This is a genomic window from Nonomuraea sp. NPDC049607 (genome assembly GCF_040675375.1).
Taxonomy (GTDB): domain Bacteria; phylum Actinomycetota; class Actinomycetes; order Streptosporangiales; family Streptosporangiaceae; genus Nonomuraea.
In genome coordinates, this window is the sequence record NZ_JBFAOV010000008.1 from 280,359 (window position 1) to 336,842 (window position 56,484).

A 56,484-nucleotide genomic window follows, 5' to 3' on the forward strand; every position below is an offset into this window, starting at 1 on the left:
TCCAGCCCGAACACCGCGCCCTCCGGCCCGACCGCCTCGGCCAGCCCGGCCGCGAACAGGCCGACCCCGCAGTAGAGGTCGAGGGCCCACTCCCCCGGCTCGGGCGCGGCGTAGGCGAGCACCGCGTCGAGCAGCGTCTCGGCCGCCCCCGGGTGGATCTGCCAGAAGCCGCTGCCGGCCACCCGGAACTCGCGGTCGCCCACGTGCTCGTGGAGCACGCCGGAGCCGCGGCGCGGCACCGAGCGGCCCTTGCCCTGGTCGAGCAGGATCGAAGCCGGCGCGTCGAGGTCGGGCACGCTCACGCTGCGCCGCGGACGCGGGGAGACCACCACGGCACGGTCGCCGCCGGCGGAGGCGATGACCTCGACGCCCGCCGCGCCGGGCCAGTCGTGGTCTTCGGCCGCGACCGCCTCGACCTCGGGGTGGGCGATCAGGCAGGCGTCGACGACCTCGATCTCGTGCGAGCGGTGCCGGCGGAAGCCCAGCTCGCCCGCGGGGGTGGCGGCGAACTGCACGCGGGTGCGCCAGCCGAGCCCGTCCTTGGCGCCGGGCACCTCCTCCACGACGATCTCACGCTCGATGCCCGCCAGGCGGTGCAGCTGCTCGGCCACGACCTGGGCCTTGAGCCGGCGCTGCGCCTCCAGCGTGGCGTGCTGCCAGTCGCAGCCGCCGCACCGGCCGGGGCCGGCGTACTGGCAGGGCGGGACGACGCGGTCGGGCGAGGGCTCCAGGATCTCCACGGCGTCGGCGCGCAGGAACCGGCTCGTCTCCTCGGTCACGTCGGCGATCACCCGCTCGCCGGGCAACGCGTGCCGGACGAAGACCACCCGCCCTTCATGGCGCGCCACACACCAGCCGCCATGCGCGACCGGACCGACCGTCAACTCCAGAGATGCCTGTTCCACACCCCCACCCTATGGTGAGCCGCCACGGGCGGCGTCCGCGTGCCCCGCCTCGCGCCCCGGACGACCACTTTCCGGACTTGAGTCACTACTGTGGGTGATGATGGACAGGACTCGGGTGGTGCGCCGGCGGCTCGGATTCGGGGGCACGCTGCTGGCCGTGCTGTTCGCCTGCGCCTCGCTGACACCCTCGCTGCTGCCGCGCACGTGGCTGTTCCAGGGCGTGATGGGCGCGGTCACCGGCATCCTCGGCTACGGGGTGGGGGCCGCGGCGGGCGCGCTGGGGCGGGCGGTGATCCCGTACCGGCTGCCGGAGCGGGGGCGGCGGGCCGCCTGGCAGATCATGGTCGGCGGCTGTTGCGGGCTGACGGTCGTGGCGCTGTGGTACAGCATCGACTGGCAGCGCGACGTGCGGGCGCTCATGGGCATGGACACCCGCATCACCTGGTTCCCGCCGGTGATCCTGGCGGTGGCGGTCACGCTGTTCGCCCTGTTCCTGCTGCTGTCCCGTCTCGTACGGCTGGCCGGCCGCAAGCTGATCGACTGGCTCGACCGGTACGTCCCCGCGTACGTGGGCCACGTCGTCGGCGTGCTGATCGTCGCCTCGATGGTCGCGCTGTTCGCCGACGACGTGCTGTTCTCCGGCTTCCTCAGCAAGATGAGCGACGTCTCCTCGGTCGCCAACGAGGGCACCCACCCGGGCGTGCGCAGGCCGGGCTCGGCCAAGGTGTCCGGCGGCCCCGGCTCGCTGGTGACCTGGGACTCCCTGGGCCGCGAGGGCCGCCGCTTCACCGCCACCGCCTCCACGGTCACGGAGCTGGCAGCCTTCTCCGGCCGTCCGGCCGCCGAGCCCATCCGCGTGTACGTCGGGCTCGACGCCACCACCTCGCCCCAGGAGCAGGCCGCGGTGGCCGTACGGGAGCTGGAGCGGACGGGCGGCTTCGGCCGTCCGGTGCTCGCGGTGCTCGGCACGACCGGCACCGGCTGGGTCGACCAGCACATCGCCGACTCGCTGGAGTTCATGTACAACGGCGACACCGCCATGGTCGCGGTGCAGTACTCCTACCTGCCGAGCTGGGTGTCGTTCCTGGCCGACAGGCACAAGGCGGCGGCCGCGGGCCGGGCCCTGTTCGAGGCGGTGCGCGCCAGGTGGGACCGGCTCCCGCCCGCCCACCGGCCCCGGCTGCTGGTCGCCGGCGAGAGCCTGGGCTCCTACGAGCTGGAGAACTCCTTCCGCGACCTGGCCGACCTGGCCACCCGGACCGACGGCGCGCTGTTCGTCGGCCCGCCGAACGCCAACCCCGTCTGGAACCACCTCACCGCCCACCGCGACCCCGGCACCCCCATCTGGCGGCCCGTCTACCAGGACGGCAGGACGGCCCGCTTCGCCCAGCACCCGGCCGACCTGTCACGTCCCAAGGGCCCGTGGCCGCTCCCCCGCGTGGTCTACCTCCAGAACGCCACCGATCCCGTCGTGTGGTGGTCGCCCACGCTCATCTACCACCGTCCCGCCTGGCTGGAGGGCGAGCGCGGGCCCGGGGTGAACCCGCAGATGAACTGGTTCCCGCTGGTGACGTTCTGGCAGGTGCTGGTGGACATGACGGCGGCGATGTCCGTGCCGCCCGGCCACGGCCACCGCTACGGCGCCAACATCGTGGACGGGTGGGCCGCCGTCGCCGCGCCGCGCGGCTGGACGGCGTCCGACACCTGGCGGCTGCGGACGCTGGTCAGCGCGCCTTGATCTCGCCTTCGTCCTTGACGGTCTGGTGCCAGGGACGGCGCACCGCGCCCGGCGCGTACGGCTCGGGGCGGCCCTTGAGCCGGTCGGAGGAGTGGAGCTGCCAGGGCACGCTGGTCACCATGACGCCCGGCTTGAACAGCAGCCTGGCCTTCAGCCGCAACGCGCTCTGGTTGTGCAGCAGGTGCTCCCACCAGCGGCCGACGACGTACTCGGGGATGAAGACGGTGACCACGTCGCGCGGCGAGCGGCGGCGCAGGGTCTTGACGTAGTCGAGGATGGGCTGGGTGATCTCGCGGTAGGGCGAGTCGAGCATCTTGAGCGGCACCGGGATGCCCAGCCGCTCCCACTCCTCCTGGAGCCGGCGCGCCTCGTCGCCCTCGACGCCCACGGTGATCGCCTCCAGCGAGGACGGACGGGTGGCGCGGGCGTAGGCCAGCGCGCGCATGGTCGGCTTGTGGATCTTGGAGACGAGCACGATCGCGTGGTTGCGGGCCGGCAGCATGGCGGGCTCGTAGTCGTCGGTGATCTCCAGCTCGGCCGCGACCTTGTCGTAGTGGCGGCGGATGCCCTTCATCATGAGGAACAGCACCGGCATCGCGATGACCACGATCCACGCCCCGACCAGGAACTTGGTCAGCAGCACGACGATCAGCACCAGGCCGGTCATGATGGCGCCGAAGAAGTTGATCACGCGGGAGCGGTGCATCTGGTGGCGGACCTGGCGGTCGGTCTCGGTCTTCAGATGACGGGTCCAGTGGATGACCATGCCGATCTGGCTGAGCGTGAAGGAGACGAACACGCCGACGATGTAGAGGTTGAGCAGCCGGCTGACATCGGCCTGGAAGCCCCACAGCAGCAGGCAGGCGCCGAGCGCCAGGATGATGATGCCGTTGGAGAAGGCCAGCCGGTCGCCGCGGGTGTGGAGCTGGCGCGGCAGGTAGCGGTCCTGGGCGAGGATCGAGCCGAGCACGGGGAAGCCGTTGAAGGCGGTGTTCGCGGCCAGGAACAGGATGAGCGCGGTCACCGCGGAGATCACCACGAACGGCAGCGAGCCGCCGCCGAACACCGCGTCGGCCACCTGGGAGATGATCGGCTGCTGGTAGTAGCCGTCGCCGACCGGCGTGCCGTCGGGCCTGAGCAGGTCGTGGGCGACGACGCTCGGCTCGGCCACCCGCACGCCGGAGGCCAGCCCGAGCGCGATGATGCCGCCGAACATGGTGATGGCGATCAGGCCCATCATGAGCAGGGTCGTGGCGGCGTTCTTGCTCTTGGGCTTGCGGAAGGCGGGCACGCCGTTGCTGATGGCCTCGACGCCGGTCAGCGCGGCGCAGCCGGAGGAGAAGGCGCGCAGGATCAGGAAGGCCGCGGCGAAGGAGGCCAGGTTCGCCTGCTCGGGCCGGATGGAGAACCCGGCGCTGGGCGCCCGCAGCTCGTCGCCGAACACCAGCAGCCGGATGCCGCCCCACGCGACCAGGCCGATCACCGCGAACATGAACGCGTACGTGGGGACGGCGAAGGCGGCGCCGGACTCGCGGATGCCGCGCAGGTTCACCACGGTGAGCAGGATCACGATGATGATGGCGATCGCGGGCCGGTGGTCGGCCACGAACGGGATGGTCGCGCCGACGTAGTCGACGCCGTTGGCCACCGACACGGCGACGGTCAGCACGTAGTCGACCATGAGGGCGCTGGCGACGGTGAGCCCCGCGTTCTTGCCGAGGTTGGTGGTGGCCACCTCGTAGTCGCCGCCGCCGCTGGGGTAGGCGTGCACGTTCTGCCGGTACGACGCCACGACCGTCAGCATCACCACCACGACGGCGACGGCGATCCAGGGACTGTAGGAATAGAACGAGACGCCCGCCAGCGACAGGATGACCAAAATCTCCTGCGGGGCGTAGGCCACCGAGGACAGAGCGTCACTGGCGAAGACCGGCAGGGCGATGCGTTTGGGCAGGAGTTGCTCGTGGAGCTGCCCGCTTCGCAGGGCGCGCCCCACGAGCACGCGTTTGACAAGATCCGTTACCTTCGCCACGTAACGAGATGCTAGCCGCATGCCGATGCCCTAAACGCGGCGCTCCCCCATCGGGCCATACTGGTGTCGAGCAACCGGCCGACCGCGAAGTGCGGGGGAGTATGCATATAGTGATCATGGGATGCGGCAGGGTCGGTTCGACCCTCGCCCACATCCTCGAGGACAGCGGCCATTCCGTCGCCATCATCGACCGCGACCCACAGGCGTTCCGCCGCCTGCGCGCGGGGTTCCGGGGGCGGCGGGTGACCGGCGTCGGCTTCGATCGCGACGTGCTCACCGAGGCCGGGATCGAGTCGGCGACCGCGTACGTCGCCGTCTCCAGCGGCGACAACTCCAACATCATCTCCGCGCGTGTGGCCCGCGAGACGTTCGGCGTCGACAACGTGGTGGCCCGCATCTACGATCCCCGGCGGGCCGAGGTCTACCAGCGGCTGGGCATCCCCACGGTGGCCACCGTCCGCTGGACGGCCGACCAGATCCTGCGCCGCATCCTGCCCGAGGGCGCCGAGCCGCTGTGGCGCGACCCCACGGGCACGGTCGTTCTCGCCGAGGTCGCCACCAACCCGGCCTGGATCGCCACCCGCGTCGTCGACCTGGAGAGCCGGGCCGGCGCCCGCGTGGCCTTCATCAACCGCATGGGCGAGGCCCTGACCATCACGGACGAGACCGTGGTCCAGGAGGGCGACCTGCTCCACGTCATCGCGGCGGAGAACGACATGGACCGGATCAACAAGGTGCTCGCCGCGGCGCCGGAAGAGGACGACTGATGCGCATCGCCATCGCCGGCGCGGGCGCCGTGGGCCGTTCCATCGCCTCCGAGCTGCTGGAGAACGGCCACGAGGTCCTGCTCATCGACGTCGACCCGCGGGCGATCAAGATCGACAGCGTGCCGCGCGCCGAGTGGCTGCTCGCCGACGCGTGCGAGATCGCCTCGCTCGACGAGGCCGGGCTCAGCAACTGCCACGTCGTGGTGGCCTCCTCCGGCGACGACAAGGTCAATCTTGTGGTCTCGTTGCTGGCCAAGACCGAGTACGGCGTGCCGCGCGTGGTGGCCCGCATCAACCACCCCAACAACGAGTGGCTGTTCAACGAGTCGTGGGGCGTCGACGTCGCCGTCTCGACGCCGCGGCTGCTGAGCGCCCTGGTGGAGGAGGCGGTCAGCGTCGGCGACCTGGTGCGGCTGATGACGTTCCGCCAGGGCCAGGCCAACCTGGTCGAGCTGACCCTCGCCGAGGACGCGCCGGTCGTGGGCCAGCGCGCCGGGTCGGTGCCGTGGCCGGTCGACTCCGCGCTGGTGGCGATCCTGCGCGAGGGCCGGGTGCTGGTGCCGACCGCCGACGACCCCCTGGAGGCCGGCGACGAGCTGCTGTTCGTGGCCAGCCAGGAGGTCGAGGAGGAGCTCGCCCACCTGCTCTCCCAGCGCTGAGCCCGGTCTTGGACGCCGCCCGCGCCCGCTCGCTGTTCGCGGGCGCCCGCGTCGCCCGCCTGGCGACGGCCGACGCGGGTGGGGTGCCGCGTCTGGTGCCCGTCACCTTCGCCGTCCTGGGTGACACCGTGGTGTCCGCCGTCGACCACAAGCCGAAGAGCACGTACGACCTGAGGCGGCTGCGCGACATCCGGGCGAACCCGCGGGTCAGCCTGCTCGCCGACCACTACGAGGACGACTGGACCAGGCTGTGGTGGGCCCGCGCCGACGGCACGGCGACCGTGCACGAGGACGGCTTGTGGGCCTTGGAGTCCCTGGCCGACAAGTACCACCAGTACCGCGACCGGCCGCCCGAGGGGCCCGTGATCGTGGTCGCGGTCAGTCGGTGGTCGGGGTGGGCGTACTCGGGATGAGCAGGTCGCGGTGGGCGGCCTGCAGGCCCTCGGGCAGGTCGTCGGGGGCGACCCAGCGGGCTTCGAGGATCTCCAGCGGGTCGATCCTGAGCGTGCCGCCGACGAGCACGGCCTCGTAGGCCACCTCGGCCCGCAGCCCGAACCCGCTCCGCACGCGCAACAACCGGCCCGTGCGCACACTCAGGCCGGTCTCCTCGAACACCTCGCGCTCCACCGTGCCCTCGAAGGTCTCGCCCCTCTTGGCGAACCCCGTGGGGAAGCCCCATTGCCGCCCTTCCTGCCACAGGCGGTGGCGCAGCACGAGCACGCGTCCGTCGGCGTCGCGTACGAGGCCGGTGACGCCGACCATGAAGGTGGCATGGGTCAGCCACAACACCCGCCAGCGAACGCGCCCGCCCAGCGCCTTCCACACCCACGCCACCACCCGACCCACCCAGTTCCCCCTCACCCCACCCAGGCTCCCACGCCCCCGAACCCCCCGAACCCTCCTGCCGCCCACAACCCCCACGACCTGGCCCCTGCCCGGCCGGCCCGCGGTGTTGATGGTGGCCACCAGCCCCAGCTCGGTCGCGGTGAGAACGAACGTGGCCGCCCCGCCCTTTTCGCCCACCCCCTGCGGCGACCTTCAGCGGGGCTTCGGATGGGTTGGAGGTCCGCACGGCCCCTCGCCCCAGCAGCACGCAGGGGCCCTTGCCCATGGAGCTGCGAGCATCACGGCGGGTCAAGAGGTCAGAGGCGGTGGATCCCGCTCAGGTCGACGTCCAGGTCGAAGGGGACGGTCAGCTTGAGCCTGTCGTGGTGGATGCCGGTGAGCGCGTAGGCGCGGGTGGCGGGATCGCGCTCGTAGACGTAGACCACGGGCTCACCCGCCTCACCCTCGACCCGCCAGAAGTGCGGGATCCCGGCCGCGGCGTAGAGAGCCGGTTTACGCTCCCGGTCCCGGCTTCGGGACTCAGGTGAAACCACCTCGACAGCCAGGACCACGTCCTTCGCCTCGTAGAAGGTCTCACGACCGTCACCCAGGGCCTCGGCCTTCAGCACGACGAGATCGGGCTCAGGACGTTGATCACGCCCAAGAACCACGCTCATCTCACGGCGCACTCTGAGCTCATCGGGAGCGGCTCCGCGGAGGCCGGCAGCGAGAAGGTCGACGATCATCGCGTGAAAGGACGCTTGAGCACGGGCGAAGACCAGGCTTCCGTCGATCAACTCGGTGTGCGCAGGCAGATTCGGAAGGTCATCGAGGTCTTCTGCGACGAAGCCTCCCGGCGGCGGGAAGACCCAGTCGGGCAGCGAGGACGTGGTCATCTCCAGGCTCACCGCTTCGGCTGTCGTGCTCGAACGCTCGTAAGGTGCCAGGTGGGCGGACCCACCTGGTTCGGTGACCGGGAGCAAGCCCCGGCGGGTCAGGCCGGGGCGACCGGGGGCTTGATGGGGGTGCGGCCGCGGCCGAGGAGCCAGAGCATCGCGGCCAGGGCCGCCACCTGCAGGGGCCAGCCCATCACGATCTTGGCGAAGCCGAGCGCGGCCACCGCCTCGTCGCCGCCGCCGAACAGGTAGACCGGGCCCTGCACCGCCACCCGCACCACGCACGGCAGCATGAGCAGCCAGGTCAGCCGCGTGCAGAGACGGACGATGCCCGCGTCTTTGTGCCAGCCCACCGGGTCGTTGGTGACCGAGCCGATGAGGAAGCCCACGACCGGCCAGCGGGTGACGATGGACAGCAGCATGCCCACCGAGTACGCGCCGTTCCACAGGATGCCGGGCAGGAAGTAGTCTTTCGCGTCGCCGGAGCGGCTGGCGAAGAACGCGCCGATCGCGATGCCGATCAGGCTGTTGATCACGAACTGCGGCGTGGACCGCTGGATCACCCGGGCCAGCAGGAGCAGCACCGACAGCGAGATGCTGATGATGAGCGACTTCTTCAGGTCTTCGGTGAAGATCCACGACAATGTGAAGGCGATCGTCGGCACCGCGGCCTCGATGATGCCGCGGACGCCACCGAAAGCCTTGGCGAGCTGGGCTCGCACCGCCGCCTCGACGGTCTCGTGCGCGACCTCTTCCGCCTCAGCACTCACCTGATCAACTCCCTGGGCGCAGTTCGTATCGCGGATTGAACATCACTTTGCGCCCGTCCTGCATGCTGACCAGGCCCTCGGCCTTGACCGTGCGGCCCGGCTCGATGCCGGCGATCTTGCGGCGGCCGAGCCACACCAGGTCGATCACGTCGGACCCGTCGTACAGCTCGGCCTCCAGGGCGGGAGCGCCGCCCCTCGGACGCAGTGTCACCGTACGTAGCGTACCCGCTACACAGAATCTGCGGCGCCCGCCACACGACACGATGGGCGTCGCACCGACCTCGTCGGCGTCTTCCCGCAGTTCCTGGGCCTCGATCTCGGACTGGGTCGTGGCCAGCCGACTGAAGAAGCCCCGCAATCCCCCGCGTTTCGGAGGCTCTGCCGTACTCATGATGGTTCAGCCTATGTGATGGTAAGCCGTCAGCGAATAGCCGATGGGGGGTCTTGGGAATGTCGCCGGACGGGCCCGGGCGAGTGCCCGCAAATGTAACACTCAGCGGGTCTCGCTGATTTCCGGACCGCGCTTGAAGGGGCTGAACGCCGGCCGTTCCTCCTGCTCCCCGGCCTGCCGCTCCTGCGGACGGCTCAGCGTGATGGGCTCCTCGCGGGTCATCGGCTCGTTGCCGCGCACGACCACGACGTCCTTGACGAAGTCGATGAACGCCCCGGAGACCCGTTCGTCGAAGGCTCCCGGGCCGGTGATGGCCGCCAGGAGGAACCAGCGCGGGCCGTCGACGCCGATGTAGCGGGCCGCCCTGGTGCCGCCTTCCATGGCGACCTCCCCGGCCAGCTCGACGCCGAACGGGCCCTCCCGCTCCTCCAGGGTCTGGGCCTGGGCCATGATCTTGGTCCTGACCTCGTCCCACAGGCCGGCCGAGCGTGGCGCGGCCAGGGCCTGGAGCTGCAGCGAGCTGTCCTCGTACAGGACGACGACGCCGACGTGCTGGTCGCCGAGCGAGGCCAGGCGCACGTCGAAGTCGGGGTTGTGCGGCAGCCGCAGGCCGCCGAGGTCGATCCTGTCGGTGTCGGGGTGGGGCTCGTCGGCGTCCCACGGGCCGGACTCACGGGTGGGGGCCGCTGACTCCTGCTCGGCCACCGCTTCCGGCTGCTCACGACGACGACGTCGGAACACGTTCCTCACTCTCCCTGTTCGCGGGGCCGTGGCCCCAGGCTTCTTCCCGGACCGCCGCTTCAGCGGCCCGTCGATCCGAATCCGTTGGCGCCGCGCACCGAGCCGGGCAGGCGTTCGACCTCGTAGAAGGCCGCGCGCTCGACCCGCTGGACCACGAGCTGGGCCACCCGGTCACCTCGCCGCAGGCGGAACGGCTCCTTGGCGTCGGTGTTGATCAGCGTCACCTTGATCTCGCCCCGGTAGCCGGCGTCGACCGTGCCGGGGGCGTTGACGAGCGTGACGCCGTGGCGGGCCGCCAGGCCGGAGCGCGGGTGCACGAACGCGGCGTAGCCGTCGGGCAGCGCGATCGCGACGCCGGTGCCGACCACGGCCCGCTCGCCCGGCAGCAGCTCGACGTCCTCGGCCGCGTAGAGGTCGGCGCCGGCGTCGCCCGGGTGGGCGTAGGACGGCACCGGCAGCCCGGTGTCGAGCCGGTGGATGAGGACCTCCACGTCGCTCACGGGTTCACCTCGAAGTCCTGGTGTTCGGCGGCGATGGCCGCGAGATCGCCGTGCTCGGCGAAGTGTTCCATGCTCACCTCGATGAACAGCGCTGCCGCGCGGACGGCGACCGGTCCGTCGGGAGCGCCGATGCGCCCCTCAGCCTCAAGGTACGCCTTCCTGCCCGTGATCCCGTTGCACCAGGCGCGCAGGTGGAGTGTCGTGCCCACGGGAACGGGGAGAAGGTAGTCGGTCTCCAGCCGTGCCGTCACATAGGGCTTGTGGAACAGGTAGACGGACATTCCGATGACCTCGTCCATCGCCGCGGCCAGCACGCCGCCGTGGGCGAGCATCGGCGCGCCCTGGTGGGCCTCCCCCACGGTGAACTCGGCCTCGACCGTGACGCCGTCGGGCGTGGCCGCCTTCAGGTGCAGGCCGGTCGGGTGGCCGTGGCCGCAGCCGAAGCAGCGGCTGTAGTGGGAGCCGAGGGAGCTGCCCGGCGCCGGGGCGCCGGGATGGGCCGCGGGCGCCGAGGCGTCCGGCGGCGGGGTGGTGAGGGAGGAACGCGTCACGGGTGACGAGGTTACTCGCTGCGGCCCCCGGACTCGCCCTCGACACCGGATCGGGACCGCCCGGCCTGCCCCACGTCATCACCCTCCGACGGCCCGCCGGGCGCGGACGGCGGCTCCTCGGCGGGACGCCCGCCCGCCGGCGCGTCGCCGGACGGCGGCTCCCCTGCCGGGGGCCCGTGCTCGGGCGGCGGCGGCAGGGCGGGCGGTTTGTGGCGCAGCTCCGGCAGCGCCCGGTAGATCACCGCCGCGACCGGCACGGCCACGGCCGCTCCGGCGATGCCCGCCAGGATGCCGCCCACGGACAGCACCAGGATGATCGCCAGCGGGTGGAAGTTGAGCGCCCGGCCCACGATCAGCGGCTGGAGCACGTGGTTCTCCAGCTGCTGCTCGACGATGAGGATGCCCAGGAAGATCAGCGCGTAGACCAGGCCCTTGGCGCCGAGGGTGACGAGGGTGGCGACGGTGCCGGCGAAGAAGATGCCGACGATCGGGATGAAGCTGGCGAAGAAGATCAGCACGGCCAGCGGCGCCCACAGCGGCACCCCCATGCCGGCCAGCACGATGCCCATGATCAGGCCGTGCACGGCGGCCACGGCCACGGTGCCCTGGACGTAGTGGGAGAGCGTGGTCCAGGCCGCCCGGCCCGCCCGGTCGACCCGCGGCGACATCGAGCCGAAGGCGCGCAGGAACCACGACCAGATGCGGTCGCCGTCCTTGAGCAGGAAGAACGTGACGAAGAGCAGCAGCACGATGGACGCGAGCACCTCGATCGCGACGGCGCTGGCCGAGAGCACGGTGCCGGTGATGGCGGTGCGCTGGGCGTTGACCATCGTGGCGATCTCGTCGACGTACCCGGTGATCTGGGCCTGCTTCAGGTGCAGCGGGCCGGTGATCAGCCACTCCTGGACCGAGCGCGCGGTGGCCTGCACCTGCGTGACCAGGTTGGGGAACTCTTCGCTGGCCCGCGCCCCGACCAGCCAGCCGGTGCCGGCCAGGACGGCCAGCGCGACCAGCATGGTCAGCCAGGTGGCGTAGATGGGCCGCAGGCCCGCCCGTCGCAGGCTCTTGGTCAGCGGGAACAGCAGCGCGGTCAGCAGCAGCGCGATCGCCACGGGCAGCGCCACGAACGTGAGCCGGGCGATCGCCTGGACGAAGAAGTAGACGACCACGCCGACGAGGATCAGGCACCCGCACCATGCGGCCATCTTGGCCAGCACGGGCGGTACGAGTGTGGTGGGGCGGTCGATCTGCACGTGTTCAAGACTGGCACGTCCGCGCCGAGGATGCGCACCGATAAAACGCCCGGGTACCGAAGTGGCCCGCCCAGGCGGCGACACACCGGGCCCGGCGACGCCCGCCGGGACGGTGAGGGACCTGGCCCCTCACCGTCCGAGGCGGACGCCGCCGCGGTTCAGCCCAGGTGCACCTCGACCGTCAGCTCGTCGCCGCCGGTCAGGACGAACTCCTCGACGTTGCCCGCCGCGCACAGGTCGTCCTGGGCCTGCCGGACGAGGTCGGCCTCGGGACCGGAGACGGTCAGCCTGGACACCTCGGCCCGCATCGACGACTTGGCCTCCGACTTGGCCTTGCGCATCCGCCGCAGCACCTCCGAGGCCACGGTCAGCACCGCCGGATCGCCCGTGCCGCGCTCGGGGGCCGGCCAGGCGGCGCGGTGCACCGAGCCCTCGCGCCACCACGACCAGACCTCCTCGGTCACGAACGGCAGCACCGGCGCGAACAGCCGCAGCAGCGTGTCGAGGGCCTGCCGCAGCGCCGCGTGCGCCGAGGCGGCGGCCGGCCCGGACTCGTAGGCCCGCGCCTTGACCAGCTCCAGGTAGTCGTCGCAGAAGGACCAGAAGAACCGCTCGACGGCCTCCAGGGCGCGGGTGTGGTCGTAGGACTCGAACGCCTGCGTGGCCTCGCGGGCCATGTCGGACAGGGCGGCCAGCATCGACAGGTCGATCGGCTCGGTGACCTCGCCCTCGCTGCCGGCCAGGCCGAGCACGAACTTCGAGGCGTTGAGGATCTTGATCGCCAGCCGCCGGCCGATCTTGAGCTGGCCCACGTCGAACGTGGTGTCCACGCCGTAGCGGCCGTTCGCGGCCCAGTAGCGGACCGCGTCGGAGCCGTGCTGCTCCAGCAGGTCGAGCGGGGTGACCACGTTGCCCTTGGACTTGGACATCTTCTTGCGGTCGGGGTCGAGGATCCAGCCGGAGATCGCCACGTCGCTCCACGGCAGCGCGTCGAACTCCAGGTGGGAGCGGACCACCGTCGAGAACAGCCAGGTGCGGATGATCTCGTGCGCCTGCGGCCGCAGGTCGTAGGGGGACACACGCCGGTAGAGGTCGTCGTCGGTCGCCCAGCGGCCGGCGATCTGCGGCGTCAGGGACGAGGTCGCCCAGGTGTCCATGACGTCGGGGTCGGCCATGAAGCCGCCCGGCACCCCCCGCTGCTCCTCGGTGTAGCCGGGCGGCACGTCGGAGGACGGGTCGACCGGCAGCGACTCCTCGGCCGGCAGGATCGGCGCGTCGTGGACCGGGTTGCCGGACTCGTCCAGCGGATACCACACCGGGAACGGCACGCCGAAGAACCGCTGGCGGGAGATCAGCCAGTCGCTGGTCAGGCCCTCGACCCAGTTGTCGTAGCGCACCCGCATGTGCGGCGGGTGCCAGGCCAGCTCGCTGCCGCGCTCCAGCAGCCGGGCGCGCAGCGCCTGCTCGCGCCCGCCGTTGCGGATGTACCACTGGCGGGTGGTGACGATCTCCAGCGGCTTGTCGCCGCGTTCGTAGAACTTCACCGCGCGCTGCACCGGGCGCGGGTCGCCGTCGAGGTCGCCGGACTCGCGCAGCAGCTCCACGATGCGCTCGCGGGCGCTGTGGACGGTCTTGCCGGCCAGCTCCTTGTACGGCTCGGCGTCCACGCCGTCGGGCGGCTCGGGCAGCAGCCGGCCGTCCCAGCCGATGACGGGCCGGGTGGGCAGGTGCAGCTCACGCCACCAGGTGACGTCGGTGATGTCGCCGAACGTGCAGATCATCGCGATGCCGGACCCCTTGTCGGGCTCGGCCAGGTGGTGGGCCAGGATCGGCACCTCGACGCCGAACAGCGGCGTGAGCGCGGACGTGCCGAACAGCGGCTTGTAGCGCTCGTCGTCGGGGTGGGCGACCAGCGCGACGCAGGCCGGGATCAGCTCGGGCCGGGTCGTCTCGATCCAGACGGGCCCGCGCTCGCCGTAGAAGGAGACGCGGTGGAAGGAGCCGGGCCACTCGCGGTCCTCCAGCTCGGCCTGGGCCACCGCGGTGCGGTAGGTGACGTCCCACAGCGTGGGCGCCTCGGCGAGGTAGGCCTCGCCGCGGCCGAGGTTGCGCAGGAACGCCCGCTGGGACACCGCGCGCGACTCGTCGCTGATCGTGGTGTAGAGCAGGTCCCAGTCGACCGACAGGCCGACCCGCCGCCAGACCTCCTCGAACGCCTTCTCGTCGATGGCGGTGAGCTGGTGACACAGCTCCACGAAGTTGCGCCGCGAAATGGAGATCTCACGTTTGCCGGGCTTGTCCGGTGGAACGAAGTCGGGGTCGTACGGCAGCGACGGATCGCAGCGCACCCCGTAGACGTTCTGCACCCGCCGTTCGGTGGGCAGGCCGTTGTCGTCCCAGCCGATGGGGTAGAACACCGACTTGCCGATCATCCGCTGGTAGCGGGCCATGATGTCGGTGTGGGTGAAGGAGAAGACATGACCGACGTGGAGGGAGCCGGACACCGTGGGCGGCGGCGTGTCGATGGAGTAGACCTGCTCGCGCGGCCGGGTGCGGTCGAAGCGGTAGGTGCCCTCCTCCTGCCAGCGAGCTACCCATACCTGCTCCAAGCCGTCGAGGGTCGGCTTTTCCGGCATGGATGCATGGCGTAGTCGCTGTTGAGTCATGCCTCCTTATGGTACGGCTTCGGGGGGACGGCAAGCGTTAGAGACTAGTGTTCGTTACATAGGGGAAGGGAGTTGGCATGGCGGAGGACAAACCCGACATCGCCTGGCGTGTCATCGGTGGTCTGGTGGGCATGGCGACCGCTTGGGGGATGAGAAAGCTGCTCGGGTTCGTCTGGGTCAAGGCGACCGGCAAGGAGCCGCCACTCGACGACGACTCGCCCGAGGTCAGCATGGGTGAGGCGATCGGTTACGCGATCCTCACCGGCGTCGGGATGTCCGTGGCGCAGATCGTGGTCAACCGGACCGCCAAGAAGCGTTACGACGCGTGGAAGTCTGTGAAGCAGGTGTCTCAAGGGCACTGAGGAACTCGCTCGCCCAGCGGTCCACGTCGTAGGTGGCCACCCGGCGGCGCATCGTGCGCATCCGGCGGGCCAGCTCGTGCGGCGTGGCCCGCATGGCGGCGATCATCTGGCGCTTGACGTCCTCGATGTCGTACGGGTTGACCAGGTACGCCTGCCGCAGCTCGTCGGCCGCCCCGGTGAACTCGCTGAGCACCAGGGCGCCCTGGAGGTCGTGGTGGCACGAGACGTACTCCTTGGCCACCAGGTTCATCCCGTCGCGCAGGGGCGTGACCACCATGACGTCGGCCGCCAGGTAGAGCGCGGCCAGCTCGTCGTGGCCGTAGGACTGGTGGAAGTACTGGATCGGCTGCACCCCGATCTGGGCGTGCTCGCCGTTGATCCGGCCCACCTGCAGCTCGATGTCGTCGCGCAGTTTGCGGTACTCGTCCACGCGCTCGCGGCTCGGGGTGGCGATCTGCACGAAGACCGCCTCGTTCGGGCGCAGGCTGCCGTCCTTGAGCAGCTCGCCGAACGCCTCCAGGCGCTGGCCGATGCCCTTGGTGTAGTCGAGCCGGTCCACGCCGAGCAGCACGTGCTCCGGATCGCCCAGCTCGCCCCTGATCTCCTTGGCCCGCGCCACCACCTGTGGCTCGCGCACCAGCGAGTCGAGCTGCCCGAAGTCCACCGAGATCGGGAACGCCTGCGTGGTCACCACCCGGTCGTCGAGGAAGATCTCGTTCCCCTTGTACGGCAGCCCGAGCAGCCGCCGGCACAGCCTGCGGAAGTTCGAGGCCCCGCCGGGAAGCTGGAAGCCGACGAGGTCCGCGCCGAGCAGCCCCTCGACCAGTTCCTTGCGCCAGGGCAGCCGCCAGAACAGCTCGACCGGCGGGAACGGGATGTGCAGGAAGAAGCCGATCCGCAGGTCGGGCCGGAGCCGTCGGAGCATCGCGGGCACGAGCTGGAGCTGGTAGTCCTGCACCCAGACGACGGCCCCCTCCTCGGCTGCCTCGGCGGCGGCCGCGGCGAAGCGTTCGTTGACCGAGCGGTAGGTCTCCCACATCTCCCGCTCGAACACCGGCGGCGCCACCACGTCGTGGTAGAGCGGCCAGAGCGTGGCGTTGGAGAAACCCTCGTAGTAGAGCTCGACCTCGCGGGCCGACAACGGGATCGGGATGAGGCTCATGCCGTCCTGCTCGAACGGTTCGAGCTGCTCGTCCGGCGCGCCGTGCCAACCGGCCCAGGCGCCGTGGCGGCGCTTCATCACGGGCGCTATGGCCGTCACGAGCCCCCCCGGGCTCCTGCGCCACGAGGCCGTTCCGTCTGGCTCGATCGTGCGATCGACCGGCAAGCGGTTCGCGACGATAAGAAACGAGCTACGGCCGGTCACGCAGTCCTCCTAGGGCTCAGGTAGAGGAGAGCCGCAGGCGCGGCTCACGGCGGCCGCGACCTCGTCCGGCCCCCCGCGGGGAATGATCGCGGCGATGTGGGCATCTGGCCTGATCACCCATGCTTCGTCCGGCCGCGCGCCCAGTCTTTCGGCGAGCGAGCCGGACGCATCCATCTCCGTGAGCTCGCGGACGGCGAGCGGTGCCGTAATGACCTTGCCCAAGACCTGCACAAACAAACGCGAATCACACATATCGCCCAACAGAACGAGGAAACCGTCCCGGCAGAACTCGCGCAGTCTGCCCTTCGCCAGCGGCACGTCCGGCAGGATCACCCCGGGGGCCGGCTCGCACAGCGCGCCCTTAGGCGGACGGCCCCGGAACGGCCGTTCCGGCTCGGGCGTGGTGAGCGGCGAGTCGACGTACCAGTAGGGCTCGGCGAAGCGTCCGGAGTCGACCTCGGCGACCAGGCCGCCCTCCAGCACCTCCCGCCGTCTGGCCCGGTCCCGGGCCGTCCGCGGCGCGAGGAAGCGCATGGTGGCGGCGGTGACCTCCAGGTTCTCCAGCGCCGCCGCGTGCCGCTCGACGTGGTACGACTCCAGCAGCTCGGGCCCGGCCCAGCCGTTGAGCGCGAAGGCCAGCTTCCAGGCCGCGTTCTCGGCGTCGGGCACGCCGGAGTTGAGCCCGCGGGCCCCGAAGGGCGCCACCAGATGGGCGCAGTCGCCCGCCAGCAGCACCCGCCCGACCCGCATCCGGGACGCGACCCGCGAGTGGAACCGGTACGTGCTGTGCCAGATCACCTCGTACGGCCGATCCCCAATGATTTGCCGGATTTTCTGCGAAATATCGTCTTTTGTTGGGATGAAGTCCGGCGCGATCTGCCAGTCGATCCGGTACGTCCCGTTCGGGCAGGGATGGATGAGGACCTGGCGGCCCGGGTTCCACACCGGGTCGAAGTAGAAGCGCCGCTCGTTCTCCCAGCCGGGCAGCTCCGCTCGGATGTCGCAGATCAGGAACTGGTCGTCGAACGCCTCGCCGTCGAAGGAGACGCCGAGCGACCGGCGTACCTGCTGGGCCCGGGCACCCGCGCAGACCAGCACGTAGGGGGCGCGCAGCAGCCGCTGCCCGCACTGGACCTCGACCCCGGCCGGGTCCTGGACCAGCCCGGTGACCTCGTGGTTCCAGCGCACCTCGATCAGCGGCTGGTCGGCGACGACCTCGTCGAGCAGCTGTTCGGTGCGGGCCTGGGAGATGTTCACGCAGGGCGGCAGCGGGCCCTGGCCGTCGAAGGACCAGGAGAACAGCTCGCGGTCACGGTAGTAGGTGCGGGCCGTGGTCCAGGCCAGCCCCTCCTCCGCCACCCGGCCCGCGCCCGCCGCGGCCCAGATGTCGAGCACGTCGCGCTGCTGGCAGATCGACTTCGAGCCGCCGCCGTCGCGGGCCTGGCGCCGGTCCAGCATCAGCACCCGGATGCCCCATCTGGCCAGCAGCAGCGCGGCGGTCTGGCCGACCGGGCCCGCGCCGACGACGATCACCTGCGGCACGGACTCCCCGGGTCTCATGACTGGAGCTCGTCCCACACTTCGCGGTCGCGTTCGGCGGTCCAGATGCGCGGACGTTCGACGCCGTGGAGCTCGTCCCAGAGGCGGGAGACGTTGAAGGGCAGGCAGTGCTCGAAGATGGGCCAGCCGCCGTAGCGGGGCGCGAGGGCCCGGTGGGTGCGCTCGAACGCCTCCTTCAGCCCGCCCGCCGCGCCGACCTCGCGCAGCATCACGGTCAGGAAGTCGCGGCTCTGGGTGATGGCCGCCTCGACCGCGGTCTTGCCGTGGGCCACCGCTCCCCTGCCGCCCACCAGCGTCTCGGCCCCGAACGAGGCGACGCGGTCGAGCGTGCCGGCGGCCCATTCGCGGTGGAAGGCGTCACCGGTGTAGAGCGCGGCCTGCGACTCGACCAGGTCGCCGGCGAACAGGATGCGCTGTTCGGGCAGCCAGGCCACCAGGTCGCCCTCGGTGTGGCCGCGCCCGCAGTGGGCCAGCACCAGGTCGCCCCTGCCGCCGCCGAGGTCGATGGTGAAGGTGTCGCCGAACGTGGCGGTGGGCCAGGTCAGGCCGGGGATCGAGGCGGGGTCCTTGAACAGGCGGGGCATCCGGGCGTACTCGCTGGCCCAGTCCTGCTCGCCGCGCTCGGCGATCAGCTCGCGGGTCTTGTCGTGGGCCACGATGACGTCGGCGCCGAACGCCGAGGCGCCCAGCACCCGGACCGCGTGGTAGTGGGAGAGCACGAGGTATCTGACCGGTTTGCCGGTGTGCTCGCGCAGCCTGGCCAGCCAGTCGGCGGCGGCCGTGGGCGTGGCCAGGGCCTCGAAGCAGACCAGGAAGTCCTCGCCCTCGATCGCGCCCACGTTGGGATCGCCCTCGGCGGTGAGCGCGTAGACGCCGTCCGCCAGCACCTCAAGGGACTGCCGCTTCTCACCGAGATCCGCCGACGAGGCGAACGGCTTGCTCATCGTCTCTCCTCACGCGCCGAGGCCGACCCGCTGATGAACCAGGACATACCCCACAAACGGCCCTTACCGCTCCACCGCGCCGGCCCTCCCTTGACAGTGCTCGGCAGGACGGTGAAGTGTTTACCGAACATTCGGTCAGTAAGCAAGGGAGACCTGTGTGGAGAGCGCGCGTCGCATGATGGACGCCGACACCGCCTCCGCCGCCCTGGGCATCGAGCTGGTGGAGCTGGCCGAGGGCCGCGCGGTGTGCCGGATGGCGGTGACCGGCCAGATGATCAACGGACACTCCCTCTGCCACGGCGGCTACGTCTTCCTGCTGGCCGACACCGCCTTCGCCTGCGCGTGCAACACCCGCGGCCCGGTGACCGTGGCGGCCGGGGCCGAGATCACCTTCGTCGCCCCCGCCCACGAGGGCGACGTGCTGGTGGCCGAGGCGGCCGAGCGCACCAGCTACGGCCGCAGCGGCATCTACGACATCACCGTGCGCGGGGCCGGCGGCCGGGTGGTCGCGGAGTTCCGCGGGCGCAGCAGGGAGCTGAGATGAGGCCCGTCCCCCCGCCGTCCCCCGAGGAGCTCGACCCGGTCGAGCGCGTCTCCAGGGACGAGCTCATGGCCCTGCAACTGCGACGCCTGCGCTGGACGTTGGCGCACGCCTACGACAACGTGCCGCTCTACCGGCGCAAGTTCGACGAGCACGGCGTCCGCCCTGACGACTGCCGGAGCCTGGACGACCTCGCGCACTTCCCGTTCACCACCAAGGAGGACCTGCGCGAGTCCTACCCGTTCGGCATGTTCGCCGTGCCGCGCGAGCAGGTGGCGCGGATCCACGCCTCCTCAGGCACCACGGGCCAGCCCACGGTCGTGGGGTACACGCGGGCCGACCTCGACGTCTGGGCGCAGGTGATGGCCCGGTCGATCCGGGCGTCCGGCGGGCGTCCCGGCGACGTGGTGCACGTGGCCTACGGCTACGGGCTGTTCACCGGCGGCCTCGGCGCCCATTACGGGGCCGAGCGGCTGGGCTGCACCGTCGTGCCGGTCTCCGGCGGCATGACGGCCCGGCAGGTCCGGCTCATCACCGACTTCCGGCCCAGGGTCATCATGGTCACGCCGTCGTACCTGCTGGCGCTGCTCGACGAGTTCGCCGCGCAGGGCCTCGACCCGCGCGAGAGCTCGCTGGAGATCGGCATCTTCGGCGCCGAGCCCTGGACCGAGCGCATGCGCGCCGAGATCGAGGAGCGCTTCGACCTGCACGCCGTCGACATCTACGGCCTGTCGGAGGTCATGGGCCCCGGCGTGGCCAACGAGTGCGTCGAGACCAAGGACGGCCTGCACGTCTGGGAGGACCACTTCTACCCCGAGACCGTCGACCCCTTCACCGGCGAACCGGCCCCGGACGGCGGCGAGCTGGTGTTCACCAGCCTCACCAAGGAGGCCATGCCGGTCATCCGCTACCGCACCCGCGACCTGACCAGGCTGCTGCCCGGCACGGCCAGGCCCGCCTTCCGCCGCATGGAGAAGGTCACCGGCCGCACCGACGACATGATCATCCTGCGTGGCGTGAACGTGTTCCCGACCCAGATCGAGGAGCTCGTGCTGCGCGTGCCCGGCCTGTCGCCGCACTTCCAGCTCCACCTGACCCGGCCGGACCGGCTCGACGTGCTCACCGTCAGGGTCGAGGCGCGGCCGGGCGCGACCGCTCGTGAGGAGGCCGGGCGCGCGCTGCGCCACGCGGTCAAGGCGGGCGTCGGGGTGAGCGTCGAGGTCGAGGTCGTGGACCCGGAGACGCTGGAGCGGTCGGTGGGCAAGCTCAAGCGCGTGGTGGACGACCGGGACGTCTGAGCCGTCCCGGTGCGCCGGACTACGGCGTCAGCTCGTCAGGGGGAGCCTGCGTCGGCAACGACGGGCCCTTGAGGCGCAGGTCGGCGCGGATGGCCTTGCCGAGCTTGCCGGTCGCGCCGCGGTTGAGCGCGCCGCCGGCGACGGCCCCGGTGAGGAAGGGGCCGAAGGTGGTCAGATGACGCCCGAGCGTACGCATGAGGCGGTTGCGAAGAGCGGCCTTGGACGCCGCGCCGAGCGCGAGCGAGACGGACGCGGGGGCGAGGGGGTCGATGCCGCGCTGTTTGGCCCAGGCGGAGGTGAAGGCGAAGGCCCGCTGGGTGCCGGTGCCCTGGACGCGGACGCCGTAGACCTCGTGCAGCTCGGCCAGGAGCTTGACCTCGATCGCGGCGACGACGATGGTCTCCGCCACGAGCTGCGCGGGCGCTGAGAGCAGGAGGGGTGGTGCGGCGAACTGGGCCGCCGCGAGTGCTCCGCCGATGGCCCCGACCGTCATGGTGGCCTTCTGGGCGGTGCGCACCAGGTCGTCGGCGAGCTCCTCGCCGGTGAGGCCGTGATGGTGCTCCGACAGCGTGTGCAGGTCGCGGATGGGGATGCGGGGCGCGATGCTGAGGAAGACCTCGGCCAGCCAGCGACCGCGGCCCGCGCCGCTCGCTCGTGCCTTCTTCGCCCCTGTGGCCAGGGACTTCGCCAGTCGGCCGAGCAGCCTGCGCCGCTCGGCCGGCTCCAGCTCACCCGGCTGGGTGAGCCGTACGACGAGCTCGCCGACCTCCTTCTCGGGGTCGGCGCTCCCGTCGTCAACTTGCCGGTCGTCCTTCTCAGGTTCGGCCACGCGATGCCTCCGTCCACTTGGTCACGACCGCTCAGGGCAGGCGGGCTCGGTCGTTCCTTGGGTCCCTCACCCTGAGCTCCTTCGCTCCAGCGGTCAGGCGGCACACTCCCGGCAGACCTGCTGGCCGTTCTTCTCGGAGGCCAGCTGGCTGCGGTGGTGTACCAGGAAGCAGCGCGAGCAGGTGAACTCGTCGGCCTGGCGGGGAATCACCCGCAGGGAGAGCTCTTCGTTCGACAGATCCGCGCCGGGCAGCTCCAGCGACTCGGCGAGGTCGGTCTCGTCGATGTCGATGCTGCCGGACGACTTGTCGGTACGCCGTGCCTGGAGTTCTTGGAGGCTGTCCTCCCCCAGGTCGTCGTCTGTCTTTCGCGGGCTGTCGTAGTCGGTAGCCATTGTGCTTACTCCATCCCCCTCATCTATATGTCTTCGCGCTCATCGCGCGTCTTCTAACGTCCGGGAGGCCCATCTTGTGCCCGTTCCGTCGGGGAGATTTTCCATCGGTACCCCGCGCGAACGGACAACGAACCTCCCAACACGTCCGGGCCTGCCGCCGACGGCAATGGTTAGCCAAATATGGCGAAACCCACAGCCTTGGCGTCATGCACCACCGTGTTCGACGGCACATCCAACCACATGTACGGCGAGAACGAGACGCCCCCACTACATCAACACGCGGACGAACACACCGGAACGTCACCCCGTCAGCGCCCCATGGCCCACACAAGGGCGCTCGATCAACGTGTCGGAAGCCGAATCGTCACCACAAGTCCTCCGCCATCTCGTGGCACAGCGGTCACGTTCCCACCGTGTGCCTGCACGACCGCACGGACGATGGACAGCCCCAGCCCCGAGCCCTTGGCCGATTCCACGCGGTCGGCGTGGAGCCTCCTGAACGGCTCGAACAGGCTGTTCACCTCGTACGCCGGGACGTGCTGCCCCGTGTTGGCCACCTGAACAACCAGCCCCCCGTCCGCCATTCCCGTTCGGATCCAGACTTTTCCGCTTTCGGGAAGGTTGTACTTGAGGGCGTTCTCCAGCAGGTTGCCGACCGACCGCTCCAGAAGCACCGGGTCGCCCACGGTAGGCGCGCTGACCAGTTCGGCCACAACGGTCACGCCCTGTTCCGCGGCGAAGGGCGCGAGCTGTTCCACGGCCGTCTGCGCGACTTCCTGAACGTCGAGCGGTTTGCGCACCGCGAGTTCGCGTTCGCTCCTGGCGAGCAACAGCAACCCCTCGATGAGCTTCTCGTTACGCGCGTTGACTTCCAGCAACGTACGGCCGAGCGCTTTGAGATCCTCCGACGCCTCCGGATCCGACAGCGCGATCTCCAGGACGGTCCGGTTAATCGTCAACGGCGTGCGCAATTCGTGGGAGGCGTTGGCCACGAATCTGCGCTGGGTGTCGAAGGCGACGTTGAGCCGGGTCAGCATGGCGTCGAAGGTGTCGGCCAGCTCCTTCAGCTCGTCGTTGGGGCCGCGCAGGGCGATGCGCTGATGGGCCAGCGTGCTCTCCGACAGCTTGCGGGCCGCGCTGGTCATCTGGGCGACCGGCCGCAGAGCCCGGTCGGCCACGAAGTAGCCGATGATGAGCGCGAGGATGCCGACCCCGGCCAGCGCCATGAACGAGCTGCTGAACAACGCGTCGCGGGCGCTGCTGACGGCCCGCCCCTTGGCCAGGGTCCACCGGTTCTGCATGATGGCGGCGTCGAGGGGGTCGAGGTCGTCGGTGATCAGGTCGGGCCAGGCGTTCTCGATCGACCTGCCCACGATCGAGTAGACGACGAACAGCAGCACGGCCGCGGCGGCGAACACCAGGGCGCTGTAGGTGAGCGTGAGCCGCCACCGGATGCTGACCTTGGCCGGCAGCCCCTTGACACGTTCCAGGGGGCTGCGGACGGGCGTCTCGGAGCCGGGCGGGGGCGGGCCGTCCCAGGCCGGCGGCCCGCTCGGGGGTGGCGCCTCCTGCACGCGCGTCGCCTTCCTGGCCGAATGGGGGCTGATCATCGGATGCGTCGGCCCCGCCCCGCCCTCTGGCCGTTCACTCACAACTTGTACCCAACCCCGGGCACGGTCTCGATCACCTGAGGCTCGCCCAGCTTCTTCCGCAACGTCATCATGGTCACCCGGACCACGTTCGTGAACGGGTCGATGTTCTCGTCCCACGCCTTGTCCAGCAGGTCCTCCTGGCTGACCACCGCGCCCTCGGCGCGCATCAGCTCCTCCAGGACCGCGAACTCCTTCTTGGTGAGGACGATCTCCTTGCCGTCGCGCTCGACCAGCCGCTTGCCCGGGTCGAGGCGGATGCCGGCCCGCTCCAGCACGGGCGGCAGCGCGGGCGCGGAACGCCGGCCGAGCGCGCGCACCCGGGCCACCAGCTCGATGAACACGAACGGCTTGGCCAGGTAGTCGTCGGCCCCGAGGCCGAGCCCCTCCACCTTGTCGTCCACGTCGCCGGAGGCGGTCAGCATGAGGATCCGCGAGGCCGAACGCTGCTCGACCAGCCTGCGGCACACCTCGTCGCCGTGCACGACCGGCAGGTCGCGGTCGAGCACGATGACGTCGTAGTCGATGTAGGAGGTGCGCTCAAGGGCGCCGCCGCCGTCGTAGGCGACGTCGACGGCCATGGCCTCACGCCTCAGCCCGGTCGCGATCGCGTCGGCGAGCACCCGCTCGTCCTCTACAACCAGCACTCGCACGCCTGGTACACCTCTTTCCGGTTCCGGTGCCTCATTCTGCCTACAGGCTCGATAAGCGCACGGTAAGGCATGTCCAGGGGTGGACCGGGCAGGGGCCGCGGAAATTCATGTTTCAGAGGGCGATAACCCGGGGTATGCCGTCGGGACACCCATTGCCCGGACATCCACTGGCAATGGGGTCCACTTCACCCCGCACGGATCGAACCCCTGAGAGAGTAGGTGAGATGGGCGAGTTCACCACCACGATCGAACGCCGCCTCGACCAGGCTTACAAGGGCCTCACCGAGGCCCGTTGCACCGGCGACGACTACCTCGCCGACACCCTCACCGCCGAGATCGAGGACCTGCGCCGCCTGGCCGACGATCACGGCATCCCGCTGCCGCGTTAGACAGACGTGTGCGACGGCCGGGGCCCATGGGGTCCCGGCCGTCCCGTCATGCGCGCCGATCCGTCAGGAGTCGCGTTCGGGGTCCAGCGGCACGAGCAGGTCGTGCAGCTCCTCGAACAGGCCGGGCGCCGCGCACAGCACGAACTCCGGGCCGGCCGGACGGCCGCGCAGCCCGCCGAGCCGGGCTCCCGACTCGGTCGCCACCAGCCCGGCCGCGGCGAAGTCCCACGCGTTGGTGCCGCGCTCGTAGTACGCGTCCACCCGCCCGGCCGCCACCGAGCACAGGTCGATGGCGCACGAGCCGCCGCGCCGGATGTCACGAACCCGCGGCAGCACCGACGCCACGACCCGCCCCTGGACCTCGCGGCGCGGCGCCGAATAGCCGAACCCGGTCGCGACCAGCGCCCTGGCCATCGGCACCTCTCTGTTGCAGCGCAGCCGCGCGCCGCCCAGCCAGGCGCCCTCGCCGAGCGCGGCGGTGAACACCTCTCCCCGCGCCGGCACGTTGACCACCCCCGCCACGACCTGCCCGGCCACCTCGACGGCGATCGACACCGCCCAGTCCGGCAGGCCGTACAGGAAGTTGACGGTGCCGTCCACGGGGTCGACGATCCACCGCACGTCGGACGCGCCCGGCGCCTCGCCGCCCTCCTCGCCGAGGAAGCGGTCGTCCGGGCGGACCGCCAGGACGCGCTCGCGGATCAGCTCCTCCGACGCCTTGTCCAGGACGGTGACGACGTCGGTGGGGCTGGACTTGGTCTCGACGTCCGCCGACATCGTGGGCCGCTTGGCCAGCAGCATGTCGCCGGCCTCCCGGGCGATGTCCTCGGCCAGCCGCAGGAAGTCGGTCATCAGGCCACCGAGTCCGGGCGCTTCCACTCCTCGCCGAGCACGTGCTGGGCGAGGAAGGCGAGAACGGTCTCGTACCAGGCGATGACGTTGCCCGGCTTGAGGATCCAGTGGTTCTCGTCGGGGAAGTACAGGAACTTCGACTCGACGTCGGAGCGCTGGAGGTCCCACCACAGGCGCAGGGACTCGCCGATCGGCACCCGGTAGTCCTTGTCGCCGTGGATGACGAGCATCGGGGTGGTGATCTTGCCGATCGCCAGGTGCGGGGAGAGCCGGTCGTAGCGCTCCGAGCCTGGCTCGCCGAACTCGCGCTGCCAGTACAGGGAGGAGTCGGTGGTGCCGGCGAACTGGTCGAGGTTCCACAGCGCGGCGTGGGTGACGATGGCCTGGTAGCGGTCGGTGTGCCCGGCCAGCCAGTTGGCCATGTAGCCGCCGAACGAGCCGCCCATCGCCGCCACGCGCTCGTTGTCGATGTCGTCCCTGGCCAGGGCGACGTCCACGATGGCGTCGAGGTCGGCCTGGGTGCGGGGGCCCCAGTCGCCCCAGCCGCGGTCGATCATCTCCTGGCCGTAGCCGGTGGACAGGCAAGGGTCGGGCATGAGGACGGCGTACCCGCGCTGGGCCATGATCCACGACTGCCAGCGCCACTGCCAGTCGTTCCAGGACGCGACCGGCCCGCCGTGGATCCACAGCAGGAACGGCGCGGGGCTGTCGGCCGAGGCGCCCTCGGGCAGCACGAGCCAGCCGCGCACGGTCGCGCCGTCGTCGGCGGTGGCCGAGATCTCGGTCAGCGTGCCCGGCACCTCGGGACGCGGGGCCGGCGAGGGCAGGTCGGCGATCTCGCCGGTGGCCACGTCGATCCTGGCGGGGGCGGGGGCGAGGGCGATGTTGCTGCGCAGGGCGTAGACGTACGTGCCGTCGGCGCTCGCGTTGACCCCGAGGTAGGCGGCGTCGTCGGCGGTGAGCCTGGTGTGCTCGCCGGCCAGCGGGACGCGGAAGACCGGACGGCGGCCCTGGTGGTCGGCGACCAGATAGAGGGCCGAGGAGTCGGGGGCCCAGGCGACGTCCGTCGGGAACAGGCCGGGGGCGTAGGCCCGGCCCTCGCCGGTGGCCAGGTCGGCGATCCACAGCTCCACGCGGACGGAGACGTCCACGCTCGTGATGCGCTCGCGCGCGCAGGCCACCCGCGTGCCGTCGGGCGAGACGGCGATCGGGCCGCCGAAGTCGTGGGCCTCGTCGGTGAGCAGGGTGCGCCGCTCGCCGGTGGCCACGTCGATGGCGACCAGGTCCGTGCGGTTGTCGCCGCCGGGCAGGTACCGGCGCCAGGAGGCGATCACGGTGGAGCCGTCGGGGGTGAGCTCGAAGGTGGTGTCGCGCAGCGCCTCGCCCGCGTCGGGGGTCAGCTCGCGCACGTCCTCCAGACGGTCGGCGCCGAGCCGGCCGGCGAACAGCCGGGTGCGGGCCGGGCCGAGGTCGTGGTCCCAGTAGCGGACCGGGTAGCCCTCGTGCAGGATCGCGCTGATGCCGGCGTCCTTGCGGGCCTTGCGCCGCTCGTCCTCGGTCGCCTCCTCTCCGTCGAGCACGTCGGAGGCGAACACCACCACGTCGCCCGCCGTGCGGGCGGCGCCGATGCCGCCGGGACGGGTGGCGATCTGGCGGGCCTCGCCGCCGGCGCGCGGCAGCAGCCACAGCGCGGGCACCTCGTCGGCCGCGTCCTTGACGGTGGGGTCGGGGCGCGCGGAGGTGAACAGCACGTCCCCCGCGTCGGTGAAGACGGCGGCCGACTCGCCCTTGGCGGAACGGGTCAGGCGGTACGGCTCACCGTCGACGGGGATCGCCCAGAGCGCGGTGCCGTACGACTTGCCGTCGGGTTCGAGCGCCTGCACGACCGAGATCAGGCGGGAGCCGTCAGGCGAGAGCTTCAGGGAGAGGACCCGGGGAATGGCCACATAGTCACGAATGTCATCGAATGCGCTCACTCGACCGAACCTACCTGGTCACCGCCGCTCCACGGGAGGCGGCGCGCTCGGCGCTCCCTCGGGCGCGGACCACCGGGCCTCCTGACTAGGCTTGACACGTGGCTGATTACGACGCTCTCCTCCTCCTGTCGTTCGGCGGCCCCGAGGGGCCCGACGACGTGCTGCCGTTCCTGGAGAACGTCGTGCGGGGGCGCGGCGTCCCGCGCGAGCGGCTGCTCGCGGTGGCCGAGCACTACCAGGGCTTCGGCGGCGTCAGCCCGATCAACCAGCAGAACCGCGAGCTGGTCGAGGCGCTGCGCCCGGTCGTGGGCGTGCCGGTCTACTGGGGCAACCGCAACTGGCACCCCTTCGGCGAGGAGACCGTGCGGCGCATGGCGGCCGACGGCGTGCGCCGGGCCGCCGTCTTCGCCACCTCGGCCTTCGCCGGATATTCGAGCTGCCGCCAGTACTACGAGGACATCGCCAGGATCTCCGTCGAGGGCGGCCCCGAGCTGATCAAGATGCGGCACTTCGGCGATCACCCGGGGTTCGTCGCGGCGATGGCCGACCACACGCGCGCGGCGCTGGAACGGCTCGGCCGCGACGACGCCAGGCTGGTGTTCACCGCCCACAGCATCCCGGTGTCGATGGCCGAGACCGCCGGCCCCTCGGGCGGCCTGTACGAGTCCCAGCTCCGCAGGAGCGCCGAGCTGGTCAACCGGGCCCTGGGCCGCGACGAGCCATGGGACCTGGTGTGGCAGTCGCGCAGCGGCCCCCCGCAGGTGCCGTGGCTGGAGCCCGACGTGTGCGACTTCCTGCGCAAGACGGACGCCGGCTCGGTCGTGCTGGTGCCGATCGGGTTCGTCTCCGACCACATGGAGGTCGTCTACGACCTTGACACCGAGGCCCGGCAGGTGGCCGCCGAGCTGGGCCTGCCGATGGAGCGCGCGGCCACGGCCGGCACCCATCCGGCGTTCGTGCGCATGGTCAGGGAGCTGATGGACGAGCCTGAGCCCGTCCCGTGCCCGCTCACCTGCTGCCCGCGTCCGGTCCGTCCCGGCGGGCGGCCTCAGGCGTAGGTGCGGGCGTACGCCTCGGCGATGCCCATGACCTTGTTCACGTAGTCCCACGAGTGGTTGTAGAACCAGATCGCCTTGCGCAGCTTCCCGGGGCCCTTGCCCGCGCCGTTGGCGCACAGGTAGTTGGCGGCGCCGGGCACCGCGTCGTACGGGCTCCAGATGTCGGCCTTGCCGTCGCCGTCGCCGTCCACGCCGTAGTGCTTCCAGGTGGCGGGCATGAACTGCATCGGCCCCAGGGCGCCGGCGCTGGAGGGCCCGTTGTTGCGGCCGTGACTGCTCTCGACCTGGCCGATGGCCGCCAGCACCGTCCATGACAGGCCGGGGCAGCGGGTGGCGGCGGCCTGGTAGAGCTCCAGGTAGCTGCCCGGCCGGCCGACGTTGACCGGCTGCTGCTGTTGTTGCTGCTGCCGCCGTTGCTGCTGGGCGCGGCTGGCCGCGTCGAGCACGACGACCTGCGCGCCCTTGCCCAGCAGCTTGCGCACCCCGGTCTCGCCGATGGTGCCCGGTTTGCCGTGCAGCAGCACCGCGACGCCCTTCGCGAAGCCGAGCGACCTGCCCACCTCGACACTGACCAGGCCGTCCACGCCGGAGAGCCCGAGCGTGGCCGAGGCCGCGACCCGGAGCCTCGGGCCGCCGTCCACCTGGTACATCGCGCCGAGGATCATGCTGTACTTGCGCATCGTGCCGGCCTCGGCGACCAGCTCGCCCCTGGCCAGGGCGCTCCAGACGGCCGGCTGGTCGGCGACGGGCTGCGGCGTCCAGGAGCGGAAGTCGGCGGGGTCGACGGCCAGCAGGTTCAGCGACGTGCCGGAGACCTTGACCGCGCCGGCGTCCACGACGGCCGCCTTCTGCACGTGCCTGAGCGCGCCGAGGGCGAGCCTGGTACGCCTGGAGACAGTGCCGGGCGCGATCGCCAGCACGCGCGGCGGCGTCACGGTGACGCCCGGTCCGCCCTGTCCGAAATCCTTGACCGGCGCCGTCGTGGGTACGAGCTTGTCGAGGCGCGGAGCGGCCTCCGGGGTCACGCGGGTGATCGGCCTGCGCACCGGCTCCTGGGCGGTTCTGACCAGGTCATCGCCCACGAGCACGACGACTCCCCCGGCCACGGCGGTGACCACGAGCACGCCGAGGACCATGAGCAGGACCGCGCGGAGAGAGGGAAGACCGGACATCAGGCACACGTTAACCCACTCGCCGGAAATTTCAGTTGCCATCCGGACAGACAGTGCGCGATCGTTGGGTCGCCAAGTAAGGGGGAAACAGCGTGGTCGGGCCTTACCGGGGTTTGTTCAACGGGCCCGGCGTCAAGGGATTCGTGCTGGCCGGGTTCGTCGGCCGGATGCCGATGTCCATGCTCGGCATCGGGGTCGTGCTGCTGATCTCCACCGTCACCGGGTCCTTCGCCACCGCCGGCGCGGTCGGCGCGACCACCAACGTGGCCTTCGCGATCGCGGCGCCGCTGTCGGGGCGGCTGGTGGACAGGTTCGGGCAGAACCGGGTGATCGCCCCCTTCTCCGTGGTCAACGCGCTGGCGATGGCCGCGCTGATGCTCAGCGCCGCGCTCCGCCTGCCCGAATGGACCCTGTACGTCTCCGGCCTGCTGATCGGCGCCTCCTCCCTGTCCATCGGGTCGATGGTGCGCGCCCGCTGGTCCACCATCCACGGCGGCACGGGAACGCTGCACACCGCCTTCGCGTTCGAGTCCGTGGCCGACGAGGTGGTCTTCGTCACCGGGCCCGCGCTCGTCACGGTGCTGGCCACGGCGGTCAACCCGTACGCGGGGCTGGTGGTGGCGCTGGTGTGCATGCTCGGCGGCTGCCTGGCCCTGGCGGCGCAGCGGCGTACGCAGCCGCCCGTGCAGCTGGTCAGGACGGGCGGCGGCACGCCCATCCTGATCCCCGGCATCGCCCTGCTGGCGTGCGTCTACCTCGGGCTCGGCTCGGTGTTCGGCTCGGTGGACCTGATCATGGTCGCCTTCGCCGAGGAGCACGGCGTGAAGGGCGTCTCCGGGTTCCTGCTGGCCTCGTTCGCGGGCGGGTCGATGGTGTCGGGGCTGTGGTTCGGCTCGCGGCAGTGGCGGATCTCGTTGCGCGCCCGGTTCGTCCGCGCGCTGGGCGTGTTCGTGGTCGGCCTGGTGCCGATCCTGCTCGTGGACGACCCGTGGGTCATGGCCGCCGTGGCGTTCGTGGCCGGTCTGGCCATCTCGCCGACGCTCATCACCGGGTTCTCGCTCACCGAGCGGCTGGTGCCGCCGTCCCTGCTCACCGAGGGCATGGCGTGGATCTCCACCTCGATCGGGTTCGGCGTGGCGATCGGCGCGTGGGCGGGCGGGCGGCTCACCGACCTGTTCGGCGCGTCCAGCGCGTTCGGTTTCGCGGTGTGCGCGGCGCTGCTGGCGGCGGTCGTGGGCGTCGGAGGTTCGGGTTTGCTGAGACTTCCGGAAGCGCCTTCACCCGTGAAGAGTTGATCCGCTACGGTCGGGAGTTATCCCTCGCAACACCCATCACACCGGAAGCTTTGCTATGTCCCGACAAATCACTTCACTTCTAGCTATCGCTGCAGTTTGCGTCACTCTGGCTCCCGCGCCCGCGTTCGCCCAGACGCCGAAGAAGGCCGAGGTCGATTGCGAGCAGGTCAAGTGCCTCGCGCTGACCTTCGACGACGGGCCCGGCCAGTACGCGGGAACTCTGCTCGACACCCTCAAGAAGACCGGCGCCAAGGCGACGTTCTTCCTGGAGGGCCAGTACGTCACCAGCCGTCCGGCCTTCGTCAAGCGCATGGTCGCCGAGGGCCATGAGGTGGGCAACCACAGCTACAAGCACCCGGACTTCACCAAGATCGAAGCCGGGGAGATCAGAAGCGAGATCAAGAAGACCCAGGACGCGGTCAAGAAGGCGGCGGGCGTCGAGCCCAAGCTGCTGCGCCCGCCGTACGGGCTGGCCGACATCCAGGTGTCCGACGTCGCGACCGAGTTCGGCATGCCGATGGTCCTCTGGACGGCCGGCTCGCACGACTGGGAGAGCAAGAACGTCGAGGCCATCAAGAAGAAGACCCTTGAGGTGGCCCAGCGCGACGGCATCATCCTCATGCACGACTGGGTCAAGCAGACCGTGGACGCCATGCCGTCCATCATCAAGTCCCTGCAGGCCAAGGGGTACCAGCTGGTGACGGTCTCCGACGTGATCAAGCGGCAGAACCTTGAGCCCGGCCAGATTTTCCCGGTTCCCGAAGGCTGGCAGAAGTGAGTATCGTTCACGTTTAATCGGAACGACGCTCGGAGGGGCGCCTCATGGTCTTCACTAACTGGGCCGGGAATCAGACGGGCGCCCCTGCCGAGGTGCGCACCCCCACGAGCGTGGCGGACGTCGTCCAGGCCGTACGGGACGCCTCGGCCGCCGGGCGTCGCCTGCGCATGGTGGGCACGGGCCACTCCTTCACCGGGGTGGCCCTCACCGACGGGATCATGCTGCGTCCCGAGGGGCTGAGCGGCATCAGGTCCGCCGCCGAGGACCGCGTCACCGTCCAGGCCGGCACGCCGCTCAAGGTGCTGAACGAGCTGCTCGACCAGCGCGGCCTGGCCCTGGCCAACATGGGCGACATCACCGAGCAGACCGTCGCCGGCGCGATCCAGACCGGCACCCACGGCACCGGCCGCGACAGCGGCGGCCTGGCCGACCAGGTCGCCGAGCTGGAGCTGGTGCTCGCCGACGGCTCGGTCGTCACGGCCGCGCCCGGCGAGGACCTGTTCGACGCGGCCAGGGTCGGGCTCGGGGCGCTCGGCGTGCTGACGGCCGTGACGTTCCGGGTGGAGCCCGCGTTCCTGCTGCGCAACCGGCGGCGCAGGATGACGCTCACCGACATGCTCGCCTCGCTCGACTCGATGACCTCGGCCAACGAGCACCTCGACTTCTTCTGGCTGCCGCACACCGACGCCTGCCTGGTCAAGACCAACAACCGGGACGCGGGCCCGGCCAGGCCGCCGAGCGCGCTCAAGCACTGGCTGGACAACGTGTTCCTGGAGAACACCGTCTTCGGCGCCGCGTGCGCCGTCGGCGGGCGGCGTCCGGCGCTGATCCCGCGGATCAACGCGATCAGCGCGGCGGCGCTGGGCGACTCCGAGGCGGTGGACACCTCGTACAAGGTGTTCACGGCCCGCCGCGACGTGCGTTTCCTGGAGATGGAGTACGCCGTGCCGCGCCGGTACCTGGCCCAGGCGCTGCGCGAGACCCGCGACCTGATCGACAGGATGGACTGGAAGATCACCTTTCCCGTCGAGGTGCGCGTCACGCCGCCCAGCGACGCGTGGCTGTCGACCGCGTACGGCCGCGACTCCGCCTACGTCGCCTGCCACATCTACCGCCCCACGCCCAACCCCGCGTACTTCGAGGGCGTGGAGGAGATCATGAACCGGCTGGAGGGCCGGCCGCACTGGGGCAAGCTGCACACCAGGGACGCCGCGTACCTGCGCAAGGTCTACCCCCGCTTCGACGACTTCGTCGCGCTGCGCGACCGCCTGGACCCGCGCCGGGTGTTCACCAACGACTACCTCGACGTGGTGCTGGGCTAGCGCTGCGGCTGGCGGCCCTCCTGCTGGAGGGGCGGGTCGTCCTGGGGTTGCGTGGGCGGGGGCGCGCTGGACTGCTGCTCGCCCGGGTCGGGGCTCTCCTGCTCCTCCCCGTCGGGCTGAGGTGTCTCGACGGGCTCGACCGTGTCCGTGGGCGTGGGCGTCGGCGTGACGCTCGGCTCCGGCTCCTCGGTCGGGGACGGCGGCGGCGTGCGCGGCGTGTCCGTCGGCGTCGGGAGCGGGGTCGGCGACTCCGCCGGCCCGGTCGGCAGCACCTCGCGGTCCCGGCGGTCGCGCCCCTGGTCCTGGACGGGGGCGCGCTGATGCTCCTTCACCGGCGTCTGCCTGCCGGTGACCCGCTCGTGCAGCGTCTGGTGGTCGACGGCCTGGAAGGCGAGGATGCCGCCCATGCTGACCGCGAACACCAGCGCGGCCGCCACCGCCATCTTCAGCCACGGCAGCCCCCTGTGCCCGTCGGCGGGAACGGCGACCGGCATGACCAGCGTGTCCCGCCCGCCTTCGCCACCCGGTCGAACGGCGAACACGGCCGTGTCCTCGTCGTCCTCGTCGTCCTCGTCGTCCTCGTCGTCCACCGGAGTACGGAACGCGGCCGTCTCCTCGCCTACCGCCGGGGGGCGGCGCGCGGCCGTCTCCTCGCCCGCGGCCGGGGTGGCGTACGCGGCCGCGGCGAGCAGGCCCTTGCCCTCCTCCTGCTCCTCGTGCCACGCGGACAGCGTGTGCTGCTTGACCCGCTCACCGGTGCGCTTGAGATAGTGCGTGTAGACGGCGCTCGCCACCGTGCTCGCGATGCTGACCACGGCGGCGCCGATCACGGTGCCCGCCACCCCGAGGTAGGAGGCGGCCACCGCGGCGGTGACGGCGGCGAGGGCACTCCCGAGGATCTGTGGCACGCTCAGCTCGAACTTCCGCTGCTCGGCGGTCATCCCCCGGATCAGTCCCCTCTGGTCATACGTTCGGTAAAGAGCTTCCTCGTGAATAGACGCGAGCGCGTGTCCCGTTGTTCCTGTGACCTGCGCGACAGGCATCCTCGTAACTCGTGCCCCGACGATTCGGCCTACCCTCCGTCTACCTCGCCGCGGCCGTGGCGACGGCCGCGACGACCGCTGTGCCTCTCGCCATGACGCCCGCCTCCGGACTCGCCCTGCGCCCCTCCGCCTCCGAGCCCACCCGGCCCTACATCGTCACCGCCCGCAGCCGCGCGGACGCCCGGGACCTCGTCGCGGAGGTGAGATGGCGGGTACGGCGCTACTACACCGAGGCCCTGCCCGGATTCGCCACCTTCCTGACCGCCGGCGAGCTGACCGAGCTCAGATCCGACCCCCGCGTCCTGGCGGTCGAGCCCGATCGCGAGATCCACGCCATGCCCGGCGACACGCCCGCCCCCGCCGACACCTCTGACACGTCCACCGGCGCGGGCACCACCGTCTACGTCGTGGACAGCGGAGTAGACGTCACCCGGACCGAGTTCGGCGACCGGGCCTGGCGCGCCTTCGACGCCACCGGCGGCACCGGTCGCGACTGCGCCGGGCACGGCACGCACGTCGCCAAGGCCGTCGCCTCGCGGGCGCCGGAGGCCAGGATCGCGTCGGTGCGGGTGCTCGGTTGCGCGGGGTCGGGCTCGCTGGCAGACGTGCTGGCCGGGCTCGACTGGATCCGGCGGCACGCGCGCGGCCCGTCCGTCGTCACGCTCGCCGCCGACGGGGCCGACTCGCCCGCGCTCGGCGCCGCCGTACGGTCGCTGGTGCGCTCGGGCGTGTTCGTCGCGGGCGCGGCCGACTCAGGTTGGTGCCAGGTTGCCTCCGGCGGGCAGGCGTTCTCGGCGGCCGCCCCGTATCTCGCCGCGGCCGCGGCGCGTCTTCTCGAACGCAGTCCCGATGCCGGCCCGTCCCTTGTCGCGAGTTCGCTGAAGTGCACAACAGCACGCCCCGCGATTCGCCAGAATCCGTCGAGGAGCTCTAACCTCCTCATGCACAGCGGCGGGCACTAGAGGAAATGGATTCCACAAATGTGACCGGCGTCACATCGCCCCCGGGGCTTCCCAGGAAGGCGATGTTCGGACATGCCGGGTACGGTGCTGGCAGGCAACCGGCACACGCGAGAGACTCAAGGGTCCGGGGGAAGAATGGCGACGCTGACGAAGGGACTCGCATGCAGGAGCTCCGACTCGTCGCGGTGAGTGAGGACGGCACCTATCTCGTGCTGGCTACTGCCGGGCGAGGTACGCGCTTCACCCTTCCTGTGGACGATCGGCTCCGTGCTGCCGTCCGTGGCAACTTCTCCCGTCTCGGCCAGTACGAGATCGAAGTGGAGAGCCCGTTGCGCCCCAAGGAGATCCAGGCACGCATCCGCGCCGGAGAGACAGCGGAACAGATCGCCGCGACCGCCGGGATCCCGGTCGAACGAGTCCGCTGGTTCGAGGGCCCGGTGCTGCAGGAGCGGGAGTACGTCGCCCAGCAGGCGCAGCGTGTCGCCGTCCGCATGCCCGGGGAGACCGCTCCCGGTCCCACCCTCGGCGAGCTGGTGGCCGAGCGGCTGACCAGGCGCGGCGTGCCCACCGACGAGATCGACTGGGATTCGGCCAAGCGCGACGACGGCCTGTGGCGGGTCAAGCTCGGCTACGTCTGGAACGGTCACACGCGCCACGCCGAATGGCTCTTCGACCCGCGCAAGCGCCACGTCTCCCCGCACGACGACGAGGCCATGCGCCTGTCGTCCGCCGACTTCGATCCCGATCCCGCCGTGGTGGAGGACACCACGGTCACGCCGTTCGCGCCTCGGGTGGCCAAGCTGCAGCCGGTGCCGCCGCTCGCCTCCGACCCGCTGCCCTTCCCGTCGGTCGTACGCCGCGAGCCGGAGGAGCCGGCCGTCGGCTACACCCCGCCGCCCAGGTCCGCCGACACCGGCGGTTACGGCCGGGGGCCGGACATGCCTGGGCGTGACGTGCCGTTCGACCGGCCGTCCCCGTCTCGCGAGACCGCGTCGGACACCTCGTCGTCCCTGTCCGACAACACCCGTGCCCCCTTCCGGGGCGAGGGCTTCCACCCCGACCCGTCCCGCGCCGACGGCTCCCGCCCCGCCTCCCGAGGGGACACCTACCGCCCCGAGCCCCCCCGCCCCGACGGATTCCGCGGCGAGGACACCCGCGCCCAGGGCTTCCACGGCGACGACCGTGGCCAGGGCTTCCGTGGTGACGACGGCCGGGCTCCTGGGTTCCGGGGGGAGGACACCCGCGCCGAGGGGCACCGTGGGGAGACCGCGGGGCGCGAGACCGGGTTCGGCCGCTCCGCCGACGCCTCCTCCCGCCGCGGCGGCACGTCACCGTGGCTGCCCGACTTCGGCTCCAGCCGCTCCGGCGAGCGCGACGACACGATCTACGCGCCCGCCAACCCGCCCTCCCGCCCGCTCACCTCCCAGCCTGCGCCTTCGCAGCCGACGCCCTCCGAGCCCGCCGCACCGCCTCAGCCGCCCACGGACGGCCCCACCCAGCACGCACCCACCCCGACCCCGGCACCCGCCCCTGAGGCCCCGGCGACAGCGACCGCTCCTGACGCCCTCCAGACGTCGACCGCTCCTGAGGCTCTCGCGACGTCCGCCGCTCCTGGCGGCACGGCGACGGGGGCGGCGGAGCAGCCGTCCACGGCGGCGGCGGCCGACGAACCCGCCGCCCGGTCCGAGGCTCCGGACTCGGCCCCGCCCCAGCCCGCCGCCTCGGCTTCAACGCCGACCCAGCCGGAGCCCGCCGCCACCTCGGCAGCCCAGCCAGAGCCGCCGGCCGCCTCCACCGTCCAGCCGGAGACGTCCGCCAGTTCTGCCGCACAGCCGGAGACGTCCGCTGCCTCTGCCGTACAGCCGGAGACGTCGGCCACGAACGCCGGGCCGGAGGCGTCCGCCGCCACCGACGTCCAGGCGGCGAGCTCGGCGGCCGTGGATGCTCAGCCGTCCACCGCGGCGGAGACCACCACCACCGGTTCTCCCGCGCCTGGAGACACCGCCGCCCCGGAGCCCGCCGTCGCGTCGGCCGCCTCCGAGACCGGCGATGCCCGGACCACCGAGGCCAAGACCGGCGCGCCTTCGACGCCTCAGGTCACCAGCGCCGCCTCCGCCGACGACGCAGAGCCCGCCACAACCGCCGTCCCGACGGCCGACGCGGCGAACGTTGCGACAGCCGACGCGCCCGACGCCTCAACGACCGGTGCGACGGACGTCCCGAAGGCCGCTGCGGAGGATGCCTCCGCCGCCGCATCCGCCATGAGCGAGAAGCCCGCCACCGCGGAAGCGGCCCCGCAGGCGACCACCGAAGCCACACCGGCGACCACGGCAGCCTCCCAGGACGCACCGGCCACCGAGACGTCCACCGCCACCTCCCAGGACGCACCGGCCACCGAAACGCCGCAGGCGACCACCCACCACGCGTCGACGAACGAGACGCCCACGGCCACCTCGCAGGACGCGCCGCGCGACGAAACGCCCGCAGCCACCTCGCAGGAGTCCTCGGCCGCCGCGTCGCCGGTCGCCCAGAGCGCGGCGGACTCCGCGAAGGCGGAGCAGACGAGCCCGGCGACAGCACCGGCAGCCACGGCCACCCAGGACGCGGCCATCCAGGACGAGGCCGCCAACGACACGGCCACCCAGAACGCCGCCGCGCCGGAGGCGCCCGAAGAGGCGGCCTCGAAGACCGAGGTGCCGGAGACGCCTGAAGAGGTGGCCCAGAAGGCCGAGACGCCCGAAAGGGTGGCCGAGAACACCGAAACGCCCGACGAGGTGGCCGGGAAGGCCGAGGCGCCTGAGGAGGTGGCCGGGAACGCCGGGACGCCTGAAGAGGTGGCCGAGACGGTCGAGGTGCCGGAGAAGAAGGCGCCTGCGCCCAAGCCCAAGCCCGGTCCAGGCGCGCCCAAGGGCGCCCCGCCGATCCCGGCCGCGCGTCCCGGCAAGGACGACGCCAAGGACGACAGCAAGGGCCCCGGCAAGGAGGACGTCCCGGTGCCCTCTCCGCCGCCCGCGCCGGCCGCGCGTCAGGCGCGCAAGGGCGCGCGGGGCCGCCGGGCCTCCGTGCCGACGTGGGACGAGATCATGTTCGGCGCCCGCCGCCAGGACTGACCCACCCGCGATCAGGGACACCGATCGCCGTCATCGACCAGGGGCCGCGCCCACCTCGACAGGAGGGCGCGGCCTCGGCCGTTCAAGGACGCGGTGCCACCCAGGCCGCACGGAACGGACAAGGCCCCTCCGCAAACCCCCCGAGAAATCGCCGTCCGACCCGCCGGGCCCCCGTGCGGACGCCTTGCGGCGGGACTAACCGAGCCCCGGTGCGGGGGCGCCCGGCGCGAAGTCACCGCTTTGCGGCGGAACCGGCCGCGGGTGGTGCCGGGCCGAGTCGCCGGCGCGAAGTCGCCGCCTTGCGATGGAACCAGCCGCCGGAAGGCTGAGGGGTTCAGTGTTGTGGCGGGAAGGGGCGGGCCGGTACGTCGGGCTGCGCGAACGGGGCCAGCCACTCCGGCGTCACCTCGGCGGGGAACGCGGCCCCCTGAGCCTCGGAGACGTCCAGTGCGTGGTAGCCGCCCTTCCCCGCCCCGACCCCCGCGATCAGCGTCAGCACCCCGGCCCGTCGCTGGAACCAGGTCTGGCGCAGCCGCCAGCCCACCACGGCCCGGCGTTCGACCACCGCCTCGGCGCGGCGCAGCGAGCCCGACCGGACCACCAGGCGGGCCCCGTCGTAGCCATGCCCCAGGGAGGCGTACCGGTCGAGGCCCAGGAACACCCCAGCGCCCGCCAGGAGCAACGCCAGGACCGCCAGAACCCACCAGAGCATCATTCCCGTGGCCCACGCCCCCGCGGCGCTCAGCGCGGCCAGGAGGAGCCAGGGGAAGACCGCCCGGAACAGGCGGCGGTTGCGCGCGATGGGCGGATGGGGGCGCAGGGTGGAGCGGAAGGGTCCGACCGCGTCGGCGGTGACGCCGACGGCGACCTGGCGCGGCACGTCGGGCAGGAGTTGCCCGCGCGTCTCGGAGTCGCCCAGCCCGGTCACGATCGCCCAGACGCGTACGACCCCGGCCAGGCGTTCGGCCAGACCGTCGACGATCTCGTAGCCACGCACCCTGCGGGACTCCAGCGACACGCTGCGCCGGTTGATCAGCCCGCGCTCGGCCACGAGGTAGCCGTCGCGGCGGGTGAGCCTGAAGTCCCAGTTGAACACCGCGTACATGACGCCGCCGACGAACGGCATGGCGACGACCAGCAGCAACGCCACGACGAGCAGCAGGTAGGGGTGCTCCCACAGCCACTCCCCCGCGCTCCAGGCGGCGTCCTGGCCGAAGCCCAGGTCGTCGCCCCACTGGAAGGCCAGCCCCACCGCGCCGCCGGCGAGCGCGAACGGCGTGAGCAGGTACGCCCCGGACAACGGCCCGTACAGGAGCCACCGGCGCGGGACGGCGATGATCGACCGGTCGACGGGCGCCGGACCGGGCCCGGGGATGTGCTCGGCGGCCCTGACCTGGACGGCGCGGCGCAGCAGCACCGCCTTGAGGCGTTCGGCCTCGCCCAGCGTGACGCCGTCGAGCGCGGCCTCCTCGTCGTCGCCGCTCGCGCCCGTGTCGACCTTGAGCACGGCGAGCCCGAGTATGCGGTGCATGGGCGGCGTGGAGACGTCCACGCCGCGCACCCGCTCCAGCGGGATGGTCCGGATCGAGCGGCTGATCAGCGAGCGTTTGGTCTCCAGGCGGTCGCCGACGATCTCGTACGTGAAGGTGGCCCAGCGGATGACCGCGAACGCCACGGTGCCGACGACGCCGATCGCCGCCCACGCGTACGACCTGGCCGAGAAGCCGCCCACGAACAGCACGCCGACCAGGGGCAGCAGCAGCGAGGGCAGCATCCGTACCGGATCTATGAGCAGCACCTTGGGGCTCAGCCGCCGCGGCGCGGGGGGCGGGGGCGGCAGGGGCTGAGGCGGAGGCGGCGGCGGGGGCGGCTGGGTCACGTGGCGTCGTCCCTGAGCTCTTCGGCGCGGTGGGCCAGCCGTTCGGCGAGCCCGGCCGCGACCTCGAAGTCGAGGCCCTTGATCGTGGAGGAGCCGGCGTGGGAGGCGGTGCGGATCTCCAGCGTGGCCAGGCCGAGCAGCCGTTCCATCCACCCCTGGCCCTTGTCGACCGTCTGGATGCGGCTCACCGGCACGAACACCCACTCCCTGGTCAGGAACCCCGACCTGGCGTAGACGACGTCGCCCGACAACTCCCAGCGGTGGACGGCGTACCGGACGAACGGCTCGGCCGCGAGGAACGGCGTCAGCACCACCCCGACGACCAGCGGCAACAGCCAGGTGTGCGCGGCGAGCCAGGACGGCACCCACGACCACCCGCTGCCGCCCACCCACCCGGCCACCACGGCCGAACCGCCCACGAAGAACACGAACCCGATGGCCGCCTGCAGCAACCACAGGCGGCGGGCCTTGGGCGAGACTCGGTGCGCGGGGTCACGCAGTGGGCCTTTTGACGTCACACGACCAGCTTAGGGCGCACGGCCCGAAAGACGATCTGGCTACGCCCCCCGAAGATCGCCCTCAGGGGCCTCAGGACGCCCATGGGGAATGGCGTCCGCGACCCATCGCGCTCACCGGCGGCGGCGGGTAAAGATCGGTCGGCCGTAGCGGCGTGTCGGGCGGACGCCCGGACGCGGCGGGTGCATGCTCGGTGGCGGCCGGCCGCAGGCTGTCGAGCTGGGCCACGTCGGCGGCGCCACGTTCGTGCCATCCAGGCCCGGCGGCGCGTTACCGCACCACGCGCGAAACGCCCTCACGAAGCGTGGCAGCCGCCGTCCGCCGCAAGGCACAACCGCCACTTCCGGCGCAGCTGAATTTTGCCTGCCGGACGCCGACCGAAACCATGCCCGTTTTGTCCCTACCTCCCGCCCGCCGGGACCCCGCCGCGCGCCCCTGGGAACGGGCAGGCCAGGAAGGTCATGGCGACACCCGTCCCGCAGACCCGCCGACGGCGTCGCTGTGGCCAACTTCACCTCTGAGATCCCCGCATTCTGGCCGGTTTCGGCTCCTTTGCCGACGACCGACCATCGGGAAACGGTCTGCGCACCGCCGAGAGCCGCGTAGCATCATCCGGCATGGGGCTGTGTAACACGGCATCACGTGTGAGGCGGGCCGCTGTCAGTGTGACAGTGGTGGCTTTCGCGCTCACCTTGTCAGGTTGCGCCGCCCTGGGCATCGGAAGGTCCCAGGCCAAGGAGATCGCGGAGATCAACGTCTCGAGCCCGGAGTTGCGCGACGGCATGCCGCTGCCGGGCGAGTACTCCTGCCGGGGCCGCCAGGGCAGCCCGCCGCTGCGCTGGTCCAGCGAGCCCTTGCCGAAGGCCAAGTCGATCGCGATCGTGGTCGACTCCCACACTCCCTCCGAATCGGCCGTTCACTGGGTGCTCTACAACATCCCGGCGACCACGACCGAGCTGGGGCCGGGTGCCGCCGAGAGTCCGCCCGAGGGCTCCGGCCAGGCCAAGGTCACCAGTGGGAAGGCGGGTTACGAACCGCCCTGCAACACCCCGGGCAGCTACCGGTTCACCGTCTACACGTTGAACGACAAGGTCGAGGCGAAAGAGGGCGGGCTCCCCGAGATCTTGAAGGAGATCGCCGACCACACGATCGCCCGGGGCCGGCTGACGGCGGTGAACATCCAGTGACAGGGCGATCACCGCAGGTAGACCGGATGGACCAATTCTTTGCGTAGGGTGTGACAACTCTCATAGTGGTCCGACAGAATCAGATCCAATTGTTAGGCATTGGTGATCAAAGGGGGCAGATCGCGTCGATGGCCGCGCGATCTCACCGATGCCACAGGGAGGCCATGGCTTTGAGGGTGGTGCAATGATCGCGGTCGTCGTGAGCTTGGTCGCTGTCGTGCTCCTCGTGCTCGTCGTCGTGGCACTGGGCATGCGTTCCATGAACCGCCGGGAGAGCTCTCTCCCTCCGGAACGGCTGAAGGAGATGGCCGAGAAGGAGGAGATGACGCACGCCCGGTCCACCGACGAGTTCGCCGCGCACGAACCACGGATGGCCAATTTCAGCCCTGACTTCTCCCCGATCGACGAGGTGAAGCCCAAACCCGTCCGCACCGGCCAGCGTGGCAGGCGTGGCGTCGACGAGTGGGGCAACCCGACCACCGACCACGAGGACGAGGAGTTCTGGGCGAACATCCGCAGCGACGCCGAGGAGGGCGGTTTCGGCGCCGGCGGCACCGTGGCGGCCAGGAAGGGCGCCGCGCGTCCCGTCGATCGCGAGCAGCCCGCAGAGCGCCGTGAGCGCCCGGCCGAGCGCCGTGAGCGTCCCGCGAAGCCGCAGCCCGTGGCCGCCGCGGCCGACCCCAACGCCGCGACCGTCCAGGCCCCCCTGCCCCAGCGCCAGCCCGCCCCGGCCGCCGCGGCCAACCTCGCCGACCTGGTGGAGCCCGCCAAGCGACCGGTTCCCTCCGCGTCCGACATGGCCGACCAGCGCACGGTGACGTTCGCGGCGCCGACGCCCGACGTGCTGAGCCTGCTCGGCGGGGCCGCCCAGCCGGTCGTGCCGGCCTCGCGTCCCGAGGCCCTGCCGGCGAGCGGCGCCCACCCCGCGAACGGCAACGGCTCGTTCCCCGCCTCCCCCTCCTACCCGGCGACGTCCGGCGGGTCCTACTCCGGCGTCACCTCCAGCGGGTCCTTCCCGGTCGCCCCGGTCACGCCCATCCACGGCGCGCCGACCAGCGACCCGTTCCCCGCCTACAACAACGCGGCCGACCCCCTTGAGACGACCTGGACGGGCGCGCCCGCCGCGGCCACCTCGGGCTCCTGGCCCGCCGCCTCGCCCGACATCCTCGACGACCCCTCCCCGGCCTCCTACGCCGCCCCGGCCGGCTCCTGGCCCGCCTTCGTCGAGCAGCCCGCGGCCACCGCCTCCCCGTCCGCCGCCTTCCCGGCGTCGTACGAGGTGCGCGCCGGCTGGGCCGTGGCCGACGACTCCGGCTCCCCGATCACCGGGCCCTCCCCGGCCACCGGCACCCCGACCGTCCCCGCCCGCGCGGTCTCGGCCTACGACGACGTGCTGTCGGCTCCTCCGGCGACGCCCCAGCCGTCCTCGGTCGCGTACGAGACGGGCGACTTCGCCGCCGGGCCCGGCCCCGCCTGGCCCGAGCCGCCGTCCGGCACGGCGAACTGGCCGACGTACGGCGGGCAGTCGCAGGACGCGGCCGCTCCCGGCCAGGCCGACAACGGCGGCGGCCGCCGCCGGGCCCCGGAGCAGGACTACAACGACTACTACCGCTGATCTCCGGCCCCTTACCGAATGAGTAAAACCCCCGCGACGACCCGCTAAAGCGGGGGTGGCGCACCACTAGGGTTTCCGACATGATCGGCGATACCCTCAGTAGCTGGTTGCGTACGCTACGGCATGATCTACCCGCTTCGCTCGTGGTCTTCCTCGTCGCAGTCCCGTTCTCCCTGGGCATCGCGACGGCCTCGGGCGCACCGCCGGCCGCCGGGCTCATCGCCGCCGTCGTGGGCGGGGTCGTGGCCGGCTCGCTGGGCGGATCGGCCGTCCAGGTGAGCGGGCCCGCGGCCGGGGTGTCCGTGGTGGTCGTCGAGCTGGTGCGCATTCACGGCTGGCGGGCCACGTGCATGATCACGCTGCTGGCGGGGGCCGTCCAGCTGGTGCTCGGCGTGGTCAAGGCGGCCAGGGTGGTGCCGGTCCTCTCCCCCGCGGTCGTCCGCGGCCTGCTGGCGGCGGTGGGCGTGATCCTCGCGCTCTCCCAGCTCCACGTGGTCCTCGGCGGGCAGCCCCAGCTCTCGGCCCTGGCCAACCTGGCCGACCTGCCCGGGCAGATCGCCGGCCTCCACGGGCACAAGGTCGCGCTGGGCCTGTTCACGATCGTGGTGCTCGCGTTGTGGACGCGGCTGCCCGAGCGGGTCAGGGCGGTGCCGGCGCCGCTGGTCGCGCTGCCGGCCGCGGCGGGCGTCGCCTGGCTGTCCGGCTGGGACGTCACCCGCGTCGACCTGGCCGGCAGCTTCTCCGGGTGGGGCTTCCCCGTGCTGCCGTCCGCCGACTGGCACACGATCGTGGGCGCGGTGCTGCTCGTGGCGATGCTGGGCAGCGTCGAGTCGCTGCTGGGCGCGACGTCCGCCGACGGAGGTCACCCCGGCCGTCGCGCCGACCTCGACCAGGAGCTGGCCGGACAGGGCGTGGCCAACATGGTGTCGGGGGCGCTGGGCGGCCTGCCGATCGCCGGTGGAATCGTGCGTACGGAGGCGAACGTGCGGGCCGGCGGGCGCACCCGGTCGTCGTCGATCCTGCACGGGGTGTGGGTGCTGGTGTTCGCGGTGGGGTTCGGCTGGACGGTTCGGCTGATCCCGCTGGAGGCGCTGGCGGCGCTGCTGGTGTTCACCGGCGTGCGGATGGCCGGCCTCGCGCGCCTCAGGAAGGGCCGCGGGCACGGCGAGGTGCCGGTCTACGTGGTGACGGTGGTGTCCGTGCTCGTGCTGGGCCTGGCCGAAGGGGTGCTGGCCGGGCTGGCGCTGGCCGGGCTGCTCGCGCTGCGCCGGCTGACCTGGGTGAACGTACGCAGGCGCGAGGAGCAGGACGGCCGCCTGCACGTGACGGTCACCGGCTCGCTGACGTTCCTCGGCGTGCCCAGGCTCACGCACGGGCTGCGGTCGATCGCCGCGGGCACGCCGGTCGACCTCGATCTCACCATCGACTTCATGGACAACGCGGCGTTCGAGGCCATCCACTCCTGGCGGCTGGACCACGAGCGGACGGGCGGCACGGTCGACCTCGACGAGCCGTACGACGAGTGGTACGCGCTGGCGGCCCGCGGGACCCGTACCGGCAGGTCCCCCGACCGGCGGTGGGTGCCGTGGACGCCGCGGACGCGTCCGGGACGCCGCACCATCCCCGACGACGGCGGCTCGACCCCGGCCACCTGCACCGAGGGGTCGCGCGAACTCCACCACCGTGCGGCTGCGCCGGTGCGGCCGATCTTCACCGAGCTGGCGGGCAAGCAGCAGCCGACCCATCTGTTCATCACGTGCGCCGACTCCAGGATCGTGCCCAGCCTGATCACGGCGAGCGGCCCCGGCGACCTGTTCACCGTGCGCAACATCGGCAACCTGGTGCCGCGCCGCGGCTCCGAGCCGCACGACGACTCGGTCGTGGCCGCGATCGAGTACGCCACGCAGGTGCTCGGCGTGCGCACGATCACCGTGTGCGGGCATTCCGGATGCGGGGCGATGGCCGGGGTGCTCAGCGCCGGGGTGCAGGCGGGCAGCCTGCCGGGGCTGCGGCGCTGGCTGCGGCACGGGAACCACAGCCTGGCCAGGTTCATCGAGACCGAGGGCGACCGGCTGCACAACGGGGCCCTCGACGTGTTGTGCCGGGTGAACGTGCAGCAGCAGCTGGAGAACCTGCGGACCTACCGGAAGGTGGACGAGCAGGTCAGGGCGGGCAAGCTGGAGCTGGTGGGCCTGTACTTCGACATCGGGTCGGCGCGGGTGCACCTGGTGCCGCCGCTGCGGTCTTCGCTCTCCGTGAAGTTGTGAGTCCGCGTCCCGCCGGGCGCCGAAGATGGGTTCATGAATATTTTGCTCATCGGCGGCACAGGGTTCCTGGGGCGCGCCATCGCGGAGGAGGCGTTGGCTCGTGGCCATGAGGTCACGACGTTCAACAGGGGGCTGAGCGGCGACGACGTGCCGGGCGTCGAGACCGTGCGTGGCGACCGCGAGTCCGTCGCCGACCTGGAGCGGCTGACCGACGGGCGGTCGTGGGACTTCGTGGTGGACACGTCCGGGTATGTGCCGCGGGTGGTGGGCGAGTCGGTGCGGGCGCTGTCGGGCAGGGCGGCGACGTACGCGTTCATCTCCAGCGTCTCGGCCCTCGACGGGTTCCCGGCCAAGGCCGCCACCGAGGACACCGCCGGATGGCCGTGCGAGCCCGCCGCCGGCCCCGACGACGGCGACTACGGCGTGCTGAAGGCCGGCTGCGAGCGGGCGGTCGAGCAGGGCTTCGACGGCAACGCGTTGATCATCCAGCCGGGGCTGATCCTCGGGCCGCACGAGAACGTGGCCCGGCTGCCCTGGTGGCTGACCCGTATCTCGCGGGGCGGCCGGGTGCTGGCGCCGGGCGATGCCGCCACGCCGATGCAGCTCGTCGACGCCCGCGACGTGGCGATCTTCACCCTCGACCAGGCCGAGCGGGGCGTCGCCGACCGGTTCGCGGTGACCGGCCCGGCGGGCAACACCACCTACGGCGAGTGGCTGGAGCTGTGCAGGCAGGTCACCGGGTCCGACGCGGAGCTCGTGTGGATGGACGCGGAGTTCCTGGTCGAGCAGGGGGCGGGCACGTTCGTGGAGCTGCCGCTGTGGGGCGGGCCGGCGTCCGAGGAGATCGACCACTTCTGGAGCGTGCCGACGGGCAAGGCCGAGGCGGCGGGGTTGCGGGCGCGTCCGGTCGCGGAGACCGTGCGTGACACGTGGGCGTGGCTGCGCGAGATCCCGGAGGAGCAGCGTTCCTACGGCCGCAGAACGGTCCACGGGATGGCCCCGGACAAGGAGGCCGGCATCCTCGCCGCCTGGGACGCCCGCTCCTCCTGACCCTCACGGCGAACCGTCCGGGCCCGGCGACGCGCCACCATCGGCGGCCCGCCGGCCCCGGGCAGGCGGCCGGGGCCAGATGGGCGGGCGGGCCCGGATGAGGCTGAAGGGGCCTCGTTCCGGTGCCGAGAACCTCGTGACGTGGGAATACGCATACACCGCAAACCGGCGGGCAGGTGACCCACGGTGTACGTGAACTCACGGGGGAGGGTTCGACGATGACGTACCAGAGCAGGCCCGTCACGGGCTGGGTGGGCTGGGTATGGTTCGCCGGCATGCTCATGATCATGTCCGGCGTGTTCAACATCATCACCGGCCTCTACGCGGTGATCAACAGCGGGCTGTTCGTCCGCACGCCATCCCGCCTGCTGTTCTTCAACATCGGCACCTGGGGCTGGATCCATCTGCTGTTCGGGATCGTCCTGCTCCTGACCGGTATCGCGGTGACCGTGGGGCAGACCTGGGCCCGCATCGTGGCGGTGGTCCTCGTCATGATCAACGCGATGACACAACTCACCTGGATCGCGGTCAACCCGTGGTGGTCGCTCGCGGTCATCGCGGTGGACGTGCTGGTGCTGTACGCACTGATCGTGCACGGCCGGGAGGCCCAGGAACTGGGAGGTGAGAGACGAGCCGGCCTGTAGGCCGGGTTCTGTCCTTCGCGAACGAAGGGGCGACCATCCATCTAGGGCCGCCGTTGCCGGCGGCCTCAAGCGGTCTACCCGCGCGGCTCGGGCGGGCAGCCCTCGAACGTCGCGCGCGGAACGCTCCGGAGAACGTCCCTTCTTGACCTTGCTCCGGGTGGGGTTTACCTAGCCGCCCACGTCACCGTGGGCGCTGGTGGTCTCTTACACCACCCTTTCACCCTCACCCCCCACCGAGGCGGGGGGCGGTCTGCTTTCTGTGGCACTGTCCCGCGGGTCACCCCGGGTCGGCGTTACCGACCACCCTGCCCTGTGGAGCCCGGACCTTCCTCGGCGGGCCCGGAGGCCCGACGCGGCCGCCCGGCCGACTCGTCTTCAGGAAGATTATCAAACCTCAAGCCGTTCCCAACCGAGTCGCAAGATCGATTGGGTGGAATGGGCATGTCACCGCCTGAGGGGGGCGGAGGCAGCAGTGGCCGCGCCGGGATGTTCTGGCGGCTCCCGGCGCGGCCGCGCTCAACGCAGATGGGCCGTGTCGTTGAACGACTTCACCACGGCCGGGCCATCGGCGTAGTACTCGATCAGCGACAGGCAGGCCAGGTCGAGGTGCATCCGGTAGAGCGCGCCCAAGGGCGCGGTCAGCGCTTCGCGCAGCAACATCTTGATCGGCGTCACGTGGGAGACGGCGAGCACGGTCTTGCCCTCGTAGCGCTCCACCAGCCGCTCCCCCGCCGCCTGGACGCGACGGGCCGCCGTGGCGAAGCTCTCGCCACCGGGCGGCGCGGTGTCGGGACCGGCCAGCCACGCGGCCAGCTCGTCGGGCCACTGGCGCTGCACCTCGGTGAACGTGTGCCCCTCCCAGGCGCCGAAATCGGCTTCCCTGAGGTCTTCGTCCACCTCGACGTCGAGCCCGGTGCGCTGCGCCACGGCCTCGGCCGTCTGCCTGGCCCGCCTGAGCGGCGAGGAGACGATCACCTCCGGCCGGTACGGCTCCCGCGACAAACGTTCGGCGGCCGCCGCGGCCTGGGCCAGCCCGTTGGCGGTGAGCTCGGCGTCGCCGAGGCCGGAGAAGCGGCGTTCGACCGACAGCGGTGTCTCGCCGTGCCTGAGCAGCAGCAACGAGGTGGCCACGCGGGTGGGCGGGGCCCAGCCGGTGCCCTTGGTGCGCTGCTGGGCGGCGGCCACGGAGGCCGTGGGGGCCGACAGCCCGGAGATCTCGCCCGCGTCGAGGAGGTCGGTCTGCTCGACCACCACCGGCGGCGTGCGGACCGCCGCGCCGGGCACGGGCACCGCCGGTGCGCCGGCGTCGTGGGTGCCGCCCGCCTTCCAGGTCAGGCCCTTGGCGGCGGCGTCCATGGCCTCGTTGGCCAGCCGGTCGGCGTGCTTGTTGTGCTCGCGCGGGATCCAGGTCCACTCGACCACCCGCAGCCGCCTGGCCAGCGCGCCGGCCTCCAGGGCGAGCGGGCGCAGGCCCTCGTTCTTGATCTTCCAGCGGCCGGCCATCTGCTCGATGACCAGCTTGGAGTCCATCCGCACGGCCACCTCGGCGCCCTCGCCGCCCACCCCGAGCACGGTGGTCAGCCCGGCGATCAGCCCCCGGTACTCGGCCACGTTGTTGGTGGCGACGCCGATCGCCTCGGCGGCCTCGGCCACGACCTGGCCGTCGGCGGCGTCCCTGACGACCGCGCCGTAGCCGGCCGGGCCCGGGTTGCCACGCGAGCCGCCGTCGGCCTCGATGACGTACGACGTCACAGGCCGGACTCCGGGGTGCGGACCAGGATCCGCCGGCATTCCTCGCAGCGCAGCACCTCGTCGTGAGGGGCGGCCTTGATGGAGTTCATCTCGGCGATGGACAGGGCCACCTTGCAGCCCTGGCAACGGCCGCCGCGCAGCATGGCGGCGCCCACGACGTACTGGTCCTTGAGCTTGTCGTAGAGCTTCAGCAGGTCGGCGGGGATCTCGCCGGCGACGGCGGCGCGGCGGGCCTGGACCTCGCCCGCCTCCTTGTCGATCTCCTGCAGCGCGGCGTCGCGGCGGTCTTCGGCGGCGGCGCGGGTGGTGGCCACCTCGTCGCGCTGGGCGACCAGGTCGGTGGCCTTGCCGTCGGCCGCCTCCCTGCGCTCCATGATCTCCAGCACGATCTCCTCCAGGTCGCCCTGGCGCTTCTGCAACGAGGTGATCTCGGACTGCAGGCTCGCCAGGTCGCGGGGGGAGGTCACGGCGCCGGAGTCGAGGCGCTTCTGGTCGCGGTCGGCGCGGGTGCGCACGGCCTCGACGTCGGTCTCGGCCTTGGTCTGCTCGCGCGCGAGGTCGCCGGCCTCGGTCTCGGCCTCGATGACCTGGGTGACGAGCCTGGCCAGGCGCTTGGACTGCTCGTCGATCTCGGCCAGCTCGGGCAGGGTGCGCCGGCGGTGCGCCAGCCGGTCGATCACGGAGTCGAGCTCTGCCAGGTCGAGCAGTCGCTTCTGGGCCTCAGGGGCTGCTTTCATGATCAATATCCTCTTGTCCAAGCATCGGTGACCGTGGCGGAGACGCGCGTTTCAACGGTAACGCCACTGGAGCGCAGGATGGACGCCGCGCTGTCGAGCCAGGGCCACTCGGTGGCCCAGTGGGCGGCGTCGATCAGGGCGGGGCCGCCAGACTCGACGAACTCGCTGGCCGGATGGTGCCGCAGGTCGGCCGTGAGGAACACGTCGACGCCCGCGGCCCTGGCCGCGCCGAGCAGTGAGTCGCCCGCGCCGCCGCTGACCGCGACGCGTGTCACGGGGCGGGCCAGGTCGCCCGCCACGCGCAGGCCGCCGGAGGTGCGCGGCAGCCCCTTGGCGGCGCGCGCGGCGAACTCCCCCAGCGTCGAGGGCTCGCGCAGCTCGCCGATGCGGCCCAGGCCGCGCCAGGGGTCGTCGGGGAAGGGCTGGAGCGGTACGAGGTCGCCGGTCAGGCCCACGGCCCTGGCCAGGGCGTCGGAGACGCCGGGGTTGGCGGTGTCGGCGTTGGTGTGGGCGGTATAGAGGGCGACGTCGTGCTTGATCAGCCGGTGGATCAGGCGGCCCTTGGGGGTCGTGGCGGCCACGCTCGTGGTGCCGCGCAGGTAAAGCGGGTGGTGGGTGACGATCAGGTCGGCGCCCCACTCAAGGGCCTCCTCGGCCACGACCGCGACCGGATCGACGGCGAACAGCACCTTGTGCACCCGTTCGGCAGGGTCGCCGCAGACCAGCCCCACCGCGTCCCACGACTCGGCCCGGGCGGGCGGGTAGGCCGCCTCGAGCACCTCGATCACCTCAGTCAGCGTCACAGCAGCCACCTGCGCAGACTACCGGCCCGCGGGAGGGCCGCGCGGGGCGTGGCGGAGGGTGTCGCCAGAACGCGGTTCGGCGTACTGTAAGTGGATCCTGACTTCGCGGAGGACGGCATGGCACCCAGCGTCGCGATCATCGGAGCGGGCTTCGGCGGCCTGTGCATGGCGATCCGGCTGCGGCGTGCCGGAATCGGCTCCTTCACGGTCTTCGAGAAGGCCGCGGACCTCGGCGGCACGTGGCGGGACAACAGCTATCCGGGGGCGGGCTGCGACATTCCATCGCATCTGTACTCGTACTCGTTCGAGAAGTACGCGAGCTGGACCCGTCGCTACCCGGCCCAACCCGAGATCCTCGGCTACCTAGAGCATTGCGCCGATAAATACGACGTCAGGCGAACAATCCGCTTCGGGACGGAAGTGCGGCGGGCGGTCTTCGACGGCCGCCGCTGGCAGGTGACCAGCGCCCACGACGGCGTCGAACACACCGAGGCGTTCGACGTGGTCGTCATGAGCGTGGGCCAGCTCAACCGCCCCCACCTGCCCGAGATCCCCGGCATATCCGACTTCGAGGGCGTCTCCTTCCACTCGGCCCGCTGGAACCACGACCACGACCTCACCGGCCGCCGCGTCGCCGTGATCGGCAGCGGCTCGTCGGCGGCCCAGCTCATCCCGACCGTCGCCGAGCGGGCCGCGCATCTCGACGTCTTCCAGCGCACGCCCAACTGGGTGATCCCCAAGCCGGACGCCACGTTCGGCCCGCTCGCCCGGCTGGCCTTCCACCACGTCCCCGGCCTCCAGCGGGCCTACCGCGAGTGGATCTACCGGTACGCCGAGGCCACGCTCTACCCCGCCCTGGCCGAGGGGTGGAGCGCCGGCCTGCTGAGGAAGCGCGCCCTGGCCCACCTGCGCGCCCAGGTCCCCGACCCCGTCCTGCGGGCGAAGCTGACGCCCGGCTATCCGCCCGGCTGCAAGCGCGTCGTCATCGACAGCGCCTTCTACCCGGCGCTGACCAAGCCGGACGTCGAGGTCGTGACCGACCCGATCGTCCGGATCGGGCCGAAGGGCGTGGAGACCACCGAGGGCCTGCGCGAGGCCGACACGATCGTGTACGCGACCGGCTTCCGCAGCACCGAGTTCCTGGCCCCGATCGAGGTCACCGGGCTCGGCGGGCGGTCGCTGGCCGAGCAGTGGCGCGACGGCGCGCACGCCTACCTCGGCATCTCGGTGCCCGGCTTCCCCAGCATGTTCCTGCTCTACGGCCCGAACACGAACCTGGGCCACAACTCGATCATCTACATGATCGAGTGCCAGGTGGACCACGTCATGGCGTGCCTGCGGAGGGTGGCCGAGCAGGGGCCGATCGAGGTGCGTCCCGAGGCTATGGCCGCCTGGAGCCGGCAGCTCGACGCGGCCATGGCCCGCATGGTGTGGGGCGAGGGGTGCCGGAGCTGGTACAAGACGGCCGAGGGACGGGTCACGAACAACTGGCCCGGCTCGACGACGCTCTACCGGCGGCTCACCGGCAGGCCGCCGCGCGGGGCTTACCGGCCCGTCGCGGAAGGGACGTCTTCGGCGTAGGAAGGCGCGGGGGACGGTCAAGGAGGGGCCGTCTTCGGCGCGGGGGACGGTCAAGGAGGGGCCGTCTTCGGCGCGGGGGACGGTCGAGGAGAGGCCGTCTACGGCGTGGGGGACGGTCGAGGAGGGGCCGTCTTCGGTGTGGCGGACAAGATGGCGGGGGAAAATCGCGCTTCGGGTGCATTGGAGCAGGTCGGGCGCGCGCGGTAACGTCCTTCGCATGACGCTTCCCCTGCACCGGCGTGCCGTCGTGGCCGACACCCACAATGATCTCCTCATGGCGGTCTCCACCCGGCCGCCCCAGCAGTGGGCCTCCTTCTTCCGCGAGCGGTGGCTGCCCCAGCTCGTCGAGGGCGGGGTCGACCTGCAGATCCTGCCGGTCTTCATCGACGACCAGTACCGGCCCGAGGGCGCGCTGCGGCAGACGCTGCGCATGATCGAGTGCGCCCACGTGATCGCGGAGGGCAACCCCGACGCCGTACGGCTCTGCCTGGACGCCTCGGCGATCGACGCGGCGCTGGAAGAGGGCAGGATCGCCCTGGTGCTGGCGCTGGAGAGCATGCCGGGGCTCGACGAGAGCGTGGAGCTGATCTCGACCGTCCACCGGCTGGGCGTGCGGGTGGCCTCGATCGCCCACTTCGGGCGTACGCCGCTGGCCGACGGCAGCGCCGAGGACGCCACCGGCAGCGGCCTGACCAGCCGCGGCGTGGCCGCCCTGAGCGAGATGGAGCGCCTGGGCATGGTGTTCGACGTCTCACACCTCGGCGCGTCGGGCGTGGCCCACGTGCTGGAGCTGGCGACCAAGCCGGTGATGGCCACCCACTCAGCGGCCCGCGCCCTGCGCGACCACCACCGCAACCTCACCGACGACCAGCTCCGCGGGGTCGCCGCCACGGGCGGCGTGGTCTGTGTGAACTTCTACGCCCCCTTCCTGGCCGACCGCATGGAGGACATGACGCTCGACCGCCTGCTCGACCACATCGAGCACGTCGCGCAGGTGGCCGGGATCGACCACGTCGGCCTCGGCCCCGACTTCATCCGCGAGGTCATGGACGACCTGACGCCCCCGTGCTGCGAGGACCTGGAGCCCGATGGCCTCGACCCCAAGGCGTCGGTCCCCGGCCTGGAGGGGCCCGCCGGGCTGCCCATGGTGACCGAGGGGCTGCTCGCCCGCGGCCTGCCGGAGAAGGACGTCACCAAGATCATCGGTGGCAACGTCCACCGGTTCCTCGGAGAGCGGTTGGCATGATCGAGGATCTGGAGGAGCTCGTCCTGTGCGAGTCGTTCTCGCGCGACCTGGAGGCCGTGGCCCGCAGCGCCGAGGTCGTGGCCGCGATGGGAGCCCGTCACCTGGGGGCGAAGCCGGAGTTCCTGGTCATCGACGGCGTCACCCATCTGCGCTGGACGTTCGGCACGCCCCGGGTGCTGCTGCTCGGCCACCACGACACCGTCTGGCCGATCGGCACGCTGGCGACCCACCCGTGGTCGGTCGTGGACGGGGTGGCGCGCGGGCCGGGCGTGTTCGACATGAAGGCCGGGCTGGTGCAGACGTTCCACGCGCTCGCCGGGCTCGACTCCCTCGACGGCGTCACGCTGCTGGTCACCGGTGACGAGGAGCTGGGCTCGATCACGTCCGCGCCGCTGATCACGGACACCGCGCGCGGGCTGGCCGCCACGTTCGTCATGGAGGCCAGCGCGGACGGCGGCGCGCTGAAGACGTCCCGCAAGGGCACGTCGATGTACACGTTGCGGGTGCGCGGCAAGGCCGCGCACGCCGGGCTGGAGCCGGAGAAGGGCGCGAACGCGGGCGTCGAGCTGGCGCACCAGATCCTGGCCATCGCCGCGCTCGGGACCGGTGACACCACGGTCACACCGACCGTGCTGCGCGGCGGGACCACGCTCAACACCGTCCCGGCCGAGGCGACCGTGGGGGTCGACGTGCGGGCGAGCACGGTGGCCGAGCAGCTGCGGGTGGACGCCGCGATGCGGGAGCTGGTCCCGGCGGTGCCCGGCACGCGGCTGGAGGTCGAAGGGGGCCCCAACCGGCCGCCGCTCGAAGCCGCGATGTCGGCCTCGCTCTACGCCCTGGCGCAGGACCTGGCCGAGCGGCTGGACGTGGGCCCGCTGCCCTCCGCCGCGGTGGGCGGCGCCTCCGACGGGAACTTCACCGCGGGGGCGGGCTGCCCGACGCTCGACGGGCTGGGCGCGGTGGGCGGCGGCGCGCACGCCGACCACGAGCACGTGGTGGTGGCCGAGATGCCACGCCGCACCGCCCTCCTCCGCGCCCTCATCGAGGCGGTGCGCTGAAGGAGCGAGGCTGTGCACCCAGGTGCACCCAGGTGCACCCAGGTGCGTGAGGCTGCGCACCCCTGTGCGCCCAGGCGTGCCGGGAAGCCGGGCCCGCGTCATGGCCTCGCGCCGGACGGACGGGTCCGGCCTCGGGGCCGGGGTGATCATCGGGGACAGCATTCTGTCACTCCTTCACCAGTGGTATCGGTACAGTGACTCCCTGTAGTCATGTGACGTGCGCCGCCACTCTCGGGGCGCACGTTGACCAGGGAGGTTCCCATGACATTCATGCTGACCGCCGCTCGCCGGACGGCCGCCCTAACCCTTTGCGCGGCCGCCGCGCTCGCCGTCCCGTTCGGGGCGAGCCCGGCGGGCGCCGCCGCCGCCGACGAGCCGGGCGTGCTGCTGTTCATCACCGTAACGCCCAGCAACGGCGGCGGCGCGTACTCGATGCGGCTCACCTGCGACCCCGACGGCGGCACGCACCCGCGCCCCCGGACGGCCTGCGCGGAGCTGCACGAGGTCGACGGCGTGATCAAGGACCTCAACGTCGACCCGGGCGCCTGCCCGCGCAACTACGCGCCGGTCGACGTCCAGGTCAGAGGCCACTGGTACGGCCGCACGACGTCCTACGACAGAAAGTTCGAGAACGACTGCGTCATGGAGCGCACGCTCGGGGCGCTCGTGAAGTGAGCCCCGGCCGTGCCTGACATGCCCGTCCGCGACCCGCGGGCGGGCATGTCGCCGTCCGGCGGGCATAGTGGGGGCATGACGAGCCGGGAGGAGGCCGCCGCGGCGGCGGCCAAGAGTGGTGTGGTGATCCGCGAGTTGCACGAGATCGGCGAGTTCTCGCAGGTCTTCCGGCTTTTCGAGCAGATCTGGCGGCCCGATCCGGGCAACGCGCCGGTCAGCGTCGAGATGATGATCGGGTTCGCGCACGCCGGGAACTACGTGACCGGGGCCTACGAGGGCGACGTGCTGGTAGGGGCGTCGGTGGGCTTCCGCGCGGCGGGCGGCGCGCTGCACTCCCACGTGACGGGCGCGTCGATCGGGCGGGGCATCGGCTACGCGCTCAAGCTGCACCAGCGGGCGTGGTGCCTGGAACAGGGCCTGGAGCGCGTCACCTGGACGTTCGACCCGCTCGTCCGCCGCAACGCCCGCTTCAACCTGGTCAAGCTGGGCGCCCGCCCCGAGGAGTACCTGCGCGACTTCTACGGCGTGATGGCCGACGCGATCAACGAGGGCGACTCCTCCGACCGCCTGCTGGCGGTGTGGCCGCTGGACGAGCAGCCGATCGAGCCACGGGTCGAACCCGCCGAAGGCCGCCCCCGGGTGCTGGAGGAGGGCGGCGACGGCCCGCTCGTCCGGGCGGCGGACACGGACACGGACGTCGACGTCGTTCTGGTTGGCACGCCGCGCGACGTCGAACGGCTGCGCGGGCAGGACCCGGCGGCGGCCAGGGCCTGGCGGGCGGCGATGCGCGAGGTGCTCGGCGGCCTCATGGAGTCCGGCGGACGGGTGGTGGGGCTCACCGACCACGGGGACTACGTGGTCGCCCTGACCGGATAGTTCACCGGCGTAAGAGATCTGCGTAAGGTGACGGTACGGGAAGCCGAACAAGGAGATCCGCATGACGGACTTCACCCCCACCGTCCCGGCGCGAATCCTGCCGTCCGTCACCGTCCGCGACCTGCCCGCCCCTCCCCGCTCGACCTGGCGCGTCATCGGCCCCGGGCTGGTCGGGGCGGGGGTGGGGCTGGCGTCGGGCGAGTTCATCATCTGGCCCTACATCGCCTCCCAGGTGGGGCTGGTGTTCGTCTGGGGCGCCGCGGTCGGCATCGTCACCCAGTGGTTCCTGAACATGGAGATCGAGCGGTACACGCTGGCCACCGGCGAGACCGCGCTGACCGGGTTCAGCCGG

General features: G+C 71.8%; 52 protein-coding genes and 1 other RNA gene (2 of these 53 running past the window's edge). 24 read left to right on the plus strand and 29 right to left on the minus strand.

Annotation, left to right across the window (positions count from 1 at the left end; genetic code table 11):
* On the minus strand, positions 1 to 905 hold the 5' portion of the coding sequence (locus AB0J97_RS18890) for a class I SAM-dependent RNA methyltransferase (protein WP_357697967.1). The gene continues 346 nt to the left of window position 1, outside the view; the window shows 905 of its 1,251 coding nt (coding positions 1–905); the start codon lies at positions 903 to 905; its stop codon lies beyond the left edge, outside the window.
* A 97-nt stretch (positions 906 to 1,002) separates the two neighbouring features.
* Here AB0J97_RS18890 and AB0J97_RS18895 point away from each other — a divergent pair, with 97 nt between their 5' ends.
* A complete protein-coding gene (locus tag AB0J97_RS18895) occupies positions 1,003 to 2,643 on the plus strand; it encodes an alpha/beta-hydrolase family protein (RefSeq protein WP_364090138.1) in 1,641 nt (546 codons plus the stop codon).
* Here AB0J97_RS18895 and AB0J97_RS18900 read toward each other — a convergent pair.
* Complete coding sequence (locus AB0J97_RS18900; RefSeq protein WP_364090141.1) at positions 2,630 to 4,675, minus strand: APC family permease; 2,046 nt, start codon at positions 4,673 to 4,675, stop codon at positions 2,630 to 2,632. The two genes, AB0J97_RS18895 and AB0J97_RS18900, sit on opposite strands and share 14 nt — an antisense overlap.
* Positions 4,676 to 4,776: 101 nt before the next feature.
* Between AB0J97_RS18900 and AB0J97_RS18905 the strand changes: the two genes are divergently transcribed.
* From AB0J97_RS18905 to AB0J97_RS18915, 3 genes are read left to right on the plus strand one after another with little or no spacing between them, the layout of a single operon-like run.
* Positions 4,777 to 5,442, plus strand: a complete 666-nt coding sequence (locus tag AB0J97_RS18905; RefSeq protein WP_364090144.1) for a TrkA family potassium uptake protein — start codon at positions 4,777 to 4,779, stop codon at positions 5,440 to 5,442.
* The gene (locus AB0J97_RS18910; RefSeq protein WP_357697960.1) at positions 5,442 to 6,101 is read left to right on the plus strand and encodes a TrkA family potassium uptake protein; all 660 of its coding nucleotides are present in this window, start codon (positions 5,442 to 5,444) and stop codon (positions 6,099 to 6,101) included. The genes AB0J97_RS18905 and AB0J97_RS18910 overlap by 1 nt, the downstream gene beginning before the upstream one ends.
* 8 nt (positions 6,102 to 6,109) lie before the next feature.
* Positions 6,110 to 6,514 (plus strand): TIGR03668 family PPOX class F420-dependent oxidoreductase, encoded by a 405-nt coding sequence (locus AB0J97_RS18915; protein WP_357697958.1) that lies wholly within the window; start codon positions 6,110 to 6,112, stop codon positions 6,512 to 6,514.
* Here AB0J97_RS18915 and AB0J97_RS18920 read toward each other — a convergent pair.
* From AB0J97_RS18920 to valS, 9 genes are all read right to left on the minus strand, one after another.
* Positions 6,480 to 6,947: an NUDIX domain-containing protein gene (locus tag AB0J97_RS18920; protein WP_357697956.1), complete on the minus strand. Its 468-nt coding sequence runs from the start codon at positions 6,945 to 6,947 to the stop codon at positions 6,480 to 6,482. The two genes, AB0J97_RS18915 and AB0J97_RS18920, sit on opposite strands and share 35 nt — an antisense overlap.
* 296 nt (positions 6,948 to 7,243) lie before the next feature.
* Entirely contained in the window at positions 7,244 to 7,822 is a 579-nt protein-coding gene (locus AB0J97_RS18925) for a Uma2 family endonuclease (protein WP_364090310.1), read from the minus strand.
* Between the two features lie 98 nt (positions 7,823 to 7,920).
* Positions 7,921 to 8,592 carry a DUF3159 domain-containing protein gene (locus tag AB0J97_RS18930; protein WP_364090149.1) on the minus strand — a complete coding sequence of 224 codons (672 nt, stop codon included), beginning with the start codon at positions 8,590 to 8,592 and terminating at the stop codon, positions 7,921 to 7,923.
* Between the two features lie 4 nt (positions 8,593 to 8,596).
* Positions 8,597 to 8,983 carry an OB-fold nucleic acid binding domain-containing protein gene (locus tag AB0J97_RS18935; RefSeq protein WP_103955393.1) on the minus strand — a complete coding sequence of 129 codons (387 nt, stop codon included), beginning with the start codon at positions 8,981 to 8,983 and terminating at the stop codon, positions 8,597 to 8,599.
* A gap of 102 nt (positions 8,984 to 9,085) precedes the next feature.
* The gene (locus AB0J97_RS18940) at positions 9,086 to 9,724 is read right to left on the minus strand and encodes a DUF3710 domain-containing protein (RefSeq protein ID WP_364090152.1); all 639 of its coding nucleotides are present in this window, start codon (positions 9,722 to 9,724) and stop codon (positions 9,086 to 9,088) included.
* A 59-nt stretch (positions 9,725 to 9,783) separates the two neighbouring features.
* Complete coding sequence (gene dut / locus AB0J97_RS18945; protein WP_364090155.1) at positions 9,784 to 10,224, minus strand: dUTP diphosphatase; 441 nt, start codon at positions 10,222 to 10,224, stop codon at positions 9,784 to 9,786.
* The gene (locus AB0J97_RS18950) at positions 10,221 to 10,775 is read right to left on the minus strand and encodes a PaaI family thioesterase (protein ID WP_357697949.1); all 555 of its coding nucleotides are present in this window, start codon (positions 10,773 to 10,775) and stop codon (positions 10,221 to 10,223) included. Before AB0J97_RS18950 ends, dut begins: the two co-directional genes overlap by 4 nt.
* Positions 10,776 to 10,786: 11 nt before the next feature.
* The gene (locus AB0J97_RS18955) at positions 10,787 to 12,028 is read right to left on the minus strand and encodes an AI-2E family transporter (RefSeq protein WP_364090159.1); all 1,242 of its coding nucleotides are present in this window, start codon (positions 12,026 to 12,028) and stop codon (positions 10,787 to 10,789) included.
* 158 nt (positions 12,029 to 12,186) lie between these two features.
* The gene (gene valS, locus AB0J97_RS18960; protein WP_364090161.1) at positions 12,187 to 14,664 is read right to left on the minus strand and encodes a valine--tRNA ligase; all 2,478 of its coding nucleotides are present in this window, start codon (positions 14,662 to 14,664) and stop codon (positions 12,187 to 12,189) included.
* A 107-nt stretch (positions 14,665 to 14,771) separates the two neighbouring features.
* Here valS and AB0J97_RS18965 point away from each other — a divergent pair, with 107 nt between their 5' ends.
* On the plus strand, positions 14,772 to 15,056 hold the full coding sequence (locus AB0J97_RS18965) for a DUF4235 domain-containing protein (protein WP_125646414.1): 285 nt from the start codon (positions 14,772 to 14,774) through the stop codon (positions 15,054 to 15,056).
* On the opposite strand, the gene AB0J97_RS18970 is transcribed toward AB0J97_RS18965, so the two are convergent.
* From AB0J97_RS18970 to AB0J97_RS18980, 3 genes are read right to left on the minus strand one after another with little or no spacing between them, the layout of a single operon-like run.
* Positions 14,989 to 16,422, minus strand: coding sequence for a trehalose-6-phosphate synthase (locus AB0J97_RS18970; RefSeq protein WP_364090164.1), 1,434 nt, complete (start codon positions 16,420 to 16,422; stop codon positions 14,989 to 14,991). The genes AB0J97_RS18965 and AB0J97_RS18970 overlap by 68 nt on opposite strands.
* Before the next feature lie 9 nt (positions 16,423 to 16,431).
* Complete coding sequence (locus tag AB0J97_RS18975; protein ID WP_364090167.1) at positions 16,432 to 17,982, minus strand: FAD-dependent monooxygenase; 1,551 nt, start codon at positions 17,980 to 17,982, stop codon at positions 16,432 to 16,434.
* The gene (locus tag AB0J97_RS18980) at positions 17,979 to 18,926 is read right to left on the minus strand and encodes an MBL fold metallo-hydrolase (protein WP_357697939.1); all 948 of its coding nucleotides are present in this window, start codon (positions 18,924 to 18,926) and stop codon (positions 17,979 to 17,981) included. The genes AB0J97_RS18975 and AB0J97_RS18980 overlap by 4 nt, the downstream gene beginning before the upstream one ends.
* A gap of 175 nt (positions 18,927 to 19,101) precedes the next feature.
* On the opposite strand from AB0J97_RS18980, the gene paaI reads away from it, so the two are divergent.
* Positions 19,102 to 19,470, plus strand: coding sequence for a hydroxyphenylacetyl-CoA thioesterase PaaI (gene paaI / locus AB0J97_RS18985; RefSeq protein ID WP_364090313.1), 369 nt, complete (start codon positions 19,102 to 19,104; stop codon positions 19,468 to 19,470).
* Complete coding sequence (gene paaK, locus AB0J97_RS18990) at positions 19,467 to 20,765, plus strand: phenylacetate--CoA ligase PaaK (RefSeq protein ID WP_364090171.1); 1,299 nt, start codon at positions 19,467 to 19,469, stop codon at positions 20,763 to 20,765. Before paaI ends, paaK begins: the two co-directional genes overlap by 4 nt.
* Positions 20,766 to 20,784: 19 nt before the next feature.
* Here the strand turns inward: paaK and AB0J97_RS18995 are convergent, their stop codons facing one another.
* The 4 genes from AB0J97_RS18995 to AB0J97_RS19010 all read right to left on the minus strand — a co-directional run bounded on the left by AB0J97_RS18995 (position 20,785) and on the right by AB0J97_RS19010 (position 24,289).
* A complete protein-coding gene (locus tag AB0J97_RS18995; RefSeq protein ID WP_364090174.1) occupies positions 20,785 to 21,594 on the minus strand; it encodes a hypothetical protein in 810 nt (269 codons plus the stop codon).
* A 93-nt stretch (positions 21,595 to 21,687) separates the two neighbouring features.
* Positions 21,688 to 21,987: a DUF4193 domain-containing protein gene (locus AB0J97_RS19000; RefSeq protein WP_020542847.1), complete on the minus strand. Its 300-nt coding sequence runs from the start codon at positions 21,985 to 21,987 to the stop codon at positions 21,688 to 21,690.
* 341 nt (positions 21,988 to 22,328) lie between these two features.
* Entirely contained in the window at positions 22,329 to 23,639 is a 1,311-nt protein-coding gene (locus tag AB0J97_RS19005) for a HAMP domain-containing sensor histidine kinase (RefSeq protein WP_364090177.1), read from the minus strand.
* Positions 23,636 to 24,289 carry a response regulator transcription factor gene (locus tag AB0J97_RS19010; RefSeq protein WP_349451511.1) on the minus strand — a complete coding sequence of 218 codons (654 nt, stop codon included), beginning with the start codon at positions 24,287 to 24,289 and terminating at the stop codon, positions 23,636 to 23,638. Before AB0J97_RS19010 ends, AB0J97_RS19005 begins: the two co-directional genes overlap by 4 nt.
* 224 nt (positions 24,290 to 24,513) lie before the next feature.
* Here AB0J97_RS19010 and AB0J97_RS19015 point away from each other — a divergent pair, with 224 nt between their 5' ends.
* The gene (locus AB0J97_RS19015; RefSeq protein WP_357697930.1) at positions 24,514 to 24,678 is read left to right on the plus strand and encodes a hypothetical protein; all 165 of its coding nucleotides are present in this window, start codon (positions 24,514 to 24,516) and stop codon (positions 24,676 to 24,678) included.
* A 63-nt stretch (positions 24,679 to 24,741) separates the two neighbouring features.
* On the opposite strand, the gene AB0J97_RS19020 is transcribed toward AB0J97_RS19015, so the two are convergent.
* Both AB0J97_RS19020 and AB0J97_RS19025 read right to left on the minus strand, forming a co-directional pair.
* Positions 24,742 to 25,530 (minus strand): inositol monophosphatase family protein, encoded by a 789-nt coding sequence (locus AB0J97_RS19020; protein WP_357697928.1) that lies wholly within the window; start codon positions 25,528 to 25,530, stop codon positions 24,742 to 24,744.
* Positions 25,530 to 27,506: a S9 family peptidase gene (locus AB0J97_RS19025; RefSeq protein ID WP_364090182.1), complete on the minus strand. Its 1,977-nt coding sequence runs from the start codon at positions 27,504 to 27,506 to the stop codon at positions 25,530 to 25,532. Before AB0J97_RS19025 ends, AB0J97_RS19020 begins: the two co-directional genes overlap by 1 nt.
* 98 nt (positions 27,507 to 27,604) lie before the next feature.
* On the opposite strand from AB0J97_RS19025, the gene AB0J97_RS19030 reads away from it, so the two are divergent.
* Positions 27,605 to 28,564, plus strand: coding sequence for a ferrochelatase (locus AB0J97_RS19030; RefSeq protein WP_357697924.1), 960 nt, complete (start codon positions 27,605 to 27,607; stop codon positions 28,562 to 28,564).
* On the opposite strand, the gene AB0J97_RS19035 is transcribed toward AB0J97_RS19030, so the two are convergent.
* On the minus strand, positions 28,555 to 29,736 hold the full coding sequence (locus AB0J97_RS19035; protein WP_364090186.1) for a lytic transglycosylase domain-containing protein: 1,182 nt from the start codon (positions 29,734 to 29,736) through the stop codon (positions 28,555 to 28,557). The two genes, AB0J97_RS19030 and AB0J97_RS19035, sit on opposite strands and share 10 nt — an antisense overlap.
* 92 nt (positions 29,737 to 29,828) lie before the next feature.
* On the opposite strand from AB0J97_RS19035, the gene AB0J97_RS19040 reads away from it, so the two are divergent.
* The 3 genes from AB0J97_RS19040 to AB0J97_RS19050 are packed head-to-tail and all read left to right on the plus strand — an operon-like array spanning position 29,829 to position 33,131.
* Positions 29,829 to 31,031, plus strand: a complete 1,203-nt coding sequence (locus AB0J97_RS19040) for an MFS transporter (RefSeq protein ID WP_364090189.1) — start codon at positions 29,829 to 29,831, stop codon at positions 31,029 to 31,031.
* Positions 31,032 to 31,086: 55 nt separating this feature from the next.
* The gene (locus tag AB0J97_RS19045; RefSeq protein WP_357697918.1) at positions 31,087 to 31,809 is read left to right on the plus strand and encodes a polysaccharide deacetylase family protein; all 723 of its coding nucleotides are present in this window, start codon (positions 31,087 to 31,089) and stop codon (positions 31,807 to 31,809) included.
* 44 nt (positions 31,810 to 31,853) lie between these two features.
* On the plus strand, positions 31,854 to 33,131 hold the full coding sequence (locus AB0J97_RS19050) for a D-arabinono-1,4-lactone oxidase (protein WP_357697916.1): 1,278 nt from the start codon (positions 31,854 to 31,856) through the stop codon (positions 33,129 to 33,131).
* Here the strand turns inward: AB0J97_RS19050 and AB0J97_RS19055 are convergent.
* Positions 33,128 to 34,072, minus strand: coding sequence for a hypothetical protein (locus AB0J97_RS19055; protein ID WP_364090193.1), 945 nt, complete (start codon positions 34,070 to 34,072; stop codon positions 33,128 to 33,130). The two genes, AB0J97_RS19050 and AB0J97_RS19055, sit on opposite strands and share 4 nt — an antisense overlap.
* Before the next feature lie 113 nt (positions 34,073 to 34,185).
* Between AB0J97_RS19055 and AB0J97_RS19060 the strand changes: the two genes are divergently transcribed.
* Together AB0J97_RS19060 and sepH are read left to right on the plus strand one after the other, a co-directional pair.
* On the plus strand, positions 34,186 to 35,136 hold the full coding sequence (locus AB0J97_RS19060; protein WP_364090196.1) for a S8 family serine peptidase: 951 nt from the start codon (positions 34,186 to 34,188) through the stop codon (positions 35,134 to 35,136).
* 161 nt (positions 35,137 to 35,297) lie between these two features.
* Positions 35,298 to 38,246, plus strand: coding sequence for a septation protein SepH (gene sepH, locus AB0J97_RS19065; protein ID WP_364090199.1), 2,949 nt, complete (start codon positions 35,298 to 35,300; stop codon positions 38,244 to 38,246).
* Positions 38,247 to 38,580: 334 nt separating this feature from the next.
* Here the strand turns inward: sepH and AB0J97_RS19070 are convergent, their stop codons facing one another.
* Both AB0J97_RS19070 and AB0J97_RS19075 read right to left on the minus strand, forming a co-directional pair.
* The gene (locus AB0J97_RS19070; protein ID WP_364090202.1) at positions 38,581 to 40,125 is read right to left on the minus strand and encodes a PH domain-containing protein; all 1,545 of its coding nucleotides are present in this window, start codon (positions 40,123 to 40,125) and stop codon (positions 38,581 to 38,583) included.
* The gene (locus AB0J97_RS19075; RefSeq protein WP_364090205.1) at positions 40,122 to 40,643 is read right to left on the minus strand and encodes a PH domain-containing protein; all 522 of its coding nucleotides are present in this window, start codon (positions 40,641 to 40,643) and stop codon (positions 40,122 to 40,124) included. The genes AB0J97_RS19070 and AB0J97_RS19075 overlap by 4 nt, the downstream gene beginning before the upstream one ends.
* 672 nt (positions 40,644 to 41,315) lie before the next feature.
* Between AB0J97_RS19075 and AB0J97_RS19080 the strand changes: the two genes are divergently transcribed.
* The 4 genes from AB0J97_RS19080 (at position 41,316) to AB0J97_RS19095 (ending at position 46,760) form a co-directional block, all read left to right on the plus strand.
* Complete coding sequence (locus AB0J97_RS19080) at positions 41,316 to 41,828, plus strand: YbhB/YbcL family Raf kinase inhibitor-like protein (RefSeq protein ID WP_357697904.1); 513 nt, start codon at positions 41,316 to 41,318, stop codon at positions 41,826 to 41,828.
* Positions 41,829 to 42,027: 199 nt separating this feature from the next.
* Entirely contained in the window at positions 42,028 to 43,443 is a 1,416-nt protein-coding gene (locus tag AB0J97_RS19085; RefSeq protein WP_364090208.1) for a hypothetical protein, read from the plus strand.
* Positions 43,444 to 43,523: 80 nt separating this feature from the next.
* A complete protein-coding gene (locus tag AB0J97_RS19090; protein WP_364090211.1) occupies positions 43,524 to 45,710 on the plus strand; it encodes a SulP family inorganic anion transporter in 2,187 nt (728 codons plus the stop codon).
* Positions 45,711 to 45,743: 33 nt separating this feature from the next.
* Positions 45,744 to 46,760 (plus strand): NAD-dependent epimerase/dehydratase family protein, encoded by a 1,017-nt coding sequence (locus tag AB0J97_RS19095; protein WP_364090214.1) that lies wholly within the window; start codon positions 45,744 to 45,746, stop codon positions 46,758 to 46,760.
* Positions 46,761 to 47,079: 319 nt separating this feature from the next.
* Here AB0J97_RS19095 and AB0J97_RS19100 read toward each other — a convergent pair whose 3' ends face one another.
* The 5 genes from AB0J97_RS19100 to AB0J97_RS19120 all read right to left on the minus strand — a co-directional run bounded on the left by AB0J97_RS19100 (position 47,080) and on the right by AB0J97_RS19120 (position 50,696).
* Complete coding sequence (locus tag AB0J97_RS19100; RefSeq protein WP_357697897.1) at positions 47,080 to 47,253, minus strand: hypothetical protein; 174 nt, start codon at positions 47,251 to 47,253, stop codon at positions 47,080 to 47,082.
* Positions 47,254 to 47,385: 132 nt separating this feature from the next.
* Positions 47,386 to 47,776, minus strand: an RNA gene (gene rnpB, locus AB0J97_RS19105) — RNase P RNA component class A.
* 144 nt (positions 47,777 to 47,920) lie between these two features.
* Positions 47,921 to 49,156: a bifunctional RNase H/acid phosphatase gene (locus AB0J97_RS19110; protein WP_357697895.1), complete on the minus strand. Its 1,236-nt coding sequence runs from the start codon at positions 49,154 to 49,156 to the stop codon at positions 47,921 to 47,923.
* Complete coding sequence (locus AB0J97_RS19115; RefSeq protein WP_357697893.1) at positions 49,153 to 49,893, minus strand: C4-type zinc ribbon domain-containing protein; 741 nt, start codon at positions 49,891 to 49,893, stop codon at positions 49,153 to 49,155. The genes AB0J97_RS19110 and AB0J97_RS19115 overlap by 4 nt, the downstream gene beginning before the upstream one ends.
* A 2-nt stretch (positions 49,894 to 49,895) precedes the next feature.
* Positions 49,896 to 50,696, minus strand: coding sequence for a Nif3-like dinuclear metal center hexameric protein (locus AB0J97_RS19120; RefSeq protein ID WP_357697891.1), 801 nt, complete (start codon positions 50,694 to 50,696; stop codon positions 49,896 to 49,898).
* 117 nt (positions 50,697 to 50,813) lie between these two features.
* Between AB0J97_RS19120 and AB0J97_RS19125 the strand changes: the two genes are divergently transcribed.
* The 6 genes from AB0J97_RS19125 to AB0J97_RS19150 form a co-directional block, all read left to right on the plus strand.
* Complete coding sequence (locus AB0J97_RS19125) at positions 50,814 to 52,277, plus strand: NAD(P)/FAD-dependent oxidoreductase (RefSeq protein WP_364090220.1); 1,464 nt, start codon at positions 50,814 to 50,816, stop codon at positions 52,275 to 52,277.
* Positions 52,278 to 52,494: 217 nt separating this feature from the next.
* Positions 52,495 to 53,523, plus strand: coding sequence for a membrane dipeptidase (locus AB0J97_RS19130; RefSeq protein ID WP_364090223.1), 1,029 nt, complete (start codon positions 52,495 to 52,497; stop codon positions 53,521 to 53,523).
* Entirely contained in the window at positions 53,520 to 54,581 is a 1,062-nt protein-coding gene (locus tag AB0J97_RS19135) for a M20 family metallopeptidase (protein ID WP_364090225.1), read from the plus strand. The genes AB0J97_RS19130 and AB0J97_RS19135 overlap by 4 nt, the downstream gene beginning before the upstream one ends.
* A gap of 261 nt (positions 54,582 to 54,842) precedes the next feature.
* Positions 54,843 to 55,256 carry an SSI family serine proteinase inhibitor gene (locus tag AB0J97_RS19140; protein WP_364090228.1) on the plus strand — a complete coding sequence of 138 codons (414 nt, stop codon included), beginning with the start codon at positions 54,843 to 54,845 and terminating at the stop codon, positions 55,254 to 55,256.
* Positions 55,257 to 55,274: 18 nt separating this feature from the next.
* Complete coding sequence (locus AB0J97_RS19145; protein ID WP_364090316.1) at positions 55,275 to 56,132, plus strand: GNAT family N-acetyltransferase; 858 nt, start codon at positions 55,275 to 55,277, stop codon at positions 56,130 to 56,132.
* A 61-nt stretch (positions 56,133 to 56,193) separates the two neighbouring features.
* A protein-coding gene (locus AB0J97_RS19150; protein ID WP_364090231.1) for an Nramp family divalent metal transporter crosses the window boundary here: on the plus strand, positions 56,194 to 56,484 show its 5' portion. The gene runs 1,146 nt beyond the window's last position; 291 of the gene's 1,437 nt are visible here — the first part of the coding sequence; it begins with the start codon at positions 56,194 to 56,196; its stop codon lies off the right edge, out of view.

Bases quoted from the DNA above. Each gene is read 5' to 3' on its own strand.
- AB0J97_RS19035 (WP_364090186.1), bottom strand. From the start codon at position 29,736: ATGTCCGGTCTTCCCTCTCTCCGCGCGGTCCTGCTCATGGTCCTCGGC.
- AB0J97_RS19095 (WP_364090214.1), top strand. From the start codon at position 45,744: ATGAATATTTTGCTCATCGGCGGCACAGGGTTCCTGGGGCGCGCCATC.
- AB0J97_RS19115 (WP_357697893.1), bottom strand. From the start codon at position 49,893: ATGAAAGCAGCCCCTGAGGCCCAGAAGCGACTGCTCGACCTGGCAGAG.
- sepH (WP_364090199.1), top strand. From the start codon at position 35,298: ATGCAGGAGCTCCGACTCGTCGCGGTGAGTGAGGACGGCACCTATCTC.
- AB0J97_RS18980 (WP_357697939.1), bottom strand. From the start codon at position 18,926: ATGAGCAAGCCGTTCGCCTCGTCGGCGGATCTCGGTGAGAAGCGGCAG.
- AB0J97_RS19045 (WP_357697918.1), top strand. From the start codon at position 31,087: ATGTCCCGACAAATCACTTCACTTCTAGCTATCGCTGCAGTTTGCGTC.
- AB0J97_RS18925 (WP_364090310.1), bottom strand. From the start codon at position 7,822: ATGACCACGTCCTCGCTGCCCGACTGGGTCTTCCCGCCGCCGGGAGGC.
- AB0J97_RS19000 (WP_020542847.1), bottom strand. From the start codon at position 21,987: ATGGCTACCGACTACGACAGCCCGCGAAAGACAGACGACGACCTGGGG.
- AB0J97_RS19015 (WP_357697930.1), top strand. From the start codon at position 24,514: ATGGGCGAGTTCACCACCACGATCGAACGCCGCCTCGACCAGGCTTAC.
- valS (WP_364090161.1), bottom strand. From the start codon at position 14,664: ATGCCGGAAAAGCCGACCCTCGACGGCTTGGAGCAGGTATGGGTAGCT.
- AB0J97_RS19020 (WP_357697928.1), bottom strand. From the start codon at position 25,530: ATGACCGACTTCCTGCGGCTGGCCGAGGACATCGCCCGGGAGGCCGGC.
- AB0J97_RS18910 (WP_357697960.1), top strand. From the start codon at position 5,442: ATGCGCATCGCCATCGCCGGCGCGGGCGCCGTGGGCCGTTCCATCGCC.
- paaK (WP_364090171.1), top strand. From the start codon at position 19,467: ATGAGGCCCGTCCCCCCGCCGTCCCCCGAGGAGCTCGACCCGGTCGAG.
- AB0J97_RS18935 (WP_103955393.1), bottom strand. From the start codon at position 8,983: ATGAGTACGGCAGAGCCTCCGAAACGCGGGGGATTGCGGGGCTTCTTC.
- AB0J97_RS19100 (WP_357697897.1), bottom strand. From the start codon at position 47,253: ATGACGAGGACCACCGCCACGATGCGGGCCCAGGTCTGCCCCACGGTC.
- AB0J97_RS18905 (WP_364090144.1), top strand. From the start codon at position 4,777: ATGCATATAGTGATCATGGGATGCGGCAGGGTCGGTTCGACCCTCGCC.
- AB0J97_RS18965 (WP_125646414.1), top strand. From the start codon at position 14,772: ATGGCGGAGGACAAACCCGACATCGCCTGGCGTGTCATCGGTGGTCTG.
- AB0J97_RS19140 (WP_364090228.1), top strand. From the start codon at position 54,843: ATGACATTCATGCTGACCGCCGCTCGCCGGACGGCCGCCCTAACCCTT.
- paaI (WP_364090313.1), top strand. From the start codon at position 19,102: ATGATGGACGCCGACACCGCCTCCGCCGCCCTGGGCATCGAGCTGGTG.
- AB0J97_RS19055 (WP_364090193.1), bottom strand. From the start codon at position 34,072: ATGACCGCCGAGCAGCGGAAGTTCGAGCTGAGCGTGCCACAGATCCTC.
- AB0J97_RS18895 (WP_364090138.1), top strand. From the start codon at position 1,003: ATGATGGACAGGACTCGGGTGGTGCGCCGGCGGCTCGGATTCGGGGGC.
- AB0J97_RS19125 (WP_364090220.1), top strand. From the start codon at position 50,814: ATGGCACCCAGCGTCGCGATCATCGGAGCGGGCTTCGGCGGCCTGTGC.
- AB0J97_RS19130 (WP_364090223.1), top strand. From the start codon at position 52,495: ATGACGCTTCCCCTGCACCGGCGTGCCGTCGTGGCCGACACCCACAAT.
- AB0J97_RS18975 (WP_364090167.1), bottom strand. From the start codon at position 17,982: ATGAGACCCGGGGAGTCCGTGCCGCAGGTGATCGTCGTCGGCGCGGGC.
- AB0J97_RS19135 (WP_364090225.1), top strand. From the start codon at position 53,520: ATGATCGAGGATCTGGAGGAGCTCGTCCTGTGCGAGTCGTTCTCGCGC.
- AB0J97_RS19145 (WP_364090316.1), top strand. From the start codon at position 55,275: ATGCCCGTCCGCGACCCGCGGGCGGGCATGTCGCCGTCCGGCGGGCAT.
- AB0J97_RS19050 (WP_357697916.1), top strand. From the start codon at position 31,854: ATGGTCTTCACTAACTGGGCCGGGAATCAGACGGGCGCCCCTGCCGAG.
- AB0J97_RS19090 (WP_364090211.1), top strand. From the start codon at position 43,524: ATGATCGGCGATACCCTCAGTAGCTGGTTGCGTACGCTACGGCATGAT.